The following is a 46,870-nucleotide window of genomic DNA, read 5'->3' as shown; positions in this document are numbered from 1 at the left end:
GGAGTTACAAGAAGATCTTGACGATTGGATAAAAGAATATAATGTTGAGAGGACTCATACTGGCAAGTATTGTTACGGAAAAACGCCCATGCAAACATTTCTAGATTCGAAGAATATTGCTCTATAAAAAATGCTGGATAATAAATTACAGACAACAAAAGAAAACGAGAGTGTCAGATTAAATGCTGGCTAGTACATTGGTATATTAATAGAAATATATTTAAATATATATATATACCCCAAAGCCTGATTCCTGATACTATATTTCTCCGCTAAAATCAACCCCTTTCTGACTAAAGACTCTCTTCCTGCTTCATCATGAATAAGATTCAGTATCTTTTGAGCGATGTCTTCAGGTGACAAAGGATCTGCATATAATACTGCATCTCCGAATACTTCCGGAATTGATCCCCTTCTTGTTGACATTACCGGCGTTTTAGAGGACATCGCTTCAAGAATTATAAGACCAAATCCTTCATGTAAAGAGGGAGCAGCAAATATTTTTGCCCTTTGATATAATGAAATCAACTCATCTCCGGAAACATATCCCTTAAAATCAATTTTTTTTAGGGTTGACTCGGGAAGATTTCCTATCAGCGTATTCAGTGAACTGTTCTTCCATCCTGACGCGCCGACAATTACAAGCCTTTCTTTTATCTTATTCGAAATAATGTTGTATGCCTGAATCAATCCTTTTAAGTTTTTACGGGGTTGAAGAGTTCCAACAAAGAGTATATAATCATCCTTCTCAATATCATCAGGCGGTATATACTTTGACTTATCAAGACCATTATATATAACAAAAATTTCTTTATCAATCCTCAGGTATTGTTTCAACTCACTCCTGGAAGTTTCTGTGCCTGTAAAAAACCAGTTTGCCTTTTTAATAAAAAAAGGAAAAAATAGATTATAGAATAGCTTATTCCCAATCGTAATAGTATCAGGAAACAACTTGAATACAACATCATGTATCGTTACAGCCACCTTAATCTTCCTAGGTAAAAATAGAGGGAAGTATTCCCCTCCTCCGAAGAATAGCTGTATCCCGTCTGTTTTTATTTGTTTTCTCAAAGATGGGCTTTGCAGCCATAACCTGCGATTATTCATGAATACCCCTTTGATCTCACGCAGGTTAAAATTCGGATTGGAAAACATGTCCTCTGTCAGGTCCGCATTTTTAAGGAAAGGCATGTAAAGATAATATTCATTTTCACAATCTAGCTTAGATAATTCATAAAAAAGCCTATGCACATAGTTGCCTACCCCGGTATTTATCCTGGAATACAGATAATATGCATCAACTCCAATCTTCAAAAAACACCCCTTTGGCTAATCTACTGGTTTTACTTACTCAAAATGATAACAATTATCAATTGTTATATCAGCAATCCCAAATGTAAAACTTTTTTTTAATTATATTTTTCAAAAGTAGGCTTATATCATTTTTCTGAATACATTACTACGCTATATTTTTCAGCTGTAATTCTTTATACTTTTCAGAACTCATATAGTCAAGATAAGAATGAATCCTCTGTTAATTATAAAAGACCTCAATATATTCAAAAATAGATTCCTGTACTTCTTTTGTGGTTTTATAATTTCTTTTATAGACTTCTTCCATCTTTAATGTTGAGAAGAAACTTTCAGCACATGCATTATCCCAGCAATCTCTCTTTCTACTCATGCTCTAAACCATTTTATATGTTTTCAATTTCTCTCTAAATAATTCAGAGGGAATGTCCCATTCAATGTTGTAAATTAGGTGGCGTCTCCAAGCCCATTATTAGATAATGGGCTAAGTTAAAAATATAATTAAAATGAGATAGCCACCATGGATAACAATAAAAAAGGAGTAATTAAAGATCAAGCAAGTATTATTGATATTAAAGAAGAAGTATTAAATAAAGAGGTAGAGGATTCTTTATTTAATCAGATAATATCATTAGGGATAAAATCTTACACGGAACTCATAGAAGATGAGATAACAGAGATATGTGGGGAAAGATATAAACATATAAGAGATAGAGAATTTAGCAGATGGAGTGTGACTGAGACATCTACGATATTTGGAGGTAGGAAAGTTAAATTATTACATCCTCGAGTGAGGAATATAAGAGATAAAAGAGAGAAAGACCTTAAGACGGTCAAGAAATATAAAGATAGTGAGATATTGAGCCGAAGGCAGATGGAACAGATGATTATTGGAGTATCTACACGGAAATACAAGAGATCACTTGAGACGGGTTCATTAGGTCTGAGAACAAATTGTAAATCAAAGAGTTCTGTAAGCAGAAACTTCATAGCTATGACAGAGGCAAAGCTTGTGGCATGGAGGAATGAACCGATTAGACAAGAATATTTGATTTTAATGATTGATGGCATTGTTTTTAAGAAAACTACAGTAATAGTAGTATTAGGCATAGATAAAGAAGGTAAAAAGTCTGCATTAGAAGCCTGGGAGAGTTCTACTGAGAACAGCAGGGTTTGCACTGATCTTTTACATAATCTTATAGAACGAGGATTTGATTTATCAGGATTAAAATTAGCAGTTATTGATGGTGGCAAAGCAACAAGGAAAGCGTTGAATGATGTATTTGGAAAAGGATTTCTTATTCAGAGATGCCAGATCCATAAGAAGAAGAATGTTACAGATTATGTTCCAGAGCATATGAGATTGACAATTCGAAATGCAATGAGTGAAGCATATAATGCAGATAGCTATGAAACAGCTAAGAGACTGCTTCTAAATATTAAGAGTAAATTAGGTAAGGATTATCCTCAGGCTGCGAGATCATTGGAGGAAGGATTAGAGGAAACTTTGACTTTACATAAGTTAGAGGCACATAAAGAGATAAGAAAGAGTTTATGTACAACAAATCCGATTGAGAATCTTAATGCCGGTATTCGAAATATAACGAGGCGTGTGAAAAGATGGAGAAATTCTGACATGGTGATCCGTTGGGCATGGACTGGAATTATAGAAAGTGAGAAGAACTGTACTATCCAGCATTTAATCTGACACTTTCGTTTTCTTTTGTTGTTTGTAATTTATTATCCAACATAATCCGCAATAGAGTAGGCAAAGTCAAAACCGTATCCATGAAAGCGACGATATGTAACTATAAGCGCAGGCTGGCCTAGATCGTCTACCTCTGTTTTTAAGCCAGGGAGATCGTTGAATCCGTAGAAGAATACCAGACCAAAATCGAAGGAGCCCAATAGACCGGAGAAGCGGGCCGCTGTCTCGGAATTGAGAATATCTCGCTTGCCTTCGTTCTCTTTTGCGCTGAAATCGAGCAATGCGAATTGTTCATTGCCAAGCAACTCTCGTTATTCTATAAACGTCCTCTGTGCCCAGGGCCCTTTTGTGGGCACTTTCGTCGGTTCAAAAAAGGGTATCCAGACTGCTTCCAGGATAAAGTTGCCCATATAAAGAAGGCCATCGAAAAGCAGGATAGGAATACCACGCTCATCCTTGTCTATGGTGTAAAACTCGCTGAAATCCTCCGGATTTACTATATCAACAGGATTTATCTCATCCGCTCTTCCCCAGTTGAGAAGAATCTTCCCTATCCTGAACTCCATGGGCCCAAGACTGGCGCTTGCATAAGCCTCCCGAATATAAAACTCATCGTAATCTATTCTCTTTTTTTCATCAGTATTACCGTTATACTGCTCAAGATGTGAATCAAGATGGTCATAAGTGGCCCACAACTCACCAAAGAGGCTAAAATCGCTCTCATCAGTTCTTTTTAACTTAAGCTCTACACGTGATATGGACTTAATGAACTCCCCCTTGCTGTTATCCTCGTATATTCCCCTACGGGTCAGCACGCGCGAGTCGTGAAGTATTTTCCCCGATATGTCATATTCTGCATACAAATAGTAGGGAAGCATGCCTACACTTAAGCCCAAGATTAAAAATAATAATCTCTGTAGCATCTAGTTTCTCCCTACCGGGATTTTTTCAATTCCCTCTGGCTAAAGAAACTGTCCTTCAAGCCTGTATTGTATCTTATATCACTTACTGTGAGCACAGTTCGATGACCTGTTTTGAGCTTTTCCATCTCCAATATCATGGCAGTCCATATCCCATCAATATTCCTTATATCCCGCGCGTGATATTTTTTGCTTTCCCTCCCTTTATTGTCGAAAAATTTGCCCTTGATTAGCATGTAAGTATCTTTACAGATATACGATATCATTTTAGAGTATTGATATTTCTTCTTATTCTTATAGGCTGCATCACCAGAGTAGGTCTTGTGCATGCTCTCCACCAAATAGCAATCTTTCTCATCAACCTTTTCTTCTCCTATAAGTCTATGTACAAATTCATCCGGATGTGGAGGTGCCATATCATTATAAGAGAAGTCAGTGCCCATGAAGGACTTATGCTTTTCCGTGGCAGATATTCTCCTTACCCGCTTTAATGCAGGCAGATAAAGCCACTGGTCGTCGTCCTTATCCTTGTGTTCCCATGTAAGGAATGCGGTTCCTTTATCAGCCTTTGGCTTGCGAAAGTACATGAGGCTTTTGTCTTCGTCCCCCCTCTCAAGCTTTCAATAGGTCACTTCGCGTACCCTTTTTTTGCCGTTCTTCTTGATGAGTTCCATCGTAAGATCTGCTTTCTGATCCTTGCCCTCATCCATATTGTAGTTTTTCAGCATGATCTGGTAGCCATCCTCACTGAAAACTGGAATGGCTATACACAAACAGACCACCAATATTATTAAGCATGATAAAATAGTCCCACCATGGACTATTTTGGTGCTGTGTGCTAAAAATATTTTCTTCATAGTTCTCCTATTTCCTTTAACAATTTTAATTCTGACTTCACTCATATCCCTTTCTCATCCCTTTCTCAATAGGGCTATAGAAGGCATTCCTTTTTTAATTTTTATTGGCTTAATAACTAACAACAATACCGGCGCCAGAAAGAGATCAGCGATTAACGCTACAAACACGGTGACAAAGGTTATAAATCCAAATTGGGTAAGTAGCCTTAACTCGGAAAAGTAAAAGCCTGAAAATCCGACACAGAGGATCAAGGAGGTGGTGATGATAGGCTTCCCCACACTCTTTAGGGTACGAAACATCGCCCCTTCGTAGTTCCCATCAATACTTATTTCTTTTACCATCCTCCACATGAGATGGATCGTATCGTCCACGGCAATCCCAATAGCCACGCTTGGTACCATGACCGTTGTCATATTCAATGGGATATTCAAAAATCCCATAATCCCAAAGGTGATTATTACCGGAATAACATTTATTATCATGCTTAAAAGCCCCAACCCTATAGAACGGAATACTACAATCATCATTATTGAAATTACTACAAAGGCGATGGAAAAACTTTCCATCAAACCCGTTATCAGGTAATCCACCATATTGCACCATATAAGTGGTCTTCCGGTGAAAACAATTTTTAAGTCGGTATTTAATTCCTCTGAAATAATTTGTTTCATTTTATTTATGGCTTTTCTAGTGGCTATTGAATCATCAGCGCTTATAGTAAATGTCCTTATCCTGGCTTGGCTATAATCGTTGTTAATAAGTGATTGGAGATTTGCCTGATCTTCATCAAAGGAATAGAGCAAGAGCAATTGCGAGGCCTGTTCTTTAGTAGAAGGCAGAGAATAATAATCAGGGTCATCTCCATTTATAGCTTGATTCATCTCCTTCAGGAAATCAACGACCGAGTTTGCCTTAAGTATCTCAGGCACCTCGTTTTCTAACCGATGTTGAATCCTCTCGATCTGTTTCAGGCTTATCGGTTCTATGACGGTGTTCTCTGCCTTTCCGTCAAACAACACATCAACCTCGCATGAACCGCCTAATTCAACATCGATGAATTTATTGGCTTCGACCAATTCAGTAGAATCTTTAAGTATATCAAAGGAATCCTGTCTCGCCTCTATTCTGGAAATACCAATTAATGATAATAATACAATTACTACACTAAGTGTCAATATTAAGCCCTTTCTCCTGATAATGAACTTTCCTATTCCCGTCAGTATACTTTCCATTGCCTTAAAGCTCTTATCATCCCTGGATTTCTCCTTTTTGAGTTTTAAAAATGACAGTATAATTGGAAGAAGCGTGATAGAGGTAGTAAGGGCAAAGATGACTCCCATCCCTGTGTAAATGCCAAAATCCCTAACTGGCTTAATCTTGTTGAGCCCCAAAGAGAAAAATCCGACCGCAGTAGTTACGCTGGTCAACAAGATCGGAATACCGATACGAATGATAGCCTCCTTTAAGGCATCTTTGTTGTTCGGGTATTCCCCAATTGTTTCTTTATATTGAGTAATAATATGGATGGAATCACAAATGCATACGATGAGCACGACTATTGGAATTATGCTGGTCACCCAGTTCAGAGTATTACCACTTGCAACCAAAAGTCCGACGACCCAGACCACACATATAGTAATAACTATGAACGGAATAATAATAAACCGAAGGTTACGAAAGATAAAGAATAATATCAACCCCACAAGAGCAAACACAATAGGTGTAAGATGCAACTGATCCCTATCCATAGCATCGAAGACGGTTTTGTATATTACTGACATACCATATAAATAAAACCTTCTATTGTCTTTTTCCTTGTCAATTATTCTTTGAATTTCACTTACGACCTCCGATCTGAGAGCATCATCGCTTCCCAGTGGAACCATCCATGCGATTATGGAGGTTGATTTTCCATCATCAGAAAAGAGCCACCTTTTATATATCTTATTTGCAGTGACTTTTTCTTTTAGTTCTTCAGGTTGTATTGAGGTCTTGGGTAGCAAAGGGGTGGTTCCAAATCCTCCTGAGGTGCCTTTAATCGTGTAGGCATTTGTAAGGCTGAGTACCCTTCCTACATTCTTAACATCCTCTATCCTTCTGGTCATTCTATCAATCATAGATAGAATCCGGGGAGAGAAGATATCTTCTCCTTTGAATGCTATCACAACGAACTCCTCTCCACCATACTCTTTGTCCATCTGCTGCATCAATAAAAGCTCCGGGTCGTTGTCTATTGTCATAGTCTCGAGGGAATTATCTACTTTTATTCCTAAAATGAAGTAACCAAAAATAAGAGTCAAAAGGACATTTATCCCTATGATCCATTTCCAATATTTGAAGGTGAGTTCAATTAGTTTCTTAATAGTGATATTTCCCACATTATTAAAAGATATTTGAGAAGTTTATAAAGTATTTTCTTCATAACTTTCCTCTTTTTTCATTCAGACTTTACTCATATACCCATAAATAATAAGCTAATAACGCCGAACACAGCAAACACCACTCCGTTACAATTCATCATTCTCCCTTTGGGATCTTAATTGGCTTAAATATTAAAACCAATACCGGGCCTAAAAAGAGATCAGTAATAAGTGCACCAACAACAGTGGCAATTGTAAGAAATGCAAACTCGGTCAGTAGTACTATCTCAGAAAAGTAAAAGACAGCGAATCCAACTGAAATTAAAACTGATGTTGTAATTATAGGTTTTCCCACACTCCTTAAACTGCGGAAAATAGCTTCTCTATAATTTCCATCAATACCAATTTCTTTTTTTATTCTCCATATAAGATGAATCGTATCGTCAACTGCAATCCCAATGGCAATACTTGGTACCATTGCTGTCATCAAATTAAGTGGGATACCCAGCCACCCCATAATCCCGAATGTTATTATAGCAGGTATGATATTTATGATCATGCTTAACAAGCCCAGCTTAAAAGAACGAAAAACTATAACCATCATGATAAAGATTACTACAAAGGCGTAGGAAAAACTCTTCACCATAGCTGTAATCAATATATCCACCATATTGAAAAAAATCTTTGGTCTTCCTGTGCGATTTATCTTTAAGTTAGTCCCTTTTGATTCCTCTAATATGATTCTTTCAGCTTTATCAAAGGCTGCCCTTGAAATTATTGAATCATCAGCGCTAAGACTAAACATTCTAATCCTTGCCTGGCTATAATCATTGTTTATAAGCGATTGAAGGTTTGCCTGATCTTCATCAAAGGAATATAGTAAGAGCAGTTGTGAAGCGAGTTCTTTAGTCGTAGGTAGTGTATAGTGATCCGGATCATCCCCGTTAACGGCTTGATTCATCTCTTTAAGAAAATCAACGATAGAGATACTCTTTCGTATTTCTGGAACTTCTGTTATTAGTCTATGCTGTATCCTTTCTATTCGTTTTAGATTTTGCGGCTCAATAACTGAATTTTCTCCCTTGCCCTCAAACAGCGTAATAAGCTCGCATGAACCTCCAAGCTCAACATCTATGAAAGCACGGGCCTCATCTATTTCAGTACTATCTTTAAGCATAGCAATGATATCCTGCCTTACTTCAATTTTAAACATGCCGATTAACGATATCAGAACAATGGCAATACTTATTAGAATTAAGCCCTTTCTCCTGTATACTAACCCTCCTGTTCTATTAAGAATTCTCTCCAATGCCTTAAAGCTTCTATCTTCTCCAGACTTTTCTTCTTTGAAGTTCATAATTGACATAATCAATGGGAGAAGCGTAATGGAGACTGTAAACGCAAAAAGGATGCCAAGACCAGTAAAAATACCAAAAATCCTTACTGGCTTAATACCACTGCTCCCAGGGAGAAGAATCCTACCCCGGTTGTAATGCTGGTTAACATTATGGGAATACCAATGCGTATGATAACATCCTTTAAGGCATCTTTTCTGTGTATATAATCTTTATTAATCTCTTTATAATGAGTCATAATATGAACTGAGTCGCATATACAGACAATAAGCAAAACGATAGGAAGTATGTTAGTGACATAATTTAACGTATTACTGGATAGAGTCAGAAGCCCGAATGCCCAAAGGGCGCATATTCCAATTAATATAAATGGAATGGTTAACAATTTTATATCACGAAAGAAAAAGAATAACAAGAGACCCATTAGAAAAGGTACGATAGGGGTGAGATGAAATTGATCCCTGATCATAGCATCCATAATGGCTTTTTGATACACAGGCATGCCATATAGATAAAACTTTCTATTGTCTTTTTCCTCATCAATTATATTCTTAATTGCATCTACAACCCTCCATCTTGCTGCATCATCTTTTCCCATTGGAACTATCCAAGCAATTATAGATGTTGATTTTCCGTCTTCAGAATAGAGCCATCTTTTATATATCCTGTTATTAATTACCTCCTTTCTAAGCTCCTCTGGTTTCTTCAATTGCAGAGATGATTCTTTAAGTAAAGGATAGACGCCAAATCCCTCTGAGTCGCCTTCAATAGTCGAAGAATTTGTAAGGCTTAATACCCTTTCCACATTTTTAACATCCTCTATCCTGGTAGTTATCCTCTCAATCATAGCAAGAACAGGAGTAGTGAAGATATCATCTCCCTTGAACGAAACCACAACAAATTCATTTCCCCCATACTCTTTCTCCGTCTTCTGCAGCAAGAGAAGCTCTGGATCGCCATCTACGGACATGGTTTCGATGGAATTATCTACCTTTATTCCTAAAATGAAGTAACCAAGAATAAGAGTCAAAAGTACATTTATCCCTAGGATCCATTTCCAATATTTAAAAGTGAATTCAATAAGCTTATTCATTCTACTACCTTCCCTGTATCAAATTCTTTCCCAAAGGGTTTGAAAACAAGTATAAGTGCAGGAGCGATAAAGTAATCAGCTATCAGAGCGGTAAAGACGCATATCGCTGTTATCATTCCGAAACTAACCAAAGCTTCAAAATTGGAAAAGAGACAAGCGCCAAATCCAATGATCAATATGATAGTGGTCCTTGTAATTGCATGACCAACCCCAATAATCGCTGCGTCAAGCGCCTTCCTGTAATTTCCAAGTCGATCAAATTCAAGCCGATATCTCGAAATAAGATGTATGGTGTCATCAACAGCAAGACCTATTCCAATACACCCAAGTAGAGTTCTTGAAAAATCCAGACTAATATCAAATAGCCCCATAATTCCTAAGGTAATAATAATTGGGAAGATATTAGGGAGCATAGAAATGAGCCCAATCTTTAGTGAACGGAAAACAAATATCATCATAATTGAAATAATGGCCAGGGCAAGCATAATAGATAGTATCAGAGTCTCTTGCATGGTGCGCAAAGACTCAAGTACCATAAAAGATAAACCTGTTATTGTATATGTATAATCAGCCGGTTTAACAGATTCAATAAAAGCTACCAGGTCATCATAGAAGCGCTTTGAGATTGTTGTGTTAGTGTTTTTTACATAGATTGTAAGTCTTGCACTTGAAACGTCTGCTGATATTTGTTTTTCCAGTTCCTCTCCTCCGGTAACTTCATAGAGCAGGATGTACTGGGATACCTCCTCATCCGAAGAAGGAAGCCTATAATATTCACGATCATTGTTATGCAGTGCGCAATTAATATCTTTGATAATATCAACTACTGAAAATGTCTTTTTAACCAGATAATCCTGACTATTAGCAAAGTTTTGAATTTTTTCAAGGGTTTGAACTGATTGTAATGTTTTAACTCCGTCTCTCTTTTTTGTGTCCAATAATATCTCAAAATTCCCAGACCCTGCCATGGTTGAGTCAACGAATTTATAATCCTGAAATACCTTCATCTTCTCGCCGAGTACAGCTAACCATGATGCATCAGTCTTGATTTTGCTAATTCCATAAAAAGCAATCATACATACTATTACAGCTAAAGTTAATATTCTTTTATAGTATCTTTTATCCCAATCTGTTATTCTTTGTAGCATTACATCCATATATTTATGGATGTATTCATAATCTCTTTTCTCCTTATCTCTTTCAAATTGTTGGTATGAATGATATAACCTTTCACTCTTTTCCCCTCCAAAAGAAAGGAATATTGTCAAGAGTGTAAAACTGAAAATAAAGACAGCCAATACTCCAACTGCGATAGTCAATCCAAATTCATGAATGCAAGGAATAGGTGAGATAGTAAGGGAAGCAAATCCTGCTACTGTTGTGAGTGTTGTGAACAAGCAGGGGAATCCTACCAGTTTAATTGTTTTAAGAATAGATTCCCTATTGGGATTCCCAGCTTTAAGATATGTCTGATACTCATGGATAATATGAACTCCGTCTGCTGTAGAAATGGCAAATAACAGGGGTAGCGCTATGCAGGTAAAGGTAGTAATTGGGTAGTCATTCATCCACAGCAATATAATAACAGAAATCAGACCGAGTAGATATATTATATTAAATGCAAGAATCTCTTTAACTTTGCGGAAGAAAAGAAAGAGTAGCGCTGTAAGGACGATAACACAAATAAGTGTAAAGAGCATAACGTCCTTTATAACTGCATCGTTAATTGCTGAAACGATTACAGGCTGTCCAGTTGGCCAGAATTCAAAATCACTGAACTCTTGTTTGGATAATATCCGCTGTAAACCTGAACCTATTTCTGACTGATAGCCTGGATCGCCCTTTGGTGTGTCTCCAATCTCACAGAGAATTGCTGCGAACTCTGCGTTCTCGGAGATAAAGGCATTTGCATATAGCGGCTTATCTTGAAGCCTATGCATATAAAGATCTGCATCAAGCTGAGTAGATGGGAACTTATCCCTGATATTGTAAATATTCAAATCGCCATTTCTATTGCCTTCAATTAACTCAATATTGGTAATGGTTTTTACTTTTTTAACATATTCTATTCCTTCGAGTTCTTCTACTAGCTTTTCAGTTATTTTTAGGGAATCCAGATTAAATACCCCCTTCTTAATTCGGTATACAATATATAAAAACTCATCATTGCCGTATTCTTCTTTGAATTTTTGATAAAATTGAAGGGAGGGGTCATTATCCTTAAAATAGACTGTTATGGAATTATCAACCCGTAGTGATAGTGTTAAGTAAGCCCCTCCAATAAAAAAGATGATGCATAAAATGATGAATAGCAATCGATAACTGAGTATCCATTCTACTAATAACGCCAACCTCTCATTAATTCGAGTTATGTAATTATTATTAGTCATAAGCTTATAATATTTGAAATCTATTTACTCCAGTTGACTGACTTTCTAAGCAGCAATTAACATTCGCGTTATTTCTTAGACAATTGAATTTCCATTGGGTAATTCCTTCAAACATGCCAGGAAGGTTTTTACATATGATGCAATGGAGTTCATTGCTGTCGATTATACTGTTGATATGTTAATATTCTTTTTCTAAATTCCAAGAAAAATCAAAATCGTTATAAATATACACTACAGCAATAATTCCAGAATAATTTCTTAATAATTACTTAGAAAAAAATTCAGGAATTGGTAAAAATATTGAGGAATATTAATAATGATTAGGAATAAAATTGAGGGATGGGAGTTGCCTATTAACTAAGCAGAATTAAGTCTTACACTTATTCTCCTTGAGAGAATAAGTGTCAAATTATAATCGGAGGGTTAGATAATATCTTTACAACTCTATTTAACATACGATCCGCCTTTCTCAATATACTGCTTCTATTTCATGAAGAAGTATAAATAATAGTAATTATGATGTCTATCATATCTTTCACTAAATTAGAATTGAATTCGGAATCAATTTATCTTGGATCAATCACAAAATCCTAAATAGCAAACAAGACACTCATCGGCTTATGTTAATGATACTAATTCTTCATATAATTCTTCTGTTTCTTTACTTAAGGGGAAATCTAATTCCTTTAGTATATTATCTTTACACCTTTCATAAGTTTTGTTAAGCATGGTCTTATTCCCTGTCAGGGAATAATAATTCATCAATTGTTGATAGATATGTTCAGCATATTTATCAGCACCTAAATACTTCCTTGCATATTCAATACACTTTGAATAGTCCCACTTTCTCTCAAAGTGTTTCATTAGTTTCATTAGTAGATCAAGGTATTGTCCTTTGAGCATCTCCCTCTGGTCAAAGCACCATTCTGCATAAACATCTTCTTCCAAAAAATCGCTGCGATAAGTTGCTTCAGCTTTTAGATAGTGTGAGATTGACTTTTCAGTATCTTTTTCCTCTTTGGCAAGTTTCAATTCTTGCAAAAATTCATCAACATCTACCCAGCCTTCCTCTCCTAGATAAAGCAGGTACGAATCATCTTCTTTCAATAAATATGAAGATGATATTCCCCTTTTAATTTCTGGCTCCAGTGTTTTTCTTATTGAAGTAAGAGCATTATGGAGGGAATAAATTGTCTTTTTCGGATCTCTCTCTGACCATAAAAGTTCCATCAATACTTCCTTAGATAAATATCCCCTGTTTCGCGCATAAATAAAATACTTAAAGAGCATCTTTGCATTTTTATTCTTCCATCTCTCATTCGGAATTTCAACATCTCCCCGAAATACCCTGAATGTCCCAAGGCAGTAGACTCGAAGGCCCGGAGGAGGTGCTTTCTTAATTTCATCCAATAGAATTGAGGCTGCTTTACTAGTCTGTGGATTTTTATCTTTTTGTAAGAGCCTTAACTCCTCTCGAGCATACAAGCCAATATTATCCAAAATTCTTTGTAAATAGTCCTTCATTTTACTCAGGGCAAAAAGCTCAACAAGGAGAGAGATTATCCAATTTTTTTCGGAAACAACCCAGATGTCATATTGATTCGCTTTGCAAAGCTTGAGAGCTGAGATTAGTATGTTTATGGCATCTTCCCTTTGTCTCTGTTCCCAATAAAATCGGGCATAGGTGAGATATACTCTACTGAGATTTAATTTTGAATTTCTAAGGAGTCTTTTTGCATCTTCCAGTAGGGGTCGAGCCTTTTCCCATTGTCCTTTATCCAGTAAAATATTTGCCAAGCTCCTTTTCAGTAATCCCTCTGTCAGAGGCAATGTCATTCCTTCAACCAGTTCTAAACCAGATATAAGATATTCCTCTGCAACTAGCTGGTTGCCTGATTTAAAAAATGTATTATGAAGTACGTAATAAGCATACACTTGACCCCAGCCATATCCCAGTTCCTGAAACATTCTCAAACTTTCTTTACCATCACTGATCGCCTCTGTTATCCTTCCCAGAGTTGCTGCATTAAGACTTAAATCCAGTAAGAGCCAGGCATATGTGCTATCTCGAATTCCCCTTTCTCTAACTAAGTCTAATCCTTTTTGGGCGTTTTCCAGGCCTTTTAAAAAAAAGCCTAGATAGTAATAAGTCCAGGAGATAAGATGATAACTCATAGCAAGCAAGTGGCAAAATTCGAATTCCAGAGATATCTCTTTTGCCCTTTCTCCAAACTCCAATGCTTTAATACAGTCCCCTGAAAAGACATATCGAAAACCCTGAGTGAAGTAAAGAATTGCGCGAAGCTCCTTGTTTTCTGATCCATCCAATAAGGAAATAGCCTCTTTGTAATATTGATCAGCAACAGTCATTTTTCCCAAATGGGATGTAATAAATATCAGAGTTCCCAGAATATCGATATAAAGGGGTTTATTATCCTTAACCTGATTGTGCAATCTCTTAAGATTCCTTTCTGCTCTTGGAAAATCGCCTGACCGACAATAGCTGGAACCTAAGGCATACATGCACAGACCTGTACCCTCCCTGGAATCATATTTACGAAAGGTTTTATATGCCTTTTGGTAGGTTCGGATTGCCTCTTGCGGTTTGCCGGAAATACTCAGTATCTGGGCCTGAATATACTGAATCCACGGTTCTTTATTCATATAACTCTCTGGTATTTGCTTAAGATATGAACTAATCAGTTGAAAGCGTCCTTCATTGATCAATTTGCTTCCAATATTCTTTAACAGCCTGCATGCCTCTCCTAATTGCTCCGCTGTCAGGTAATGCCTTATTGACTCCTCAACTTCACTCCTTTTTTCCCAGAGTATTGCTGCGTCATTGTGGAGTTTTATAATGTCTTCTCGATGTAGCTCACTCTCTAATTTAGTATTTAGGTATTCCTGAAAAAGATGGTGATAATAATACCATCTTCTTTCATCACTCGAGGAAAATGTGAAAAGATGATTCCTTTCAAGATAGCTTAAGATATCTTTGGAATTATTTATCCCCAAAAGCTGATTACAAAACTCAGCACCAACCCGAGAGAGGATCGAGGTTTTAATCAGAAAGTCCTTTATCACATCCGGCTGTAGATCATATACATTTTCAGCCAGATAGTCTGAAATCATTTGATGAGAACCCTTTAGTTTCAATAAAAGCTCTTCAACTTTATCTGGACTTTTCCATTTTAACGAGTGATAGAAGAGGATAAGGCCAGAGACCCAACCGTCTGTCTTTTGTTGGAGGGTTACAAGGCTTTCATTTGGTAGAGTGATATTAAATAATTGAAAATAGAGATCTTCGATTTCGGGAATGGAAAAAATAAGGTTTTCTTCTCTAATATCGAGGACCTGTCTCTGGGCTCTTAATCGAGATATCGGCAACCCTATATCGGTGCGACTGATAATAATCAGATGAACTAAGGGAGAAAGATGTTCAAGAAGGAATTTCAGTGATTCGTTTATCTCCTGGCTATCTTGTATAAGATGATAATCATCGAGTACAATTATAAGGTCACCTTTGATGAGTTTGTCAATCTCGCTTAAAAAAACAGTAAGAACAGCATCGCGTTCTTGAGTTAAAACTCGGGTCTCTTCTATTCTTTGATGAGTTTCTATCCCAAATTTTGAAAAATATTTCTTTATACCAGCAATTAGGTAACTGATGAATGTTATGAAATCAGAATCGGATTTATCGAGACGATACCATACTGTTTCTAGGTTTAAATACTCACATACCTCTGTAATCAGTGTTGTCTTTCCGAAACCTGCACCTGCAATTACTGTAGTGAGTCTCTTCTTAGTGATGTCAATCAATAAAGGATATATTCTATCTCTTTTTATGATATCCAATGAGCTTGGAATATGGAGCTTTGAGTTTAGGATTTTGATACTTTCACTCATCTCAAAATTTCTTTACAATCTGCGAAAGTAGATTATAATTAAATAGATTGATATTTGTTATGATATGTCAATTTATAATTAGTCATCCCCGACTGACTTTCATAGGGTATTCAGAAATCAAAAAATGCATGAATTCCCTCTGGTAAGTTTAAGATAATAATTCTTTTTTAATTCTTCGTTTTAGTATTTTCCCTTGAGGGTTTCGTAGAATCTGCTTTCGAAAGTGAATGCTTTCAGGTATTTTATATTGTGCGAGTCGCTCTTTGCAGTATGTTTTTATCGATTCTTCTGTAATCTTCGTATCATTTTCGCATACCACAATTGCAGCTACTGTTTCACCCCAATCTAAATTGGGTAGGCCAATCACTGCTACATCTGATATGCCTGGCATCCCATTCAGCACTTCTTCAATTTCAGCAGGATAAATATTTACACCACCTCGAATTATCATATCCTTCTTTCGGTCAACGATGTAATAATATCCGTCTTCATCACGTATTGCAATGTCACCTACTGTTATATGCTTACCACGAAAACAGTCCTGTGTGGCCTGCTCATTCTTATAGTATCCATCAATCAAAAAGGGATTATAGATGTAAAGCTCCCCACGTTTGCCATTTAATACTTTATTGCCATCCTTATCTAATATGACAAGTTCATTGAATGGCATGGCTTTCCCAACACTGTTAGGCCTATCTCGTATTTCTTCAGGTGTTATTATGGTATTAATTCCGGTTTCAGTAGATCCATAAAACTCGTATAACACAGGACCAATCTTGTCAAGGATATCAAATTTTATTTTAGGAGACAGTGTAGCGCCTCCACAAACCAGGGCTCGAAGGCTAGATAGATCTGTTTCCCTGATCTCTTTCTCAGACAACTTGAGTAAGGAATTAAGTATTATGGGTACAACAAAGGCGGAGGTGACTCGGTGTCGTTCAATATTTTTTAGAAATTCCTTTGGCTTAAATCGAGACATGAGGATTAATGTCCCTCCAAGAAGGAAACTAGCTCCAGCAAAACAAAGGGGAGCAGAATGATAAAGTGGACAGGAAGCAAGATGTATTTCATCTGGAGTTAGATTAAATGCTTCTATGTAGGTTTTTAGCATTTCGCCCATGCTCTCAATATTGCTTCGTGATGCGCCTTTTGGTTTGCCTGTAGTGCCTGAAGTGTAGATCATGGTCTCACCTGTTTGCTTTGGAAGAAGACTCAGGTCTACTGTTGGATGATGATCTATGATAGCATTATAGCTTGTAGCACCTTTTAATGATGTATCTCCAATGCAGATAAATCCTTCCTGAAACAGTTCCTTATACCTTACTCGGTGTGTCAATATACGACGAGCAAAATCAGAATGGAATAAAAAGCAGCGAGATTCAGAGTTATTCACAATATATTCAATCTCCGGTGCTTTTGACTTATACCCTACAGGGATAAATCCTACACCGAGAATAATTAAAGCTACATAAATTTCCCAATACTCTGGCAGATTGTATATCATTACAGCTGCTCTGTCACCAGGTCGAAGACCAATGCCGTAAAGGGCTTGAGCTAAAGCATGACTCCGTTCATACAGTTTAGACCAAGTTAAATATTGATCTCTATATATAACAGCAGGTTTATCTGGATGATGGTGAGACCAGTGTTTAATCAAGTCTCCACCTATATCTAAAGAAGGCTGCATATTAGCGAAAATCCTTTGTTACTGTCTGTTAGTAAAAGCGATTGATTATTTAATTTGCATCTATTCATGAATTACTATACTTTCCAATATTAATTTATTCAACTTGACTGATTTTTAAAACATACGGAGGGAAAAGGCAAATAAAAAAGGCAAAACAGCCGATGAAAGATGTATCCACACCAAAATACATTAGGAGTTATTGCCTTTATGTTCAAAATCGTCTGTTTCCCATCCTTGCTGGATAATTTTTTGTTTTTTGAAAACTGAATTTTGTTTTGACCCTTTCGAATATTTTCGAAAATTGGTTCTTCTTATTGCTGTTTCCAGGAAAGAAATATTACATCGCTTCATGGCTATCTCGATAATAAGCAATTCCCTCATTGGACACGATATAACAATTTCATGAATATAGCACGATGGGATACAGAGACAGCATTAGCTCATAAACCATATGATCTATTCGATTCGCTGAAGCTAAATAGAAAAGATGCTATATCTTTAACAATTGATGATTCGAAAAAAGGCAAACGATGTAAAAAGATGGATGCCCTTGGCTGGGTGCACGATCCATTTATCTAAAAATCTATATAGGGCCATGAGTATGTCAAAGCAACCTTACGAGTTAGAGACATCACCATTCCGTACGGCATAAGATTATATATAAAAGATAAAAATTGTGAAGAACTCAATATTATATTTAAAAAAGCTAACAGAGCTTGCGGCTGAACTCATTCAGTCATTTGCGGCACCAAAAGGAATTCCAGTTGTAGTTTTTTGATACTTATTACCTTTGTCCAACAGTGACAAAAGCGTGTCGTGAGAAAGGATTCCATTTCATATCAGCTTTAAATCAAATAGAAATTTTAAAAACAGAGGTAAAAAGCTTGAAGTAGGTCCTTATAACGCATTTTTTTTATAGATCAAAAAAAAGTTAAAAATGAAGCTTTCTAAAGAAAATGGCGCTATGACCTTTCACTATATTGATATAGGTCAAGTCGAAGTAAGTAGATCGTCTGCTGTTCACGTAATTTTTTCCAGAAAAAATTCTGAGCGAAATATATTCGGGTTATAGATTGATCATCCGAGTATGAAAGCGACGGATATAATCAGGTCATATAATACTTGCTGGAATATAGAAGTATTTTTCAAAGATGCTAAACAGCTTTTAGGGTTAGGGCATTATCAGAATCGTCCATATAAGGCTATAGTTACACACCTGTACCCTGTTTGTTTTACATATGTTTTACTGATCCGCATTGCTATTAACGTTACATGTGAAAAAGTAAATAATAAATAAAACGCATACTTCTATAAAAAATATTCAGAATATATTGCGACGCATTGTCTGGAATGAGATAGTACAATATTAAAAGGAGTTACCAATTCAAAATTCAGTTTTCAAAGAGCTATCTCAACTGCTTGTAGCTGCTTGACAAGTCAGTCAAGTTGAATAAAGTATATCCGTTCCATTAGAGTTAGAGTGGAGGAAATACACTATATTTGTATCAAAATCATAAAATCGAATAATCATCAATTAAAATATAATTTCTTATTCATTTTTTCTTTCATAATAAAATAAGGGTGTGTATATTTAATCAGTTGAGGAAGATCGGTTTTAGTATTATTAAGTAATTATAGAGTTTAAATCAGTCCTTCACTTTTTGATAACTCTCAAATCATGAGATAGCCATAATATTTCCATAAGGGAATAAATGTCAGTTTTATTATTGGTGTGTCAGATATTATCTAAACCATTACAATAGAGAGCTAATGAATATATCGTTGCAAGACGGTTAAAATTGACGGGTATGCGCTGGACTCTCCAGCATGCGAATGCAATGGCAGGGCTGCGATGTAAATATTTCGAAGACCATTGGCATAATTTCTGGAATACTATGAATTTAAATGACTATCTCAGGGGGTATGGCAAGATTCATGCTTTAGCGGCGTGAACCTAAAATTTAATTTGCTAACTACTATTGAAATTAAATAATTTTTTCTTTACTTTTTTTTCTAAATTTGTTAGATTGGATGATTTTTTATATAAGAAATAGTATTTATAGGAGAATTAATATGATTATAGTTAAATGTATTCATTGCGGACAGAAGGTTTCAGAATGGGCTGTTGAATGCTCTAATTGTGGTAAGCCAGTTGCAAATCCACATGCACCTACAAAAATGTCTGAACCGGATTGGAATCCAATGCGAGGTGATCAATATAGAAAGAAAAACTCAATGCCATTCATTCTTACTGCTATATTCGCATTAGTAACAATTGCTACAATTATCTATTTGTTAAAGCTGTAGGAGAAATAATAATTGCCAAAGAATTGAAGCACTGATCAAAAATGACGTTAACGAATAAATATTTCGTTTCAATATTCGAAATTTATACTCTAAAAATATGCTCTATTAACTAGAATGTATGGTCTATCATTAACTAAATATGATATGCATATAGCTATTGTATATTATTTCTAAAAGATCACATTATCTTCAACCAGTTTTGAGATATCATCCTTAGACATACCCAATAATTCACCAAAAACATAATCATTATGTTGCCCAAAGAGAGGTCCGCATTGAACATGTACTGGAAGGGTAGATGTCTTCCAGGGAGGAGCAATCACAACTGTTTCTCCAATTAAAGGATGTTCAACCTTGGTAGCGAATTCTCGTTCCTTAAGATGAGGATCTGAAAATAAATCTTGGCTGTTATAGCTTGGTAAGGCCGCTACTTTCGCTTTTTGAAGGATTTCCATAACTTCAAAGGTTTCATAATGTATTGTCCACTCACCAATCAGTTTATCCAATTCTTCCTGGTTATTCCATCTACTGTAGGCATCAGAGAACCTCTCATCGATTGTCCATTCGGGATTCCCAATGGCATTGCAGAGTGATGACCATTCCTCATCAGTCTCTACAGCGATACTTATCCACCTGTCATTCCCTTTACATGGATAACAATTATGTGGAGCCATAATACCATCTTTATTCCCCTCTCTTGTTTGCACCTTGCCATTCATAAAATAGTCCATGAATACTTCCCCAATACAGACGCTCCCTGCTTCAGAGGATGATAGATCAATATACTGCCCCTCACCCGTTTTTTGTCGGTAATTGAGCGCAGCTAGTATAGCGAACACTGAAGCAGTTCCACTTAAGAGATCCATCTCCCCTCCCATCATGCTTGGAGGGTCATCTGGATCGCCTATTATATTAGACAGTCCACCCATAGCTCCAAAACCTGGAGCATAGCCTGAGTAACTTCTCTCAGGCCCCTCTGATCCACGAGCTGATGAAGAGAGATATATGATATTGGGATTTACCTCCCTTGCGACATCATAACCCAATCCGAGCTTATCCATAACACCTGGACGCATATTCTCTGCAACGATATCACTAATCTTCATAATTCTCTTTGCAATTTCAATCGATCTGGAATCCTTTAAATTCAGATTAACACTTAACTTGCTAAGATTCATATCATTAAAGACTGTTGACTTATTTACATCATCATACATTTCACGTGTAATTATAGAAAACATTCTGGAGTGATCCAATCTTGTATTGCTCTCAACCTTTATTACTTCAGCTCCCATAAACGCTAATAACATCGTTGCATATGGGCCTGCCCAAGCAAATGTAAAATCTAACACTCTCACACCTTCCAAGGGTAATTTATCCATTTATATTCTCCTTTGGTTTATTAAATTATTCCAGACTCTGCCAACTTTACCAAGTCATCTTTCGAATAACAGAGATGTTTACAATATATCTCTTCATTATGCTCACCCAAAAGAGGCGCAGGGCGATGTGTAACACATGGGGACTTGGAAAATCTATAAGGAGCTTGAGGATATTTTAACCTTCCTGCTTCCTTATGCTCTATCTCAACAAAAAAGTCCCTGGCCTTCATCTGTTTGGAATTTGCAATATCTTCAGTTGTGCTTATTGTAGCGACTGGGCAACCAAGCGCCTGTCCACCCTGATATATCTCATCTTTAGTATGATTCATTAACCATTTTTTTATATATGGTTCAAACTTGTGATAGTTGTTGGCACGAGAAAAGATATCTTGTAAATCGGGATCCTTTGCCCATTCAGGATCACCCATTAATTTAATAAAAGCCTGCCATTGGTGTTCCTCAGCGGTTGTCAGCATTACATAACCATCCTTACATCTCTGTAGTCCTCCCATTGCGCCTGCGATTGAAGCTAATGAAAAATCACTCAATCCATAGTTTGGATATGTAACTGATGTGACTCTTAGAAGTGCAATTAGAGCTTCCTGTTTTGAAATATCAATATATTGTCCTCCTCCTGTGTTCTCACGGACATATTGTGCGCATAATGTGGCCATCGCAGCGGTTAGACCGCTTGTATAATCTCCAAAATGCCCAGCCCCTTTCATAGGTTGATGATTTTCATCATCAGGTGGCAATGGTTTATATATCATTCCGCTTCCATAATACATATTTATATCATAGGCTTTATAATCCCTATGAGTACCATTTTGTCCGAAAGGAGTGACGGAAGTCATGATCAATGAAGGATTAATTTCTCTTAAACTCTCATAATCTAAACCCATATCCTTCATCTCCTTGGGTGATCTATCCTCTATCAATACATCTGTTTCCTTTACCAACTCCTTTAATATCTTTTTGCCAGTATGAGTCTCTGGATTTAATGTGATACCCAGCTTATTGATGTTGAGGTATAGAAAGAGTCCGCTCTTCTCAGGATGTGGAATGTTGTTCAAGAATGGTCCTCTCCTTCTCGCTTTATCCCCTAGACCAGGCTTTTCGATCTTAATCACCTCTGCTCCCATATCCCCAAGCAGTTTGCTACAATAAGGGCCAGATACAAAATCACAATACTCTAACACCTTTAATCCCTCTAATGCTTGCTTTATCATAGTTTTACCTCCTTTTAGTTCTTTATTTATTTATCCCACAAGAAGCAATAGAAGCTGCGCTTCATGAAGAAAAATCTTATATTATCCCATTGAAGCGCAGTTAACTGAACAATTTTATTTCATCATTCTGTTATTATATTGGTATTCAGTTAAATAGATTAGTTTATGGATTTGGCCCAATCGGGTGTGTATTGGGAAGCTCTGCTGCTATTGCTTCTGCTTCAGAGGAACATACAGGATGTCCCCAACCACTTGCGCTGGTTCCATCGATTATATCATTAACTATATTATCATCCCCGGTAGCGCTTACACCTGCTGGTACATTATCTAGATTTAATAGATGACGCACCTTCCATGCAATATTATGATCTGCGCATGAGCTATCACCACTGACACCAATTGCACCTATAAGCTTTCCTATATTATCATAAAGAGGCAAGCCACCTCCAAATACATTTACCCCTCCAATTTTACGACCTTTCATTGGATCAAGCGTTGTTCCAATAGCAATTGAAGGCCCTCGATAGGCTACCTTAGTAGATACGGGATTACTAAACTGCAAACCAAACAAACTTCCACCTGGTTGAACGGCTGAAAAGAGATTTGCTGTTGATAATGCCAAACCTGGCAGGCTGAAAGCATTGGCTGTATTTGCTTTTTGTGCGGAGATAACACGGCTGCCTGGCCACTGATCTCCCCTGTCTTCGCCTGAAAAGACCACTGCCTTTACAACACCATCCCTGTCTACTATTGTTGCCCACATATTAAAACCAAATCCTCCATTTTTATCCACTACTACTGTTCGAAGTGCTGCCTTTAGTTGAGAATGAGTTGGATAGTTTTCAGCAACAACTGTACTTGCGAAAAGCATCGCAAACAATAGAATTACTATAGCATATTTTACTGTTTTCAAAATAATCTCCTTTAATAATAAATTGTATTAATTCTACATAGATATACATATAATGAAAAACATTCATGTATTTCATTGTAATACCAATGCAGAATATTTTAATTGTGCTACTTATTTAGCAGCACAATTAAAATTAACTTAAACAATAATATATCACCTCCTTTACATATATCCGTCAGGGTGCATGATGTTAAAAACTAATCATTTTTCATTGTAATAATGCATGATTGCTAACATAATTCACTCTTAATATAAAGCAAGCATTATTATAAAGCTCATAATTATTGAATTTGTATCATCTTTCAAGAAATAACAGATAAACTCACCCTGATTTAAATATATATACAATAATCCCATATATGCATCTCATGCTAATATTGAAAATTATTTTTTCGCTAATTTTTTACTTGATTTTCTGACACAACAGTTTATTTATCGCCAATCCTATTAATATATTTGTATATCCTATATCGATGGAGAAAAGAATAATTATAGATATCGATTTAAAATATAATGTTGGATATCTATGAAAGCGATACAAGCATATATCATTTTTAATGATAGAATAAACAATTATAGGTCATGGAATTCACCGGCGAACGTGTAGTACCAGATAAAACTCCACATGAAATATATCGTGAACATATTGATAGATATATCTTTGCGGCAGATTTTGTCAGGAATAAGGATATTTTAGATGTGGCGTGTGGTACTGGTTATGGAGTAGAACACTTAGCTAAGCTTGGTACTAAAATTACCATTGGAGCTGATATCTCAATTGAATCTGTGCTTTATGCTAATGAAAAATTTGGAAGTAAGGAAGGGAAAAGTTTTGTATGCGCTGATGGGATCAGCTTGCCCTTTGCTGATGAAACATTTGATATAGTTATATCCTTCGAAACCCTTGAACATATAAGGCAATATAACAGATTCCTGATTGAATGTAGAAGGGTTCTGCGAGAGGATGGTCTTTTCATCTGTTCAACTCCCAATAAAAGAATATTTTCCCCAAATGAGGCAAAACCACCTAACTCGTTTCACGTAAAGGAGTTTTGGTCTGAAGAGTTTTATAATTTGCTTCAACAGTATTATATGGATATCACACTCTATGGTCAGTGTGATGTAACACTGGCAGATAATCAAGTGGAGCGAGAATATGGAGTGCATAACTTTATAGATAATGAGCAGATTTCGCCAGCATACATCATTGCAGTTGCAAATAATAAGAGTTGTGCCTAATGTCTGAACCGAAAGTATCTATTGTTATTGTAAACTGGAACAACCTCTCAGACACAACTGAATGTCTGGAATCTCTCAAGCAGATAAACTATTCAAACTATAATATTGTTATGGTTGATAATGGATCTGATGGAGATGATGCTAAGTTTCTTAAGGAGCGGTTTAGTGATTACATAAGGCTGATTGCTAATGACAGGAATTATGGCTTTGCCGAAGGGTGCAATATTGGGATAAGGGATGCTATAGACTGTGGAGCGGAATATATAGTATTATTAAACAATGATACAATAGTTGATCCCGACTTTCTTAGTGAGGTTGTTAAGGCTGCTCATAGCGATAGAAGGATTGGAATTGCTGGTGGCAAGATTTACAGTTATGAAATTCCTAAAATGATATGGTTTGCTGGTGGCAAAATAAACTACTGGACTGGCAAAACCCTTCTTAGAGGCAGCGGGAAAATTGACAATGGTCAGTTTGATGAAAGTACTGAAGTCAATTGGATCTGTGGATGTTTTATGTTAATCTCCACCGATTTATTACAAAAGGTGGGCATGTTAGATAAGAGATTATTCTTTGGTTGGGAGGATGTGGATCTTTGCATCAGAGCCTACAAAGAGGGTTTCAAGATCATTTTCGTCCCAGATTCTAAGATTTGGCATAAGACTGCTCCTTCTGACAAAAAAGAAAGGCTTATGGGTTTGCCAATATATTATGCTGCTAGAGGGCAGTTTATCTGCATGGAAAAGCACTTTACTAAACCACAGCTAATTAGTTCAAGCCTTTACTACTTCTTCATGTTTCCAATATCTATATGGAATTACTCCCGAATACTCGGTCACTGGAGAGTGATAATATACATCCTAAGAGGATTTTGGGGTTTTTTAAGGATGAAATTTCGATGATTCTTATTCCCTGATCTTTAAATTCATATCTTATTAGGTATTATTTCGGCTCATTGATTAGTGTGACAATCCTTAAGTTATGATTTTTTCTATTTAAATATAGAATCCGTCATCTTATTATTTATTATTTTTTCAATATCAATAATACTTGCTTAATCTTTAATTACCACTTTTATTCGTTATATAAGGTGACTATCTCCTAGCTCATTATCTAATATTAGGCTAGGAGATGCCACCTAATTTCCATCATTGAATGGGACATTCCCATCAATGATTATTTATCCGTTTATTAGCAATAATCTAACCTTCATCATCTAAAATTTTAAACAATTGAGGTTATACTTTTACGATACTTTTTTTATTTCTGGCAAAGGCATTGGCATTATTTTCTCATCTTCCTCCTTTCCCATTGCAGTTACAACAAGTGTTGCGATATCGACAACGCTAAGATTATTATCAAGGTCGTTCATCTTTACCGCGTCCTCAAGCATTTGTTTGCAAAATATACACGCGGTGGCTATTGTATCGACATTATGATCATATGCTTCGTTTACCCTTTCAATATTTATACGCGACTTAGATCCTATTTCCATATCAAGATCCATCCAGAAATGACCTCCACCTCCACCACAACAGTAACTTTTTTGCTTTGAATTCTTAAATTCTGTTATCTTCAATCCATCAATTGATGATAATACTTTTCTAGGCTCATCATATATATCATTGTATCGTCCCAAATAACAGGGATCGTGATATGAAACTTTGGCATCAATTTCGTTAACAAGATTAATTTTTTTATCACGCAATAAATTATATATAAATGTTGTGTGATGCTCGACATCGAAGTTTGCACCAAACTGCGGATATTCATTTTTGAAATTGTTGTAGCAATGGGGACAGATAACAAGCATTTTATTAAATTTTCTGGAATTGATTAATTCGATCTGTTCCTTAACAATCATCTGGAATGTTGCTTCATCACCTAGAACCCGAGCAGGATCACCACAGCATTTCTCATCTCCACCCAAAACGCCATAGGACATGTTGACAGTTTCGAGTATCCGCCGTAAATCCTGTATAACTTGATGCTTTGTTGAATCAAATGCACAGCAACATCCTATCCATAATAAAACATCCACCTCATCCCCTTCACGCACAATGGGCATATTTTCGGATATCATCCATTGCACCCTGTCATCCTGCGGCCCAAAGGGATTACCCCTCATTTGCAAATCCTTCAGAGCACGAGCTGCATCCGCGGGAAGAGCGCCTTTCATTGCAACTTCTGCTCTTCGTAATTCCATAAACAAATCAATATGTTCAATATAAGCAGGACAATTTTCTTCACATGCACGGCATGTTCTGCAGAGCCAAATATCATTTTCGGTAATTGCAGAGCCGATTAATTCCTTTCCATTACTATCTTTTTCTCTTACTGCTTCCCGCAGGGAACGTATGACTTTTTTGGGGGATAATATTTGATTTGTATTATAGGATGGGCAGAGGCTCTCGCATCTTCCGCATTCGATACATGCGTCTAGGTCAAGCCGCTGCTTCCATGTAAAATCGGATGTTGTTGCGTTGCCGATCTCGAATTCCTCATCATCCCCCATTTGTTCAAATTTTTCTTCGATATCAAATCTTGAAAGGGATCCCTTTGGTTTCAGGGATGAAAAGAAAATGTTTGCAGGAATCAGAAAAGCATGTTTTAATCGCGAATAGGTATAAACAAACATCAAACCTACAGACATCACGAATATCTCTGTAATCCATAATGCCTGGAATATTGACTGTATGTTACTCTTCGGGATTGAGGAAAACATAAAAGATGCTAAATATCCAAATGGTGAATACCAAACAAATTCCCCATGTCCCTCATAATATATTTTCATCCCGCTTAGGAGTATGCTTATAAAAACCATCATTCCCACATATCCAAAAAATAAAATATCAAATTTATTGCCAGTATTTTCGAGATAAGCTGGTTTCAGGATAAATCTTCTTATTAGCATAATGACAAATCCTGAAAGCATAAAAAAACCGGCAATAAATTGGATAGGGGGAATAATCTTACCGATTATTCCTACCTCTGCATTTATGGGTGTATTTGCGCTTATCGCTTCAATAAACTTGGTACCCACGAGCAGAATGAAGGAATATAGAATGAAAACATGAAATATGGTCGCATATTTATTCCCTCTCATTCTTTTTAACAAAAAGATTTCCTCTAATACCAATTTAACTCTTTTAAAAATATTATTAAATCTTGATTTATCTTCCTTGCCTGCAATGTATAGTGATATGTTGTTTTTATACATATTGTAGATAAAAAACACTGCTGTACATATCAAAATTATATACATTGGCGTAGGAATGCGAAGTGTTAGTGAATGATCCATTATAGCCTCCATGTTGATTTATTAACTTGCATTTCCCCTAAGCACCTTTCTTATAGACTTTATTCATGGGTAAATTCAATTCAATTTGTTCGTCCTTCCTTTTATAGTAATAATGTCGCACTTTTTGCGATGTGCAGTCCCACATAGTTAATGCAGATACAATTTTTATTCCAATCTTATAGAGTTCATCAAGACAAGTCACTACCTCTCCATATTTTCTTGAGAAGCACCATACACGTTCAACGATTACTGTATCAATTTCGCCAGCCATCTGTAATATTTTTTTTACTTCAGCTCTGTCAAGAATAGCTTCTGGAATACTGTCATCTTCTTCAAGAATACCAATGAGATTGACATTATTTAATTTTGCATATTGGATTATTTTTTCCTTCTGCTCTTCTTTTGTGATTACTTCACCTGTTGATGTACAAATATCTTTTACATAACCTATTGCCTTCATAGCAGCCTCCTTGTAAAATTTTTGATGAATCAATCATCTGACAATATATATAGCAATCTATATGCCAAATCGTAATTTTTTTTGTAATTTATTTTACTATGGTTGATTTATTTGATTTAAGATATGGTCAGCATTATCAAGGTAGTTTTATATATAAATTTTAATGTTTGAAATAGAGGAATTTGTTAAGAATTTTGATATTATATTGCGTTACATGCAAAATAAGGAGCATTAGTGAGGATTTGTTGGGTGTTATTTCAATAATAATTAGCCTGAAACTGTTTGAAAAGCTACAATTTTATAAAAATAACACCCTTAGGAAATTATTATGAATTCAATTTTACTCAGTATAGATGAAAATGGCATTTATTCTAGGCTTGGGAATGTATAGTGTATTATACAGATGTATAGGTCGATATACACTTGAACACTAATCCAGATAAATATGATGAATTAACGATCTTCAAAACTTGAGTTGAGGATTCAATCTATGTAGGTGTTTATGTGGGAGTAAGAGTAAATCCTTATATCATTCATAATTCTTTTATGATATTGATGGGAGTTCGTATTAATTTCTATACTTCATTCAATTATTCATTAGTAACTGTTTAGGGATTTACTCTTTAACAATATTATGTTTCTTCAACAAGGTGTAGAGATTTGGTCGAAGGATTCCTGTTATTTCAGCAGCTTTTGTTATATTCCATCCTGTTTTATGTAAGGCATTAAGTAAAAATTTTTTTTCTACATTATCAATTATTTCACCTTGAATCTTATTTTTTAATTTTTTTAACTCCTTATATGTCGTAGGCATAGTCAAACCCACATCTCCAATTTTATATACATTTGAAATGTTATTAACTGTTTTCTCCCCCATAATAGATGTAACATCATGTTCGTTGATAATTTGTGTTCCTGACAATATAACAAGCCTTTCAATAATATTCTTCAATTCCCGTATATTTCCTGGCCAACTATAGTTAATGAGAATTTCTAGAGCAGCATCATTGATTCCCTTAATATCCTTATGCATTCTATGAGAAAATTTTTTGATAAAATAATCACATAAAAGAGGAATATCCCCCTTTCTTTCCCTCAGGGATGGGATTAATATTGCAAAGACATCAAGCCGATAATAGAGATCTTCTCTGAACTTTCCCTCTTTTATCAATTCTTCCAGATCTCTGTTCGTTGCGGATATAAATCGAATATTCAGTTTTTTACTCTTCGTATCACCAACCCTTTTAAATTCCCTTTCCTGAAGGATCCTGAGTAATTTTGCCTGAACTTCAAGCGAAATATTGGTGATTTCATCAAGAAAAATTGTGCCTCCATCTGCAATCTCAAAAAGCCCTTCCCTTGAAGTTGCTGCACCGGTAAACGCACCTTTAACATAACCAAATAACTCGCTTTCAACAAGTGATTGAGCAAGGGATGCACAATCGATAACAACAAATTTTTTATCAGACCGTATACTTCTCTTATATATTGCACGGGCAATCAATTCCTTTCCGGTTCCACTTTCACCAAATATTAATACATCTGTATCGGTTGGAGCGACCTTTTCTACAAGTGCAAAAACTCTTTTTATTGCTTCGCTTTCACCAACAATAGTGTCTAACTCGTAACTCTTTTGTAATTCTTCATTTAAGTATTTAACCTCGAGTAATATTTTAATATTTTCGACAGCTCTTTTCACGACTTCACTGAGTTCATCAGGTGTAAATGGTTTTCTAACATAGTCATAAGCACCAAGCTTCATCGATTGCACGGCAGTGTCTATTGTAGCAAAACCAGTTATAACAATTACAATTAATTCAGGATATTTTTCCTTTAATTGTTTTAATACCTCTAATCCATCCATATGAGGTAGTTTCAAATCAAGAAGTACAATATCGCAATGTTCCTTATTTATATGCTGTAATGCATTGATTGGATCGGTAAAAGTTTTTACACAATGCCCATCATCTGTAAGTATCTCTTGACAACTCTCACATATATGTACTTCATCATCAATTACAATAATTTTTGCGACAAACATTAATCATTAACCTCATGGTTCACTAATAATTTTATTATAAATGTGGTCCCCTTACCCTTTTCACTATTAACATCAATAATCCCATCATGCTTTTGAATAATGCCATGTGCAACAGCGAGACCTAATCCAGTTCCCTTATCTTTTGTAGTAAAAAAGGGATTGAAAATTTTTCCCATATTTTCTTCTGAAATTCCATATCCATTATCAATAAATTCAATTACAACATACTTCCTATTTACAGTCAACCTTGTTACAATGGTAAGCCTTCCTCCATCCGGCATAGCCTCTATAGCATTGGTAATAATATTAATAATAACCTCAAGTATTTGATTTGAATCAATAAGTATTTCAGGTAGATCATCGGATACTTTTTTTTGAATATCAATCTTCGAATCATATAGTTGTATATGCAATAATGCTTTTTCAATTAATCCATTAATATTACTTCTTTTTAATTGGGGTTCATTCATTCCTGCAAAGTTCAGAAGGTCTCTAATAATATTTCTACAACGGGTTGTTTCATTTACAATCACCTCAAGCTTCTTTTTTGTGTTTTCATCTGTGGTCTTTTTCAATGAAAGAAGTGAAAATGTTAAAATTGTGGTTAAAGGATTATTTATTTGATGAGCGACACCAGTCGCCAGATTTCCAACAGCAGCTAGTTTTTCAGATTTGATTAAATTCTCCTGTATTTCCTTTAACTCTTCATTTTTCCGTTCTAACTCATTTTTCAAATCAATAATATCATTCCTTCTCTTTCTTAGCTTAGAGGTTATTGATGTTGTCATATAGACAGATAAATACATAGTAGTCGCAAAAACAAAAAATATGCTTATGCAATAATATTTATTTTTATAAAGAGGGGCCTCATTTATTATACCAAGAGAAAAATGAGGAATTATTTCATATGATTCAAGAACAGTGTTTGTAGCAAACAAAATTATAGCGATGCTTGCCTGATAATAGGCCTGTTTAGTTGAAAGGAGAATGCTGGAAATGAGTATATGAAAAATATAATAAAAACTAAATGGATTTTCTACTCCACCTGAAAAATGAATTATTAGAGTAAGAATAAATAGATCAACAATGATCTGAATAGTTGCGAATCGAATAGATGCTTTAACTCCAATGGTATCAATTCTTTTTTTAAAAAAAAGAAGTGAATACAGAGAAAAAACTATATTATAGATAATCATTATAAAAATTATAAAAAAAAGCTTGAAAACTGGTAATTCTATTTTCAATATTTGTGTTGCGAAAAGGATCGTGCATATAGCCCCAAATATTGCTAGCCATCGTAGAAAGATGAACCAGTCTACCCGATCCTTTATTTCCCATTCTTCAAAGGACAATTCGGTATATAGTTTTTCGTTTTTCAAATGAAATCACCTTCATATAAATATCTGCTATATAGATCACTACTCTTATTAAATTACATATATATTGAATCTGAACTGTATCTGAATTGTCAACACCAAAATACCAATTAGGTCTCAGCATTATTTTTTAGCAGTTTGTGTCCCTTCAATTTGATTTATTATCTTAAGATTATATCTAATCCGTTTTGATGAGTATTTCGTTCCCTTCCTGCTCTAATTCTGGTAAATTTTTTATCCTGACTTATATACTTTTACCCAGGTATTTTATGTTATAATCAATGGTTGTAAATTATTGGATATATTATATCTTAGAAGAAAATATATATAAAGCTACTTTCTATAAAATACTAATTTTAGATAATACCTTCAAAGCTCAATGTTCGCATTTTTAATGCTTTAATTGACGGCAGTTCATTGAAAACTGAATTTCGATTTGATAACTTCTATTGGTATTTTATTGTATCATTCCAAATTTTTCAGCATCACTGATAATTTAATTTATAATATATAGTATCTTAGCCATAATGTCTTTATTTTTAAGATTGATTTTTATCATAGATGTCTATTTTTTTCTTTACTTCGGAAGATCCAGTATATATTGGGTTCCGGCTTTGCCGGGGTAGGAACTAACAATTAGGAGATGAATCTGAAAATTTGTCCTTCTGCGAATATAAATTAAAATATTTGATAAATAAATTCTGATATTCATTTAATACTTGCAATTTAGGAAAATTTTTTTATACATATCATTATGAATGAGAAGAAAAGTAATATAATTGAAGCTACGGTCTATCCAGACAGGGCTCTCGTTAGTAGAGAGATAGAAATTCAGGTAACGCCTGATACAAAGGAGATTCTTTTTGATAATCTGCCTTCAGGTATATATCGTAACACAATAAGAATTTCCGGCAAGGGCAATGCCGAGATCCGTATAGAGGGCATTGATATCAGGGATGAATACCTTGAAATCTTAAAGGATGAGGAGATAATCAAGCAGGAAAAGGAGTTGGAGGAGCTTCAGGATAAACTTTCATGGATAAATTCCAGCATTGATTCTTTTAACATGGAGAAGGAGATTATAAAAGGTGTACAGAATCTATCATCCTCGCGCTTTGCCACAGAATTCTATTTTAGGAAGACTGACATGAGTGATATTTCGAACATTTTTAACTTCATCAAATCTAATATTGAAAGAATTGATATGACAATCATGGATTTGGAAGATAAAAAATTTGAGATAGAAAAGGAAATAGCAAGGGCCAAAGCGGAATTGTCCAGAAAGAGCAGCATGAGAAGCAAGGAAGTAGTGAACTGCTATATCTCTCTTGATGTGAAGAAGCCCGGTAAATTCTCTTTTTACCTAACCTATGTTATTGGCAATGCTTCTTGGTCTTCTGTTTATGATGCCAGGCTTAATATTACCGAAAAAGAGATTGAGATATTCTATTATGGCCGTGTCTCTCAATCTACAGGTGAGAATTGGGAGGATGTGAAGCTCTTCCTCTCCACAGCCCGGCCGGAGGTATCAGCAACTTTGCCTGAATTAAAGCCGTGGTTTATCGACTTTGGATATATGGATTATGATGACAGGGTACAAAAGAGCGCTCCCTATGGGGCTGCTGCTCCTGAGCCAATAGGAGAAGAATCGGAGATTATATCAGCATCGCTCAATAAGGGACTTAGCGTTACATTCGGCATTAAGGACAGCCAGAAACTTCCTCCAGATGGCACGGAAAAGAAGGTCTTGATAGCTAAGCAGCGCTTCCCTGTTGAGCTGTATTACCGCGCTTTCCCAGAAATGATAGAATCCGTATTCATTCGCGGCATGTTTGAGAACACAACAGAATATCCCCTGCTGGCAGGATCTGTCAAAGTTTATCATAATCAGGACTATATTGGAGATAGTTTTCTGGAAACTACTGTTCCATCGGAGAAAGCAAAGCTCTCACTTGGATCTGATGATTCAATTAAGGTTAAGCGTGAATTGCTGAAGCATTTTACTCAGCAAAAGGGCGTTATGAAGGGATTAACTCGCACGATTTTTAGATATACTATTACCCTTGAGAACTATAAAGAGGAAGAAGTTAAGGTTGCCATTGAGGAGAGGGTACCAATATCGCAAAACAAGGAATTGAAGGTGCAGCTTACAGAGGTTACGGATAGCATCAATCCTGACTACAAGGGAGTGCTTATCTGGAATGTAGATATTGACTCGCAGGATAAGAAGAAATTGAACCTGGAATATTACGTGGAATATCCTGTAGACAAATCAATTGTGGGTCTTAACATATGAGCATTGAAACCAAAAACATAATAATGCGGGTTTGTGTATATTCAGACAGGGCAATGATAACAAGAGAAGTGAAGCTAAAGAATCTTACAGGAGAGCAGACTTACAGCTTTAGCGACCTCACACCATCCCTGCTCAGAGATTCAATAAGGGTTAAGGGAGCCGGAGAGATGGTGCTCCTTGATAATAATCTCTGCGATATCGCGCTCAGGGACACGAATATTGAAGAGCTTAATAGAATTGAAAATGAGATATACAGGATTGAGAGAGAGTTGGAATTTGTAAGCAGAGAAATTGAGAAGTTAGAGATCCTTATATCCTATTTAAACTGCCTTAATTTTAATGAGGATATCGCTGATCCTAAGGATTTAAATTTTGAAAAGGCCAGTTCTGCAGATTACCAGGAGTTTATTGAATATTACGGGAAAGAATCAAAGGCATTTAGGAATGATAGGCTGGCTCTTGAGGTTAAAAGAAGAGAACTTAAAAAAAAGAGCAAAAACCTCTATTATTATGCGGACAAGCTCAAGGAAGCATCTGGCAGGACATCTGTTGAATGTTGTGTCAGCTTCAGGATGAAGTCATCAGGAGACGCATATATTCGTCTTTCATATGTTGTGCCCAGCGCATCCTGGTCTCCGCTTTACGACGGGCGGCTTATCTATAAAGAGAGACAATTTGAGCTTGTGAGCTACGCGGAGGTTACACAGATGACAGGCGAGGACTGGGATAATGTTGGGCTTGATCTTTCAACAGCAAACCCGAGTTCAGGAGCACATCTGCCTGACCCTGAGCCATGGTATATTAATTTGTATGAATCGCCGCCTCCTATTCAGGTGCCGGCAATGAGATCAGCATCCGTATCAAAGAAGTCAAAGAGACATGAAGATAAATATCCTGAAGAGGAATATGAAGATGAGATAGAGATGATGGAAGACGCAGCAGAGATGTCGGTGGCTGAACCTGATATGAGCAGCGAGGTCGCTGAGGTTACTGATAAGACTTTCGCGGTATCAAAGGTAAAGACATCAGGGTTGAACGTTACCTTTGCCTGCGGTGCTTCTCAGAATATTCCGACCGACGGCACGGCCAGGAAGGTCTTTATCACCATGGAACGCTTTCCAGTTGAATATGAATACATCGTCATGCCTGCAATCCAGGAGGCTGCCTATCTTCGGATCATTATGGAGAACACATGCGATTATCCCCTGCTTTCTGGACCTGTAAAGGTTTTTCGTGATTTTGATTATACAGGAGATTCACAGATTAAGACCATCGTCCCTGGTGAGAAGTTAAAACTCTATATGGGCACTGACGACTGCATCCGTGTAAAAAGGGAACTGGTCAACCAGCTAAAGGGTAAAAAAGGACTAACTGGCAAGGATACAAGCATAGAGTTTACCTATAAGATTACAATAGAATCTTTTAAGGATGAAAAAGAAACCATTAAGCTTTTTGAGCGGATTCCTGTAAGCAAGAATAAAGAGATTGAAGTAAAAGTAACCAAAGGAAACGATTTCCAAGAACCTGATGAATGGGGTATTATAAAAAAGGAGTTTGATATCAAGCCAGGTGAAAAGATGGAATTCATATATTCATTCACTGTCAGGCATCCTGCAGATGAAGAGATCGCGGGATTGTATAGAGTATAGTCGATCTTAACTAATCTGATTTAGAATATTTTCATTATATTTATTGGGTTGAGATTGAAGAGCCTTACGTGCATGGCTGTACAATTACCCCAATCTCATGTAATGCAAAGTACACCCTATAAAAGGTATGGTTAGGACTCTGATGCTGATCGGGATTTGTGTGCTAAATGCCCCTTTAGCATCACTCTGGGTGAGCCTGTATAAAACATCACGCGGTCGATGTTCGTGTCGGATAGAGTTTCGTAAGGCAATAATACTTTATAACTGAAATATAATGTCCATACTTAATCTAGGTAGTTTACCATGAATATGATGTCCAGATTTTATGCGGAGATATTTAGGAGAGTATACGAATTTATATTTTTTATAATGCTGCTAATAATTTTTACTTCGGGTTCATGCAAGTCTGTGTCAACAGAAGATTCATCCCAAAGGAGCATTCCTGATATTATAAATGAGTTTGTGGCTGGCCATAAGGATTACAGAATAGCGATCCCAAAGGTATAACGCGCCTGATCGAATCATTCCATGATTATAATAATGGAGTTTCCTCTCATTCAAAAGAGGCTATAGGAAGGATAGGGATAGTGGCGCTTCCACACTTGATTACGGGGCTAAGGCACGAGCATCATGCTGTGCGCTATGGATGGTCTGAGGCCCTAGGCAATCTTGGCTGGCAGGCGATGAAGGCAGTGCCTATGTTGAAGAAGATAGCTAAGAATGATAAGAATCCATATGTACGCAAGCAGGCAAAGGGAGCGATACAGATGATTACCAATGATTATTAGGGGAGGTCTTATTGCAATAATAGTGAAGTTGTATATTATTCAATTATGAAAGATTTTTTTTATAATTCAACATATCTATCAATCTCTGGTTTTTTACAAGCGTCACAAAAATGAATAATAGGCGATTCCCTATCGCAATCCCTTAAGGATTTAGCGAAAAGTGTAAATTAAAAGTTGCGCGGGCGTTTTAGAATAATGAGAATCCCGTTCTCTCCATAATCCTTGCCGCTGATCTTTTTCCCATTACTATCGAGCAGTAGGAGAATCTGTTTGCTGTTAATCCAAATACCTTCAACAAAACCATAACCCTTTCTTGAGGAGTAGAGTCCCTTAGTTATATTCGAATAATCAAGAGTATCATCAATTTTTTTATTGTAAGGATTCATCTTAATAATCTTTTTGTCCTTTCTATGTATAAGATAGAGATATCTATCATAGAAGCAAATGTCTGAAATATCAAAATCAGATATGCCGGTTTGAAGTGTCATTGATATGTGAGAATGCGTAATTAAGCGCTTCCCATGTCTTTGCAAGAGATAAAGGATAGAGTCATCTCTCTCATTGGCAATTATGAATACTTTTTTCTTTTGATCATATGCAATTCCTTCAAATCCAGCGTTCGCATCATTGGAGAAGGATATGCCCTTATTCTTGTTATATTGATGGATGTCGTGTGTTATATGTTCAACCCTTCCATCTGAATTGATCTTATAGATAAACCTATCTCTTTCATCAATACAATAAAAACTGTTATGTATTGAAACAATACCCTCAAGATCGAGTTTGTGCCACTTCTCGATTGAAATTATATCATTATGATTGATAATTAGATAGGTTTGCGCATTACAGAATCCCTCATTAAAGACGAGTTCATAGATAGCGCTATTTTCTCTGTTATCGCTAACAAAGAAAATTCTACCTTTATTGATAGTAATACCAGATGGCTCAAGGTTATTATTGGAGAAATTGAACCTGATTGGATAAGTAATTCCAATTTCAATAATAAATTGCTTGGATAGGAGTGATGAATGTGGATACAAGAAAAATAATATGAGTAGAGGAATTATTGGGTTATTTTTTTTCAATACCTTTTTTCTCCTGTTATATCAATTTAACAGGAACGGGTATAAATGTAGTGATTAAAATTGCAATACAACCCCATCCGATAATCTTTTCTCCAAGGGATAAACTCATATCATCCTCAATGGGCGGATGACCAATCATCAGGAAAAAGAGGGATATGATTATCCAAAGTATCCAACCCGGCCAGATGAAGCTGAGAATAATAAGACCAAAAAATGTTATCCATCCAAAGAATAGTTGTTTTCTCCCTATTAGCGCATAAAGGATGTGACTTCCATCCAGTTGTCCCATTGGCATCAGGTTCAGACTGGTAACCAAAAAACCAATCCATCCTGCCCATGCATAGGAGGAGAGGTATATGTCGTATCCAGCGGGTATCTCTCCATGGATCATTCTAGTAATAAAGGAGAATAGAATAGAATCACCGAATATGGGAATTAAGCCGTTTCCAACTGCTGGAAGCGGTTTGATATCGGAGAGATATATACCGATTACTGTTGCGGCTATGCTCAAAATAAAGCCGACAATAGGGCCAAGAGCCCCAATATATAGCAATGCCCTCTTTTCCTTAATTGGTGATTTTATCTTTATTACAGCGCCCATTGTGCCAATAATAGAAGGGAAGGGAATGAAGTAGGGTAGTGTTGCTTTCACTCCAAAATGCCTTGCTGCCAAATAATGGCCCATCTCATGGGAAAGAAGGATTAACATTATGGTAATAGAGAAGGGCAGACCTGATACTATGATGTCCCAGATGTTGTTGGCTGACTGAGAACCCGCTATAGTAGTTGTCGCAATAGTAATAATAAAGAGCAAGATGTGAATCGAGAGCGGTGAATTTTTGCTCTCCTTATGTGACGTCTGCCTAGTCCTGCGCGATTCTAGGGCTTCAGGATTCATGTTTAGCAATGATAGATATGCAGAAAAAAATGCTATAATTTTTTTTATCATAATAACTATTTAAAGCACCCAAGTTGGCAACCTGTAATCTTGATCTTGAGTTCGTCAAGAGTCTTACCAACAACTATAGGTTTAATATTCATTTTTTCTGCAATTTCAAAGGCCTCTTTGCAGGTCATCTTACCGTTCTTCGATCGGTTCATGATTGTTTCTGATAATTTATCCATAATTAACCCCATAAAGTATTGTATAATCGTGAATGAGTATAGTTAGAATCTATTGAGAAATACAAATCGGTTCAAAAATGCTTGTCAAGAAATATAAAAATTCTTCTACTTAAAATAATCGTCTTAATTGTCCTTCAATTTAATTAAAACTTAATGAGGGGGTATGGCATAATGAGTTGGTCAATGTCAGCGGTTAGCTACAGGATGGCAGGTACTGGAAGCTGGAAAGATCTGTTTATAGATGAGTCATCCCAACAATTATATTCAGAAATTTATCCACTCGGCGTTCCTATGAGTTGGTTCGACGATCGACTTCGCGGTCTAATAAATTCATGGCAGCAGTCGAATATAGTTAGCTTAGATGATCAGAATATTGTGCCTATTGGACCTATAATTACAAACGATGATATCGGTATCCTCAATTCCTGGTTTCGGGATATATCAGACTCTATGTGTGATGCTATATTGTATAGGATATCTGAATACAAATCTTTGGCATTGAGAATGGCTGGTGATAAATCATCAATAAAGCAGGATGTAGAGAACATAATGACTATTCAAATATGCGCTCAAACGTTAGACTCAGGGGTATTCTCCCTATTGCGAAAGGGATTGATAGGAAGTTATCCATCGCGAGGTTTTGCTGGTAATTTCTTCTTTTGGGGTTATGCCTTTGACACTGGTCCCAGAAGGATTTTCGGCTTCACCACATATAGAAGTTTGGGTGGATTGATGCTTCATGTGATACGTTCGCACGACCTTAATCGTAAAAGGATTAAAGATCTTCTTAATGAGCATAATGCCATGGAAATACTTGAGGAAGTTTTCAATATCATAGAAGCGAGTGGCAATGCAGCAACATGGGAGTATCTGTATTCAAAGATATCAGGGGAAGTGGTAGAATCTCTCATAGATGTTAATATATTGAAGCCCGATGACCCTCCCCGATTTGCAATTCCTAATTTTTGCACATCTAATATTTACATGAAGCATATAATCCAACTCAATCGAGAAGTATCTGAAAAGATATTTAACAATATTGTTAATAGAATTAATGAACTCAAATCTCTCGTAAGTATGTGTTCCTTCTCTCAATGTTTCTGGCCTGACATACTTTGCATGCTCTTTCACCTTGCCTATTCATATGCAGCGGATAAGCTCGTGGAGATGGGTAAGCTTCCTGACTTTCCCAAAAGCGCGGGTGGGGAATGGGGTATCTGGATGTCCTAATGCATGTTAGGGAAATATGATGATTCGTGGCATTATTTCAATTGTCGGTGATTAACTCTATTCATAACCTGCTATCTCCTCCACAAGCGCTGAGAATAGGGTTATTACATCAGCATTGGTCTTTCTCAGTTTAGAACTTAGTTGACCGGCAATTGCTCTTGTGATATTGAGCCCAATCTCAGGATGCTCATTGCCAAATTTGATAAAAGCATCCCTATTTATTACAAGACATTCACAATCAGTATTAGCAGTGACTGTGGCAGACCTTTTGTCATTATCTATAAGGGCAAGTTCTCCAACACATATCCCTTCCATCTCTGAATTCAGAGTTGTTACTGTGTATTCTTCATTCTGAAGGGTTCTCTTAACAATGTCGATCTCTCCTCTATAAATAATAAATAATTCATCGCCATAGTCAGACTCTTTTATAATAATGGTGCCCTTTTTAAACCTTCTCCTAGTGCACAATTTGGCGATCATATTTATTACTTCATCATCTTCAGAGTATATCCTGAAAAAGGATACTTCTTTAAGTTTATTTATTATGCTGTTTTCTATAATTCCTTTAGGTTGTGACATCTTGAGTTACATCCGAACTATATTTCTTATAGCTTTTATCTCTACCATCAATAATAATAGCCTTAGAGTATTTTTTAATTAGATAATCAGCCTGAGGATTTATCACAGGCAAATTTGGCAAGAGAGACTTTACCATTTTCAGATTATCAACGAGTTTTGAAATATCGGGTGTTTTCTGGGCTTCCTGTAGCGCTTCCCTCTTTCTCATGAAGAAATTACCTGTATTTTCAAGAATTCCAATTAGTATTGATCTATCCTTCCCAATATAATAATTGAAGAGATCGCTGAATGATTTACCTATGAAGTCCTTAGGAATATCTATTGTGTTAATTGTAACCTCTGCATTTACATTAAGAAGTTCGCTGATTACATGAGAGATGCCGCTACCGGCTGAGGCATTGGCTATAAGAGATTTATTATAATCACTCGAAAGAATAACCTCGTCACAGTTTGAGAAGCGTAGATATCTTTCAAACTTGGAATCTATCAACTCAGCGCATGTATATATTGATTTAGATATAGATTTAATAGTAATTATGGCCATAACAGTCCTTGAGTCTACCTCCTGAATCGATCCCTGAATCAGTCTGTCTGCTAGAACAAGCACACTCCTTGCTTTCTTCAAATTAGCTCGTTCTAGAATCCTTTCATCAATATAATCACCATATATGAAATTTATGTATTTTAGTTCTCTATCCATTTTAAGATTTTCAATGAGTTCTGGTTCAGCAGTATTTATTAAGACAATATCAGTTGCTAAGTAGGATTTATTCTTCTCCATTATATCCTTGAGAAAGGAACCCATGTCCCTCTTCCAACCACAGATGATAAAATGATTTTTTAGCTTTAATTCATTCAATCCTTTACCTTCCTTTGTCTGTTTTTCGACTAGTACGGATGCTATGTTACCTGTTATAACCCCGACTAGGGCAACGCCAAAAAACATCAAGAGTATGCCAACAATCCTGCCAATAGTGGACTTTGGAAAGTAGTCTCCATATCCAACAGTAGTGGATGTAACCAGAGCCCACCAGATTGAATCAGGAATTGTTCGTATATTACTAGATTTATCATCATCCTCTATTCTTTGCCCATCTTCGACTATATATGTAATATATTCCTTTTCTATATAATATATGGCCACAGAAAAGGTTAGAAGAATAATAAAACCTATATAAATAAGTTTAAATACAAAATTTCCTCTTATGATATGTATGAACTGACGTATTGTTCTATACTCAATTAGGTTTATAATTCTATTAAATATTTTCGATATCATAAAAAATATAGATGTTTTGCATAACCATGAATATACATTTGTTATCACAAATATCGGTGAGATTCGGGGAATCCTGTATAATAAAATAAAGGAGCAAACTTACAATTTATGATAGGTTGATTTATGGCCGGTCGCTATTGGATCAATTCATTCCTTATGATTGCTTCAATATAAACGTAAAGTGATCATGAATGGGTGGATATGTTGATTAAAATAGTTTGGGAGGGTGTTAGATGAAATATCATAGTAAAAAAGATATCACTCCAACGATAAGGGATCATTCAACAGATGCATATTCCTTTCCAAAACCTTTCGTACCCTTCCTCGATAATTTTTATTATCTTCAGGTGTTTCCTTATATATCTTTTGGGCTATTTTTGAGATGTTTTTATTAAAATTTTTATAGCTTTCCAGAACTGCCATATCCTCATATTCTCGTAGCATGTTCGGCACATTTCCATTATAATAATCAACTAAATCCTTTAGCAGATGATCAACATTAATCCTATCCTTTTTATATTTCATGAAACCGCTTTTCACAATGTCAACGGATATTACATTATTATTGTTCCTCCTTGCTATTATCTCAAGTTTCGTTAAGATGTTTCTAAGCTCCCTAATATTTCCAGGCCAATCATATTTTTTTAAAAGCTGGAGGGCGTATTTTTCTATTTCTATTAAGCTGTTTTGTTTTAAGGATACAAAATGTCTAATTAAAAGATCAATATCCATTTCACCGCGCTCCCTTAATGGCGGCAATTCTATCTGAAATACATTTATTCGATACAATAGATCCTGACGAAATTTCCCCTCTTCAGCCAATTTAAAGAGATCAACATTAGTAGCGCATATCAATCTGAAGTCCACCTCTCTCTCTTTATTGCTTCCCAGAGGATATATCTTTTTTTCCTCCAGAACCTTTAACAGCTTCGCCTGCTGCTCCAGAGAGATGTTCTCAACTTCATCTAAAAATAGTGTGCCCTTGTCTGCTAATTCAATCTTTCCTTTTCGCTGATCTACTGCTCCTGTAAATGCCCCCTTAACATATCCAAAGAGTTCACTCTCAAAAATAGATTCCGGTATGGAACCACAATCAACCTCAACAAAGGGGGAATCCCTGCGTGAACTTGCCACATGGATTGCTGATGATACAACCTCTTTACCTGTTCCTGTTTTTCCATATATTAGAACAGGCACTTCCTCATCCGCAACCTCAATTATCTCTTCTCGAATATCCCTTATGGACCTGCATTCTCCAATGATATCAATAACCCTGTATCTAAATGACTTTTTATGAATATTGTTATCCTTTATATTCTTTTGAATTAGCTCTTCAATCACATTGGCAATCATCTCTAGGGTATCAAAAATCTTTATGGATTTTTCCAAAAAGTTATAAGCGCCGAGTTTAAGACATTCTATTGCTGTTGACATCTCCCCCCATCCGGTGAGCATTATTACAGGAACATCTTCATCATTGGACATCAATTCTTTTAGAAGTTTAATACCAGCAAGTTCATCGTTATTCATCTCATCTCGAATATCTAAAAAGATGCAATCATATTTATTGCTATCAATTATATCCCTTGCTAAATTAAAATCATTCGATACGTCTATCCTGTATCTCTTTCCAAAATGGAACTTTATTGCATCAGTAAATTCAATGTTATCATCAATAAATAAGATGTTAAAATCAACCCTTGAGCTTTGATCTCTTTCACCCTCTTTGCTCCTCGCATCTATTGCCTTCTCTATTAAGCTATTTATTTTGGTATCATCAATTTCTGTTTTATCAACACAATCCAGCGCGCCGAGTCTAAAACAATCAACTGCTTGAGTGATATCCTCTTTTGTCCCGGTCATAATTACTGGAATTTCAATTGCAGAGGCCTTAATGATCTTAAGTAATTCAATACCCGTATTGTTATTATTACTATCCCTTATGGAAGCTATTATTATATCAATGCCATTTCGTAATATATTTTCCTTTGTCAATACTAAAGAATCAGCAATAATTACTTCATGTTTTTCTCTAATGTAATCAGATAGCATACAGGCAAATTCATTTCTATCATCAAATATCAATATATTCATACAAAATCCCCATCTGTAGGTAAGGTTATAGCAAATTTTGTAAATTTACCTACTTTACTATCTACCTCAATTGTTCCCTTATGGCAATCCTCAATTATCCATCGTGTTATAAATAACCCAAGACCAACTCCTTTATCGCTCCCATTATCCTTATGGCTATAGAACATATCATAAATTTTCTTTCTTGCTTCTTCTGGTATTCCAGGGCCGTTATCTTCAATGGTTAATAATAAATCCTCCCCAGAAAATGATGCATTAATAATTATCTTCTTATCATTTTTATTTTCCCCTATAGTGTTAAGGGCATGGACAGCATTATTTAATAAATTTTCCAAGGCTATTTGAATCTGCTCAGAATTTATTTTTATCTCCCTTGTGCTGTCGAGATCAAGGTTGGTCTCCAGTGTAATATTATTATCAATGAATATTTCTTTAAAATCATTCAATATATCTTCAAGAATATATTTGATCTTATTATAGATTTTATCGCTCCGTTTCCCAAAGTTCCTTTTGATCTCTTCCTTCATTATCTCAAATCTCTCAAGGCTCCCCTCACATTTTGCAATGGTTTCCCTTGCAAAGTCTAAATCATCTTTATCCATCAATACATTGTTTACCTCAATCTCTTCTATCAATCTACTGCCCACCATTATCATCTTTGCAAATGGCCATAATTCATGAAATATTTTATGTCCGAAATTTGAAACCAGAATTGATGAATCCTCTAATGTTTGCTTTAGTATCCTATTGGCCTCTATCAATCTGTCTCTTAGAATTTTCAGTTCTATCTGAGAATCGACCCTGGCTAAAAGCTCCTTAGGATTAAAGGGTTTAACAATATAATCATTGGCGCCCTTCTTAATACCCTTAACTTTCATTGGTATATCAGCCTTGGCTGTAAGGAGAATTATTGGCAGACCCTCTAATCTGGATATGGATCTTATAGCCTCTGTTAATTCATAACCATCCATCTCAGGCATCATAATATCCGCTATAACCAGATCAGGTTTAAGATCTCCCTTGGAGAGCTTTTGTAATGCTTCCTTTCCGTTTATGGCGCTGAAAACGTTATATTCACGGTTAAGTAGAGTATGCAAAAATTTCAGCATATCTAGGCTGTCATCAACAATTAAAATTGTTCTCTTTTTTTTCGGTTGATATGCTTTGTCATCTTTTATAAGAGAGGGTGATCCCATCACATCACCCCTGTCCTCCCACAGATAGGGATTTATCTCACCAATTATATTGTGGTTATTGTTGGAAATAAATGAGCCATTCCCATCAGAGGAATCATTATGGTCTATGTCTGGGGAATTCAATATAGGCATGGAAATGGTAAAGACTGAGCCCTTACCGAGTTCACTCTCCACTTCAATTGTGCCTTTGTGTAGTTCTATGATCTCCTTTGCAAATGATAGACCTATTCCAGTGCCGCTATATTGACGAGAGAGAGAGGAATCAACCTGACTGAATCGTTCGAAGATTGTATTGAGTTTATCCCTCGGTATCCCAATCCCAGTATCTTTTATAGAGATGTTAAACTTATCTTTATTTCCATCTAATTGCACATCTATGAGGCCGCCGGCTGGTGTGAATTTTAAGGCGTTTGAGATTAGATTAAAAACAGCTTTCTCAAATAGATTTTGATCTACCCATGTAATTACACCATCAGTATTATCTACAAATTTTATTGTAAGACCTATATTCTCTGCTGTTGAGATAACGCTTGAGCTATAGTGCCTAATAAGTTTTGAAATATCTGACTTCCTTCTCTTCAGTGACATCTTGCCAGCTTCGATCTTTGAGAAATCAAGCAGATTATTGATAAGTTTGAGTAACCTGATCCCATTTTCATATACTGAGTTAAGGATATCATCGTCATTTTTTAGATTATTCCCATAATCACCCTGTATGATCGCTTCTATGGGTGATAGAATAAGGGTAAGCGGTGTTCTTAGTTCATGAGAAATATTAGCAAAAAAATTTGTCTTTGCGATATCAAGATCCTTCAGCTTTTTATTAGCCTCAGCCAGTTCTGATGTTCTCTCGGCTACCTTTTTTTCCAGATTCGCATATAGCGAAGCATTCTCAAGGGCAATAGCAGCCTGATTTGCAAAAGCCTCAAATAGTTCAATATCATCCTGATCATCAAAGTATTCTTTTTTTATAGGATTTATAGCCTGGATTACACCCAACAATTTATCCTTGTATAAGAGTGGCGCGCATAGAATTGATTTTGAGATGTAGCCAGTCTGTTTATCATAGGAGGGGTCAAATCTTTCGTCATTATAGACATCGTTAATATAGATAATCTTTTTATTCTTAGCTACCCAACCTGCAATCCCTTGCCCGATCTTCACCCTGCTCTTCTCTTGTAATTCCCGTCCTGCCTTAGCAAGCACAACCTTGAAGACAAGATCGCCGGTTTCTTCTTCATATAAAAAGAGGGTGCTCGTATCAGTCTCCATAATCTCTTTGATCATCTCCATTATTGTAATAAGGAGATTGTTAATATCGAGGGTAGAGTTTATTATATTAGTAATCTCAACGAGCCTTCTCATATTGTTGAGCTTATTTGATGTACCTATTTTGTCAGATAGATTAGTATTTTTCTTTTCCATAGGATAAATTTGTTAATATTTAATTCAAGATGTCAAGTTTGTCTTATAAATTTAATGTAATTATTGTATCTCTTAAATTGGTAGCAGGTAATTGCCTCCAGTTTCTGGGATTACGGCATTTCCCTCGCCCATTATTGAGAAGTATGCACTAAATTTCACTAGTAAAGAAACCGCAGCTGGAAAATCCAGCTGCGGTTTAACGATGGTGGTTTTATATGATCGATCGATTATCTGACAACATACTCTTCGAGTGTAGGTATTTCAGAACCAGAAACAACTACTCTTAGC

The 46,870-nt window shown here is 36.0% G+C and carries 36 protein-coding genes and 1 pseudogene; 11 read left to right on the top strand and 26 right to left on the bottom strand.

Annotated elements, in window-relative coordinates; all coding sequences use genetic code 11:
- The coding region (locus SVZ03_07075; protein MDY6933970.1) for an IS481 family transposase at positions 1-127 on the top strand (127 nt) is incomplete at its 5' end.
- Positions 128-189: 62 nt separating this feature from the next.
- On the opposite strand, the gene SVZ03_07070 is transcribed toward SVZ03_07075, so the two are convergent.
- Both SVZ03_07070 and SVZ03_07065 read right to left on the bottom strand, forming a co-directional pair.
- Positions 190-1,314: a glycosyltransferase family 1 protein gene (locus tag SVZ03_07070; GenBank protein ID MDY6933969.1), complete on the bottom strand. Its 1,125-nt coding sequence runs from the start codon at positions 1,312-1,314 to the stop codon at positions 190-192.
- 220 nt (positions 1,315-1,534) lie between these two features.
- Positions 1,535-1,684 (bottom strand): IS3 family transposase, encoded by a 150-nt coding sequence (locus tag SVZ03_07065; protein MDY6933968.1) that lies wholly within the window; start codon positions 1,682-1,684, stop codon positions 1,535-1,537.
- Positions 1,685-1,831: 147 nt separating this feature from the next.
- On the opposite strand from SVZ03_07065, the gene SVZ03_07060 reads away from it, so the two are divergent.
- The gene (locus SVZ03_07060; GenBank protein ID MDY6933967.1) at positions 1,832-3,019 is read left to right on the top strand and encodes an IS256 family transposase; all 1,188 of its coding nucleotides are present in this window, start codon (positions 1,832-1,834) and stop codon (positions 3,017-3,019) included.
- 32 nt (positions 3,020-3,051) lie between these two features.
- Here SVZ03_07060 and SVZ03_07055 read toward each other — a convergent pair whose 3' ends face one another.
- From SVZ03_07055 to SVZ03_07010, 10 genes and pseudogenes are all read right to left on the bottom strand, one after another.
- Positions 3,052-3,324: a hypothetical protein gene (locus tag SVZ03_07055; GenBank protein ID MDY6933966.1), complete on the bottom strand. Its 273-nt coding sequence runs from the start codon at positions 3,322-3,324 to the stop codon at positions 3,052-3,054.
- A 6-nt stretch (positions 3,325-3,330) separates the two neighbouring features.
- On the bottom strand, positions 3,331-3,942 hold the full coding sequence (locus SVZ03_07050; GenBank protein ID MDY6933965.1) for a DUF1302 family protein: 612 nt from the start codon (positions 3,940-3,942) through the stop codon (positions 3,331-3,333).
- An 11-nt stretch (positions 3,943-3,953) separates the two neighbouring features.
- Positions 3,954-4,529: pseudogene (locus SVZ03_07045) on the bottom strand (outer membrane lipoprotein-sorting protein).
- Between the two features lie 30 nt (positions 4,530-4,559).
- On the bottom strand, positions 4,560-4,841 hold the full coding sequence (locus SVZ03_07040; protein MDY6933964.1) for a hypothetical protein: 282 nt from the start codon (positions 4,839-4,841) through the stop codon (positions 4,560-4,562).
- Positions 4,842-4,850: 9 nt separating this feature from the next.
- Positions 4,851-7,097, bottom strand: a complete 2,247-nt coding sequence (locus tag SVZ03_07035) for an efflux RND transporter permease subunit (protein ID MDY6933963.1) — start codon at positions 7,095-7,097, stop codon at positions 4,851-4,853.
- Between the two features lie 217 nt (positions 7,098-7,314).
- Positions 7,315-8,514 (bottom strand): efflux RND transporter permease subunit, encoded by a 1,200-nt coding sequence (locus tag SVZ03_07030; GenBank protein ID MDY6933962.1) that lies wholly within the window; start codon positions 8,512-8,514, stop codon positions 7,315-7,317.
- Between the two features lie 83 nt (positions 8,515-8,597).
- Positions 8,598-9,605 (bottom strand): MMPL family transporter, encoded by a 1,008-nt coding sequence (locus SVZ03_07025; GenBank protein MDY6933961.1) that lies wholly within the window; start codon positions 9,603-9,605, stop codon positions 8,598-8,600.
- On the bottom strand, positions 9,602-11,956 hold the full coding sequence (locus tag SVZ03_07020; protein ID MDY6933960.1) for an MMPL family transporter: 2,355 nt from the start codon (positions 11,954-11,956) through the stop codon (positions 9,602-9,604). The genes SVZ03_07025 and SVZ03_07020 overlap by 4 nt, the downstream gene beginning before the upstream one ends.
- Positions 11,957-12,613: 657 nt before the next feature.
- Positions 12,614-15,901 carry a tetratricopeptide repeat protein gene (locus SVZ03_07015; GenBank protein ID MDY6933959.1) on the bottom strand — a complete coding sequence of 1,096 codons (3,288 nt, stop codon included), beginning with the start codon at positions 15,899-15,901 and terminating at the stop codon, positions 12,614-12,616.
- Positions 15,902-16,049: 148 nt separating this feature from the next.
- Complete coding sequence (locus SVZ03_07010) at positions 16,050-17,588, bottom strand: AMP-binding protein (GenBank protein MDY6933958.1); 1,539 nt, start codon at positions 17,586-17,588, stop codon at positions 16,050-16,052.
- 402 nt (positions 17,589-17,990) lie between these two features.
- Here SVZ03_07010 and SVZ03_07005 point away from each other — a divergent pair, with 402 nt between their 5' ends.
- Both SVZ03_07005 and SVZ03_07000 read left to right on the top strand, forming a co-directional pair.
- Positions 17,991-18,167 (top strand): hypothetical protein, encoded by a 177-nt coding sequence (locus tag SVZ03_07005; GenBank protein ID MDY6933957.1) that lies wholly within the window; start codon positions 17,991-17,993, stop codon positions 18,165-18,167.
- A 1,494-nt stretch (positions 18,168-19,661) separates the two neighbouring features.
- A complete protein-coding gene (locus SVZ03_07000) occupies positions 19,662-19,895 on the top strand; it encodes a hypothetical protein (protein ID MDY6933956.1) in 234 nt (77 codons plus the stop codon).
- Between the two features lie 170 nt (positions 19,896-20,065).
- Here the strand turns inward: SVZ03_07000 and SVZ03_06995 are convergent, their stop codons facing one another.
- The 3 genes from SVZ03_06995 to SVZ03_06985 form a co-directional block, all read right to left on the bottom strand.
- On the bottom strand, positions 20,066-21,277 hold the full coding sequence (locus SVZ03_06995) for a CoA transferase (GenBank protein MDY6933955.1): 1,212 nt from the start codon (positions 21,275-21,277) through the stop codon (positions 20,066-20,068).
- A 20-nt stretch (positions 21,278-21,297) separates the two neighbouring features.
- Positions 21,298-22,506, bottom strand: a complete 1,209-nt coding sequence (locus SVZ03_06990) for a CoA transferase (GenBank protein MDY6933954.1) — start codon at positions 22,504-22,506, stop codon at positions 21,298-21,300.
- Positions 22,507-22,669: 163 nt separating this feature from the next.
- Entirely contained in the window at positions 22,670-23,422 is a 753-nt protein-coding gene (locus SVZ03_06985) for a heme-binding protein (GenBank protein MDY6933953.1), read from the bottom strand.
- Positions 23,423-24,001: 579 nt separating this feature from the next.
- On the opposite strand from SVZ03_06985, the gene SVZ03_06980 reads away from it, so the two are divergent.
- Together SVZ03_06980 and SVZ03_06975 are read left to right on the top strand one after the other, a co-directional pair.
- Positions 24,002-24,658: a class I SAM-dependent methyltransferase gene (locus SVZ03_06980; protein ID MDY6933952.1), complete on the top strand. Its 657-nt coding sequence runs from the start codon at positions 24,002-24,004 to the stop codon at positions 24,656-24,658.
- On the top strand, positions 24,658-25,560 hold the full coding sequence (locus SVZ03_06975) for a glycosyltransferase family 2 protein (protein ID MDY6933951.1): 903 nt from the start codon (positions 24,658-24,660) through the stop codon (positions 25,558-25,560). Before SVZ03_06980 ends, SVZ03_06975 begins: the two co-directional genes overlap by 1 nt.
- Before the next feature lie 344 nt (positions 25,561-25,904).
- Here the strand turns inward: SVZ03_06975 and SVZ03_06970 are convergent, their stop codons facing one another.
- From SVZ03_06970 to SVZ03_06955, 4 genes are all read right to left on the bottom strand, one after another.
- Positions 25,905-27,959: a (Fe-S)-binding protein gene (locus SVZ03_06970; protein ID MDY6933950.1), complete on the bottom strand. Its 2,055-nt coding sequence runs from the start codon at positions 27,957-27,959 to the stop codon at positions 25,905-25,907.
- A gap of 37 nt (positions 27,960-27,996) precedes the next feature.
- Positions 27,997-28,419, bottom strand: coding sequence for a recombinase family protein (locus SVZ03_06965; protein ID MDY6933949.1), 423 nt, complete (start codon positions 28,417-28,419; stop codon positions 27,997-27,999).
- 616 nt (positions 28,420-29,035) lie between these two features.
- Entirely contained in the window at positions 29,036-30,460 is a 1,425-nt protein-coding gene (locus tag SVZ03_06960; GenBank protein MDY6933948.1) for a sigma-54 dependent transcriptional regulator, read from the bottom strand.
- Entirely contained in the window at positions 30,460-31,839 is a 1,380-nt protein-coding gene (locus SVZ03_06955) for an ATP-binding protein (protein ID MDY6933947.1), read from the bottom strand. Before SVZ03_06955 ends, SVZ03_06960 begins: the two co-directional genes overlap by 1 nt.
- A gap of 751 nt (positions 31,840-32,590) precedes the next feature.
- Between SVZ03_06955 and SVZ03_06950 the strand changes: the two genes are divergently transcribed.
- The 4 genes from SVZ03_06950 to SVZ03_06935 all read left to right on the top strand — a co-directional run bounded on the left by SVZ03_06950 (position 32,591) and on the right by SVZ03_06935 (position 36,569).
- The gene (locus SVZ03_06950; GenBank protein MDY6933946.1) at positions 32,591-34,132 is read left to right on the top strand and encodes a mucoidy inhibitor MuiA family protein; all 1,542 of its coding nucleotides are present in this window, start codon (positions 32,591-32,593) and stop codon (positions 34,130-34,132) included.
- The gene (locus SVZ03_06945; GenBank protein ID MDY6933945.1) at positions 34,129-35,781 is read left to right on the top strand and encodes a mucoidy inhibitor MuiA family protein; all 1,653 of its coding nucleotides are present in this window, start codon (positions 34,129-34,131) and stop codon (positions 35,779-35,781) included. Before SVZ03_06950 ends, SVZ03_06945 begins: the two co-directional genes overlap by 4 nt.
- 303 nt (positions 35,782-36,084) lie before the next feature.
- Positions 36,085-36,288 carry a hypothetical protein gene (locus tag SVZ03_06940; protein MDY6933944.1) on the top strand — a complete coding sequence of 68 codons (204 nt, stop codon included), beginning with the start codon at positions 36,085-36,087 and terminating at the stop codon, positions 36,286-36,288.
- A complete protein-coding gene (locus SVZ03_06935) occupies positions 36,285-36,569 on the top strand; it encodes a HEAT repeat domain-containing protein (GenBank protein MDY6933943.1) in 285 nt (94 codons plus the stop codon). Before SVZ03_06940 ends, SVZ03_06935 begins: the two co-directional genes overlap by 4 nt.
- A 167-nt stretch (positions 36,570-36,736) precedes the next feature.
- Here the strand turns inward: SVZ03_06935 and SVZ03_06930 are convergent, their stop codons facing one another.
- From SVZ03_06930 to SVZ03_06920, 3 genes are read right to left on the bottom strand one after another with little or no spacing between them, the layout of a single operon-like run.
- The gene (locus tag SVZ03_06930) at positions 36,737-37,654 is read right to left on the bottom strand and encodes an SdiA-regulated domain-containing protein (protein ID MDY6933942.1); all 918 of its coding nucleotides are present in this window, start codon (positions 37,652-37,654) and stop codon (positions 36,737-36,739) included.
- A gap of 16 nt (positions 37,655-37,670) precedes the next feature.
- Positions 37,671-38,603: a site-2 protease family protein gene (locus SVZ03_06925; protein MDY6933941.1), complete on the bottom strand. Its 933-nt coding sequence runs from the start codon at positions 38,601-38,603 to the stop codon at positions 37,671-37,673.
- A gap of 5 nt (positions 38,604-38,608) precedes the next feature.
- Entirely contained in the window at positions 38,609-38,755 is a 147-nt protein-coding gene (locus SVZ03_06920; protein MDY6933940.1) for a hypothetical protein, read from the bottom strand.
- A 195-nt stretch (positions 38,756-38,950) separates the two neighbouring features.
- Here SVZ03_06920 and SVZ03_06915 point away from each other — a divergent pair, with 195 nt between their 5' ends.
- Complete coding sequence (locus tag SVZ03_06915) at positions 38,951-40,009, top strand: hypothetical protein (protein MDY6933939.1); 1,059 nt, start codon at positions 38,951-38,953, stop codon at positions 40,007-40,009.
- A 57-nt stretch (positions 40,010-40,066) separates the two neighbouring features.
- Here SVZ03_06915 and SVZ03_06910 read toward each other — a convergent pair whose 3' ends face one another.
- The 4 genes from SVZ03_06910 to SVZ03_06895 all read right to left on the bottom strand — a co-directional run bounded on the left by SVZ03_06910 (position 40,067) and on the right by SVZ03_06895 (position 46,582).
- Positions 40,067-40,588: a cyclic nucleotide-binding domain-containing protein gene (locus SVZ03_06910; GenBank protein ID MDY6933938.1), complete on the bottom strand. Its 522-nt coding sequence runs from the start codon at positions 40,586-40,588 to the stop codon at positions 40,067-40,069.
- On the bottom strand, positions 40,575-41,867 hold the full coding sequence (locus SVZ03_06905) for an ion channel (GenBank protein ID MDY6933937.1): 1,293 nt from the start codon (positions 41,865-41,867) through the stop codon (positions 40,575-40,577). The genes SVZ03_06910 and SVZ03_06905 overlap by 14 nt, the downstream gene beginning before the upstream one ends.
- A gap of 258 nt (positions 41,868-42,125) precedes the next feature.
- Positions 42,126-43,961, bottom strand: coding sequence for a sigma 54-interacting transcriptional regulator (locus tag SVZ03_06900; protein MDY6933936.1), 1,836 nt, complete (start codon positions 43,959-43,961; stop codon positions 42,126-42,128).
- Positions 43,958-46,582: an ATP-binding protein gene (locus SVZ03_06895; protein MDY6933935.1), complete on the bottom strand. Its 2,625-nt coding sequence runs from the start codon at positions 46,580-46,582 to the stop codon at positions 43,958-43,960. Before SVZ03_06895 ends, SVZ03_06900 begins: the two co-directional genes overlap by 4 nt.
- Positions 46,583-46,870 lie beyond the last annotated feature (288 nt).

The organism is Spirochaetota bacterium, assembly GCA_034190085.1.
GTDB lineage: Bacteria > Spirochaetota > UBA4802 > UBA4802 > JAFGDQ01 > JAXHTS01.
Note: the sequence above shows the minus strand (reverse complement) of the source record. Positions and strands in the feature narration are given on the sequence as shown.

Excerpts from the sequence above, each read along its gene's own strand:
- SVZ03_06925 (MDY6933941.1), bottom strand. The coding sequence starts at position 38,603 with ATGATAAAAAAAATTATAGCATTTTTTTCTGCATATCTATCATTGCTA.
- SVZ03_06895 (MDY6933935.1), bottom strand. The coding sequence starts at position 46,582 with ATGGAAAAGAAAAATACTAATCTATCTGACAAAATAGGTACATCAAAT.
- SVZ03_06970 (MDY6933950.1), bottom strand. The coding sequence starts at position 27,959 with ATGGATCATTCACTAACACTTCGCATTCCTACGCCAATGTATATAATT.
- SVZ03_06980 (MDY6933952.1), top strand. The coding sequence starts at position 24,002 with ATGGAATTCACCGGCGAACGTGTAGTACCAGATAAAACTCCACATGAA.
- SVZ03_07040 (MDY6933964.1), bottom strand. The coding sequence starts at position 4,841 with ATGAGTGAAGTCAGAATTAAAATTGTTAAAGGAAATAGGAGAACTATG.
- SVZ03_06900 (MDY6933936.1), bottom strand. The coding sequence starts at position 43,961 with ATGAATATATTGATATTTGATGATAGAAATGAATTTGCCTGTATGCTA.
- SVZ03_06995 (MDY6933955.1), bottom strand. The coding sequence starts at position 21,277 with ATGGATAAATTACCCTTGGAAGGTGTGAGAGTGTTAGATTTTACATTT.
- SVZ03_06940 (MDY6933944.1), top strand. The coding sequence starts at position 36,085 with ATGAATATGATGTCCAGATTTTATGCGGAGATATTTAGGAGAGTATAC.
- SVZ03_06910 (MDY6933938.1), bottom strand. The coding sequence starts at position 40,588 with ATGTCACAACCTAAAGGAATTATAGAAAACAGCATAATAAATAAACTT.
- SVZ03_06905 (MDY6933937.1), bottom strand. The coding sequence starts at position 41,867 with ATGATATCGAAAATATTTAATAGAATTATAAACCTAATTGAGTATAGA.
- SVZ03_07060 (MDY6933967.1), top strand. The coding sequence starts at position 1,832 with ATGGATAACAATAAAAAAGGAGTAATTAAAGATCAAGCAAGTATTATT.
- SVZ03_07025 (MDY6933961.1), bottom strand. The coding sequence starts at position 9,605 with ATGAATAAGCTTATTGAATTCACTTTTAAATATTGGAAATGGATCCTA.
- SVZ03_06920 (MDY6933940.1), bottom strand. The coding sequence starts at position 38,755 with ATGAACCGATCGAAGAACGGTAAGATGACCTGCAAAGAGGCCTTTGAA.
- SVZ03_07030 (MDY6933962.1), bottom strand. The coding sequence starts at position 8,514 with ATGAACTTCAAAGAAGAAAAGTCTGGAGAAGATAGAAGCTTTAAGGCA.
- SVZ03_06965 (MDY6933949.1), bottom strand. The coding sequence starts at position 28,419 with ATGAAGGCAATAGGTTATGTAAAAGATATTTGTACATCAACAGGTGAA.
- SVZ03_06945 (MDY6933945.1), top strand. The coding sequence starts at position 34,129 with ATGAGCATTGAAACCAAAAACATAATAATGCGGGTTTGTGTATATTCA.
- SVZ03_06975 (MDY6933951.1), top strand. The coding sequence starts at position 24,658 with ATGTCTGAACCGAAAGTATCTATTGTTATTGTAAACTGGAACAACCTC.
- SVZ03_06950 (MDY6933946.1), top strand. The coding sequence starts at position 32,591 with ATGAATGAGAAGAAAAGTAATATAATTGAAGCTACGGTCTATCCAGAC.
- SVZ03_07015 (MDY6933959.1), bottom strand. The coding sequence starts at position 15,901 with ATGAGTGAAAGTATCAAAATCCTAAACTCAAAGCTCCATATTCCAAGC.
- SVZ03_07005 (MDY6933957.1), top strand. The coding sequence starts at position 17,991 with ATGAATATAGCACGATGGGATACAGAGACAGCATTAGCTCATAAACCA.
- SVZ03_06960 (MDY6933948.1), bottom strand. The coding sequence starts at position 30,460 with ATGTTTGTCGCAAAAATTATTGTAATTGATGATGAAGTACATATATGT.
- SVZ03_07065 (MDY6933968.1), bottom strand. The coding sequence starts at position 1,684 with ATGAGTAGAAAGAGAGATTGCTGGGATAATGCATGTGCTGAAAGTTTC.
- SVZ03_07000 (MDY6933956.1), top strand. The coding sequence starts at position 19,662 with ATGATTATAGTTAAATGTATTCATTGCGGACAGAAGGTTTCAGAATGG.
- SVZ03_07010 (MDY6933958.1), bottom strand. The coding sequence starts at position 17,588 with ATGCAGCCTTCTTTAGATATAGGTGGAGACTTGATTAAACACTGGTCT.
- SVZ03_06990 (MDY6933954.1), bottom strand. The coding sequence starts at position 22,506 with ATGATAAAGCAAGCATTAGAGGGATTAAAGGTGTTAGAGTATTGTGAT.
- SVZ03_07050 (MDY6933965.1), bottom strand. The coding sequence starts at position 3,942 with ATGCTACAGAGATTATTATTTTTAATCTTGGGCTTAAGTGTAGGCATG.
- SVZ03_06915 (MDY6933939.1), top strand. The coding sequence starts at position 38,951 with ATGAGTTGGTCAATGTCAGCGGTTAGCTACAGGATGGCAGGTACTGGA.